At 34.1% G+C, this 57,671-nt stretch carries 38 protein-coding genes (1 of these 38 running past the window's edge); 19 read left to right on the top strand and 19 right to left on the bottom strand.

What is annotated here, in order from left to right; genetic code table 11:
• From BC781_RS20780 to BC781_RS20765, 4 genes are all read right to left on the bottom strand, one after another.
• Positions 1-82, bottom strand: partial view of an ABC transporter permease gene (locus tag BC781_RS20780; RefSeq protein WP_109621528.1) — the 5' end (the start) only. Its footprint begins 1,151 nt before the window's first position; the window shows 82 of its 1,233 coding nt (coding positions 1-82); it begins with the start codon at positions 80-82; its stop codon lies off the left edge, out of view.
• A gap of 5 nt (positions 83-87) precedes the next feature.
• A complete protein-coding gene (locus tag BC781_RS20775; protein ID WP_109621527.1) occupies positions 88-774 on the bottom strand; it encodes an ABC transporter ATP-binding protein in 687 nt (228 codons plus the stop codon).
• A gap of 83 nt (positions 775-857) precedes the next feature.
• Positions 858-2,300 carry a TolC family protein gene (locus BC781_RS20770; RefSeq protein WP_109621526.1) on the bottom strand — a complete coding sequence of 481 codons (1,443 nt, stop codon included), beginning with the start codon at positions 2,298-2,300 and terminating at the stop codon, positions 858-860.
• A 3-nt stretch (positions 2,301-2,303) separates the two neighbouring features.
• The gene (locus tag BC781_RS20765) at positions 2,304-3,560 is read right to left on the bottom strand and encodes an efflux RND transporter periplasmic adaptor subunit (protein WP_109621524.1); all 1,257 of its coding nucleotides are present in this window, start codon (positions 3,558-3,560) and stop codon (positions 2,304-2,306) included.
• Between the two features lie 234 nt (positions 3,561-3,794).
• Here BC781_RS20765 and BC781_RS20760 point away from each other — a divergent pair, with 234 nt between their 5' ends.
• On the top strand, positions 3,795-6,212 hold the full coding sequence (locus tag BC781_RS20760; protein ID WP_109621522.1) for a TonB-dependent receptor: 2,418 nt from the start codon (positions 3,795-3,797) through the stop codon (positions 6,210-6,212).
• Positions 6,213-6,225: 13 nt separating this feature from the next.
• Complete coding sequence (locus BC781_RS20755; protein ID WP_109621520.1) at positions 6,226-7,101, top strand: DUF4249 family protein; 876 nt, start codon at positions 6,226-6,228, stop codon at positions 7,099-7,101.
• A gap of 37 nt (positions 7,102-7,138) precedes the next feature.
• Here BC781_RS20755 and BC781_RS20750 read toward each other — a convergent pair whose 3' ends face one another.
• Both BC781_RS20750 and BC781_RS20745 read right to left on the bottom strand, forming a co-directional pair.
• The gene (locus BC781_RS20750) at positions 7,139-8,014 is read right to left on the bottom strand and encodes a hypothetical protein (RefSeq protein ID WP_109621518.1); all 876 of its coding nucleotides are present in this window, start codon (positions 8,012-8,014) and stop codon (positions 7,139-7,141) included.
• A 105-nt stretch (positions 8,015-8,119) separates the two neighbouring features.
• A complete protein-coding gene (locus BC781_RS20745) occupies positions 8,120-9,760 on the bottom strand; it encodes an acyl-CoA carboxylase subunit beta (protein ID WP_109621516.1) in 1,641 nt (546 codons plus the stop codon).
• A 319-nt stretch (positions 9,761-10,079) separates the two neighbouring features.
• On the opposite strand from BC781_RS20745, the gene acs reads away from it, so the two are divergent.
• Positions 10,080-12,005 (top strand): acetate--CoA ligase, encoded by a 1,926-nt coding sequence (gene acs / locus BC781_RS20740; RefSeq protein ID WP_109621514.1) that lies wholly within the window; start codon positions 10,080-10,082, stop codon positions 12,003-12,005.
• 66 nt (positions 12,006-12,071) lie between these two features.
• Here the strand turns inward: acs and ggt are convergent, their stop codons facing one another.
• Positions 12,072-13,769 (bottom strand): gamma-glutamyltransferase, encoded by a 1,698-nt coding sequence (ggt, locus tag BC781_RS20735; RefSeq protein ID WP_109621511.1) that lies wholly within the window; start codon positions 13,767-13,769, stop codon positions 12,072-12,074.
• Between the two features lie 330 nt (positions 13,770-14,099).
• Between ggt and BC781_RS20730 the strand changes: the two genes are divergently transcribed.
• Positions 14,100-16,754, top strand: coding sequence for a DUF5686 and carboxypeptidase regulatory-like domain-containing protein (locus BC781_RS20730; RefSeq protein ID WP_109621509.1), 2,655 nt, complete (start codon positions 14,100-14,102; stop codon positions 16,752-16,754).
• Between the two features lie 53 nt (positions 16,755-16,807).
• On the opposite strand, the gene BC781_RS20725 is transcribed toward BC781_RS20730, so the two are convergent.
• From BC781_RS20725 to BC781_RS20715, 3 genes are all read right to left on the bottom strand, one after another.
• Positions 16,808-17,593, bottom strand: coding sequence for a hypothetical protein (locus BC781_RS20725; RefSeq protein WP_109621507.1), 786 nt, complete (start codon positions 17,591-17,593; stop codon positions 16,808-16,810).
• Positions 17,594-17,824: 231 nt separating this feature from the next.
• A complete protein-coding gene (locus BC781_RS20720; RefSeq protein WP_109621504.1) occupies positions 17,825-18,013 on the bottom strand; it encodes a CPXCG motif-containing cysteine-rich protein in 189 nt (62 codons plus the stop codon).
• 45 nt (positions 18,014-18,058) lie between these two features.
• Positions 18,059-19,321: a hybrid sensor histidine kinase/response regulator gene (locus BC781_RS20715; RefSeq protein WP_109621502.1), complete on the bottom strand. Its 1,263-nt coding sequence runs from the start codon at positions 19,319-19,321 to the stop codon at positions 18,059-18,061.
• A gap of 310 nt (positions 19,322-19,631) precedes the next feature.
• Between BC781_RS20715 and lptB the strand changes: the two genes are divergently transcribed.
• A complete protein-coding gene (gene lptB / locus BC781_RS20710; RefSeq protein ID WP_109621500.1) occupies positions 19,632-20,375 on the top strand; it encodes an LPS export ABC transporter ATP-binding protein in 744 nt (247 codons plus the stop codon).
• 259 nt (positions 20,376-20,634) lie between these two features.
• Positions 20,635-22,143 (top strand): GH3 auxin-responsive promoter family protein, encoded by a 1,509-nt coding sequence (locus tag BC781_RS20705; RefSeq protein ID WP_109621498.1) that lies wholly within the window; start codon positions 20,635-20,637, stop codon positions 22,141-22,143.
• A gap of 75 nt (positions 22,144-22,218) precedes the next feature.
• Here BC781_RS20705 and rplT read toward each other — a convergent pair whose 3' ends face one another.
• The 3 genes from rplT to infC form a co-directional block, all read right to left on the bottom strand.
• Positions 22,219-22,563: a 50S ribosomal protein L20 gene (gene rplT, locus BC781_RS20700; protein WP_109621496.1), complete on the bottom strand. Its 345-nt coding sequence runs from the start codon at positions 22,561-22,563 to the stop codon at positions 22,219-22,221.
• 54 nt (positions 22,564-22,617) lie between these two features.
• Positions 22,618-22,812: a 50S ribosomal protein L35 gene (rpmI, locus tag BC781_RS20695; protein WP_109621494.1), complete on the bottom strand. Its 195-nt coding sequence runs from the start codon at positions 22,810-22,812 to the stop codon at positions 22,618-22,620.
• Between the two features lie 160 nt (positions 22,813-22,972).
• A complete protein-coding gene (infC, locus tag BC781_RS20690) occupies positions 22,973-23,506 on the bottom strand; it encodes a translation initiation factor IF-3 (protein WP_109621937.1) in 534 nt (177 codons plus the stop codon).
• 320 nt (positions 23,507-23,826) lie between these two features.
• Here infC and BC781_RS20685 point away from each other — a divergent pair, with 320 nt between their 5' ends.
• From BC781_RS20685 to BC781_RS20665, 5 genes are all read left to right on the top strand, one after another.
• A complete protein-coding gene (locus BC781_RS20685; protein WP_109621492.1) occupies positions 23,827-25,254 on the top strand; it encodes a TolC family protein in 1,428 nt (475 codons plus the stop codon).
• A gap of 94 nt (positions 25,255-25,348) precedes the next feature.
• Positions 25,349-25,792, top strand: coding sequence for a hypothetical protein (locus BC781_RS20680; protein WP_146201749.1), 444 nt, complete (start codon positions 25,349-25,351; stop codon positions 25,790-25,792).
• A gap of 405 nt (positions 25,793-26,197) precedes the next feature.
• A complete protein-coding gene (gene pta / locus BC781_RS20675; RefSeq protein ID WP_109621488.1) occupies positions 26,198-28,297 on the top strand; it encodes a phosphate acetyltransferase in 2,100 nt (699 codons plus the stop codon).
• 84 nt (positions 28,298-28,381) lie between these two features.
• On the top strand, positions 28,382-29,584 hold the full coding sequence (locus tag BC781_RS20670) for an acetate/propionate family kinase (protein ID WP_109621486.1): 1,203 nt from the start codon (positions 28,382-28,384) through the stop codon (positions 29,582-29,584).
• Positions 29,585-29,767: 183 nt separating this feature from the next.
• The gene (locus BC781_RS20665; RefSeq protein ID WP_109621484.1) at positions 29,768-31,051 is read left to right on the top strand and encodes a cryptochrome/photolyase family protein; all 1,284 of its coding nucleotides are present in this window, start codon (positions 29,768-29,770) and stop codon (positions 31,049-31,051) included.
• Positions 31,052-31,138: 87 nt separating this feature from the next.
• On the opposite strand, the gene BC781_RS20660 is transcribed toward BC781_RS20665, so the two are convergent.
• Complete coding sequence (locus tag BC781_RS20660) at positions 31,139-32,083, bottom strand: universal stress protein (RefSeq protein ID WP_109621483.1); 945 nt, start codon at positions 32,081-32,083, stop codon at positions 31,139-31,141.
• Positions 32,084-32,095: 12 nt separating this feature from the next.
• Positions 32,096-33,751 carry a BCCT family transporter gene (locus BC781_RS20655; RefSeq protein ID WP_109621481.1) on the bottom strand — a complete coding sequence of 552 codons (1,656 nt, stop codon included), beginning with the start codon at positions 33,749-33,751 and terminating at the stop codon, positions 32,096-32,098.
• Between the two features lie 595 nt (positions 33,752-34,346).
• Here BC781_RS20655 and BC781_RS20650 point away from each other — a divergent pair.
• Entirely contained in the window at positions 34,347-34,796 is a 450-nt protein-coding gene (locus BC781_RS20650) for a BLUF domain-containing protein (RefSeq protein ID WP_109621479.1), read from the top strand.
• 28 nt (positions 34,797-34,824) lie between these two features.
• On the opposite strand, the gene BC781_RS20645 is transcribed toward BC781_RS20650, so the two are convergent.
• On the bottom strand, positions 34,825-37,716 hold the full coding sequence (locus tag BC781_RS20645; RefSeq protein ID WP_109621477.1) for a chemotaxis protein CheB: 2,892 nt from the start codon (positions 37,714-37,716) through the stop codon (positions 34,825-34,827).
• Positions 37,717-37,918: 202 nt separating this feature from the next.
• Here BC781_RS20645 and BC781_RS20640 point away from each other — a divergent pair, with 202 nt between their 5' ends.
• The 4 genes from BC781_RS20640 (at position 37,919) to BC781_RS20625 (ending at position 45,962) form a co-directional block, all read left to right on the top strand.
• The gene (locus tag BC781_RS20640) at positions 37,919-41,518 is read left to right on the top strand and encodes a CheR family methyltransferase (RefSeq protein ID WP_109621475.1); all 3,600 of its coding nucleotides are present in this window, start codon (positions 37,919-37,921) and stop codon (positions 41,516-41,518) included.
• A gap of 160 nt (positions 41,519-41,678) precedes the next feature.
• Positions 41,679-42,908 carry a CheR family methyltransferase gene (locus BC781_RS20635; protein ID WP_109621473.1) on the top strand — a complete coding sequence of 410 codons (1,230 nt, stop codon included), beginning with the start codon at positions 41,679-41,681 and terminating at the stop codon, positions 42,906-42,908.
• A 140-nt stretch (positions 42,909-43,048) separates the two neighbouring features.
• On the top strand, positions 43,049-43,456 hold the full coding sequence (locus tag BC781_RS20630) for a response regulator (RefSeq protein ID WP_394342345.1): 408 nt from the start codon (positions 43,049-43,051) through the stop codon (positions 43,454-43,456).
• A gap of 238 nt (positions 43,457-43,694) precedes the next feature.
• On the top strand, positions 43,695-45,962 hold the full coding sequence (locus BC781_RS20625) for a heparinase II/III family protein (protein WP_109621469.1): 2,268 nt from the start codon (positions 43,695-43,697) through the stop codon (positions 45,960-45,962).
• A gap of 37 nt (positions 45,963-45,999) precedes the next feature.
• Here BC781_RS20625 and BC781_RS20620 read toward each other — a convergent pair whose 3' ends face one another.
• Positions 46,000-47,589: a glycerol-3-phosphate dehydrogenase/oxidase gene (locus BC781_RS20620; protein ID WP_109621467.1), complete on the bottom strand. Its 1,590-nt coding sequence runs from the start codon at positions 47,587-47,589 to the stop codon at positions 46,000-46,002.
• Between the two features lie 111 nt (positions 47,590-47,700).
• Here BC781_RS20620 and BC781_RS20615 point away from each other — a divergent pair, with 111 nt between their 5' ends.
• On the top strand, positions 47,701-48,534 hold the full coding sequence (locus tag BC781_RS20615) for a PDDEXK family nuclease (protein ID WP_109621465.1): 834 nt from the start codon (positions 47,701-47,703) through the stop codon (positions 48,532-48,534).
• Positions 48,535-48,570: 36 nt separating this feature from the next.
• On the opposite strand, the gene BC781_RS20610 is transcribed toward BC781_RS20615, so the two are convergent.
• Both BC781_RS20610 and BC781_RS20605 read right to left on the bottom strand, forming a co-directional pair.
• A complete protein-coding gene (locus tag BC781_RS20610; protein WP_109621463.1) occupies positions 48,571-49,344 on the bottom strand; it encodes a YdcF family protein in 774 nt (257 codons plus the stop codon).
• On the bottom strand, positions 49,345-49,839 hold the full coding sequence (locus tag BC781_RS20605; RefSeq protein WP_109621461.1) for a SixA phosphatase family protein: 495 nt from the start codon (positions 49,837-49,839) through the stop codon (positions 49,345-49,347). It lies immediately after the preceding gene.
• Positions 49,840-49,994: 155 nt separating this feature from the next.
• Between BC781_RS20605 and BC781_RS20600 the strand changes: the two genes are divergently transcribed.
• Positions 49,995-51,164, top strand: coding sequence for a putative type IX sorting system protein PorV2 (locus BC781_RS20600; protein ID WP_109621458.1), 1,170 nt, complete (start codon positions 49,995-49,997; stop codon positions 51,162-51,164).
• Positions 51,151-56,313 carry a putative type IX secretion system sortase PorU2 gene (gene porU2, locus BC781_RS20595; protein ID WP_109621456.1) on the top strand — a complete coding sequence of 1,721 codons (5,163 nt, stop codon included), beginning with the start codon at positions 51,151-51,153 and terminating at the stop codon, positions 56,311-56,313. Before BC781_RS20600 ends, porU2 begins: the two co-directional genes overlap by 14 nt.
• The last annotated feature ends 1,358 nt before the right edge of the window (positions 56,314-57,671 follow it).

The raw sequence follows: 57,671 nt of genomic DNA, 5'->3' as shown, positions 1-57,671 counted from the left end.
GGCTAATTCCAAAAAGGGTGATGAAGGTAAAAAAAGGTTTTGCCTTCATAGAAGTGAGTGCAAGTTTTATATATGTCTTCATGGTTTCTAGTAAGCTAGGTTTGAGGCTTGAACTGAGACTTGTTTTCCATCAAAAATTCGGATAATTCGATCTGTCATTTTAGCTTGTTGTTCATCGTGAGTAACCATCACAATGGTAGCCCCTTCTTTATTTAGTTCCATCAAAAGTTTCATCACTTCCTCTCCCATTACTGAGTCAAGATTACCTGTTGGCTCATCGGCAAAAATAATGGATGGTCTACCTACAATTGCTCTAGCAATAGCTACTCTTTGTCTTTGCCCTCCCGATAGTTGCGATGGTAAATGACTCATTCGGTGTGAAAGCCCAACTCTTTCTAAAGCCTCTTCTACTCGTTGTTTGGTTTCTTTACTTCCAACTTTACGATACATCAGTGGCATCGCAACATTCTCTTTTACATTCAGATCATTGATTAAGTGAAAACTCTGAAATACAAAACCTAAATGCTCGTTTCTAAAATGCGCTAGTTTCTTGTCAGAATAATTCGTTGGATCAATCCCTTCAATCTGAACTGAACCCGAAGTAGAGCGATCTAAAAGTCCCATAATACTGAGCAAGGTACTTTTCCCACAACCTGAAGGCCCCATTATGGAAATAAATTCTCCTTTATTGACTTCTAAAGAAATATCATCTAAGGCCCAAGTTTCGATGGTTTTAGTTTTAAAAACTTTACTAATGTTTTGAATCTGAATCATGGAAATAGTGTTTAAAATATAAAATTAAATAAGTTTTTTAGAATGAAAATATTTCATGAATGCAGTCTATATCATTCTAAATTTTAGTAGTGTATGTCTTGTTGAGTTTCAAAATCGAAGAGGGTAAGTGTTCTTAACTGATAAAAGCTTAACCAATAAGATTCTAAGGCAAGTATATATTCATTTTGAGCGGCATCTTTTTCTGAAGTATTCCAAACCAATTCTCGCATTGATAATTCTCCGAGACTGAATTTGCTCAAAGCGATTTCGTATTTTTCTGAAGCTATTTCTTGAGCCTCCATATTCCGATCTACCTGAATACTCGCATTGGAAAGCTGTTGTACCGTATTGATGACATCCCTTTCAAAAGTCATTTTATCTCGCTCTACATTTGCCTCTATTCTTTTTCGTTTGAGTTGAGCTGCTTTGATTACTCCTTTTCCTTTGCCCCAGTCTACAATCGGCATACTCAAACTGAGATTTACTTGTTGTGATTGAACTGTATTGGAATAGGTCTGATCTAAAGAATTAGCTTGATTGTTAAATCCGATAGCAACATTCAAATCTGCTTGAAAGCGATTATTGCGTTTTACTCTCGCTACTTCACTTTCTGCCTCTATCATTTTCTTGTGATAAGTCACAAAATCTTTTCGATTTGTTTGTGCTTTCTTCCAAGCTAAATCCGCACTTACTTCTTTCAAGTCCAATATTTGAGGCAATTGGAGACTTAAACTTCTATCTTCAGGGTCAAGGTTTAAAAAATCACACAAGGCTCTCAATGCCATCATATTATTTAGTTCTGCATCCGAAAATTGCTTCCCAGCATTCAGCACGTTGAGTTTGACTTGTAAAAGATCATTTTTGCTTGCTCTACCCAATGCCAACTTCTCTTCTGTTATTTTGAGAATTTTTTGGTTATCGGATAAATTATTCTGAGCAATTTTTGATTGAATTTGTGCTTTCAAAGCCACAAAAAATAAATTGGTTGTCTGTAAGCCCAACCACTCCATATCTTCTGAGTACCCCTTCTGAGCTTCTTCTAATTGTAAAGGTTGAAGTTTTCTCTGCCACTTCAATTCATTGTACTTAAGAATTGGTTGTGAATATCCAATGAAAAATGGCTGAGCATTATATTGATGCTGACTCTGTAAGAAATCGTCAAATCGCACGAGTTGACTCCCAACATAAAGTTGTCCACCTGTACTTACGATTTCTTGTGAAAGATTTAGTTGAATACTTCCGTTGTTTTGCTCGATGGATTGATATTCTACACCGCCATCGGGCTGAGTAATTGGATTAAAAGTATTTGAATAAGAAGCAGGGCTAGCCTCAAGGGAAAGCTGAGGTAAGAATGAAGCTCTAAAAGATTTAAACTCCCATTCAGCAGCTTCTTGCGTAGCCGTAAATTCTTTTCCTTGCAACGAATTAGATTGTGCAATTTCAATTGCTTCTTTTAAACTAAGTACGTTCTGACCAAAAACTGAAAAGCCAAGAAAGCAGAAATATATCGTATATAAATACCTCATAACTTATTCACTTTTAAGGTTGACTACAGGCGAGTTGATAAACTTAGCTGTATTCGAAATAATGATAGAATCTCCTTCATACAAACCCGATTGTATTTCTATCCAATCTGTATTTCTAAAGCCTGTTTTTACATCAATCTTTTCAGCACTTCCCCCTCGTATCACAAAAATCTCTTCCGTTGATTTCCCTAAGAAAGCACCTCTATTTCTCACTCTCAAAGTCCCTTTATTACTTTCGAGCTTTAAAGAAACATCCGCAATCATATCCGGTCTGAGCTTACTTAATGTTGTACTATCAGCATCAATAGAAAGGTAAAAAGTAACCATTCCTTTATCCGATGAAGGTGCCATACTTGTTACCTGACCTGTAAAAGCTTCACTACTTGTTTCTATCCGAGCTTCCATACCAACTGCTACCTGATGACTGTAACTTTCGGCTACCATTCCTTTGATTCTGAAAGCATCCAAATTTGCAACTCTTGCTAATACTTCTCCCGTTTGAACTGAAGAACCTACATTGTCATTCACAAAAGTAATTGCGCCATCTATCCCTGCTTTTACTTCCGCTTTCACTAACTTTCGTTTTTGTTCTTCTATATTTTCAAGCTCTATCTGAAGATTGATTTTAAGAAGTTTCAGCTCTTCTTGAATAGATAGCTTTTTATAGGCTAAATCATTCTGTAGTTTCTTATTATTCAATTCTGCGACCTGCAAAGCTGTTTCCGCTTTTTGGACAGATTCTTCTGTTGTTCCACCAACCTCCAATAACTTTTTCTCACTGCTCAAATTCGCTTTCAGATTATTGATTTCGAGTGCTGTAACTGATGCATCCGTTTCCAAATCAAATAATTCTTTATTCAGTCTGAGTTCTTCTTTTTTTAATTGACTCCTTTTTACTTCAGCCTCATCTTCCATCTGCTTGAGTTTACTCAACTCAGCCTCTCTATCCAGAATAAGTATTTGACTTTCCTTATCTACTTTATCTCCTATTGTTTTTACTACTGACTCTAAAACGGTTGAAAAAGGTGCTGTCAATGCTTTCTGATAAACAGGTTCAACTCTTCCTCGTGCAGATATTTCAAGTGACACTTCTCCTCGTTCAACTACCCCAATCAAAATATCTTTTCGAGACACAGACTTGGTTAAAAAATCAAGGGTTGTAATTCCTATTCCTATGATAGCCACTACACCAATCCCAAGTTTTATATATCTTTTTCTTTTTTCCTTATGCTGAATTTCCTGTGAAATAACTTTATCCATTGTTCCATTCTGTTCGGTTATGCCATTTATTATGAAAAGAATGAACCAAACAACACAGGGTGCTAATTATCAATAACTTGAATCAATAACCACAAAAATAAACAGCACTAAAAGTGCTTCAAAAAATAGCAGAGTGTTCCGTTGTGGAACAGAATTTTTAAAGAAAAAAATAAATTTGAATGTCAACTTTATAGAAATAAATGTCTTATTATTCGATTACATTAAAAATTCGATATGAAACAAAAGTTTTTTATTCTATTATCATTACTACTTTTTAAACTCACAACAAACTTTGCTCAAGGAGAAAAATTCACAATCAGTGGTTTTGTAAAAGAAAAAAGTAGTGGAGAAAGATTGCCTGGTGTGTCAATTTATTTATTGGGTACTTCTACAGGAGTAAGCACAAACGCTTATGGTTTTTATTCTATCACTCTCCCAAAAGGAGAATACGACATCACATATTCATTTGTAGGATATGGCAGCCAAACTATTAAGATAAATCTATCTGAGAATGTAGATAAAAATATGACTTTGGTTCCTTCTTACATTGAATTACAAGAGATTGAAGTTAATGCTCAAAAAATAAATAAGGTTAGTGATGAGGTTCAAATGAGTGTTATAAACATTCCGACAAGCCAAATACAAGAAATACCCGTTTTCCTTGGTGAAAAAGACATTATAAAAGTCATTCAACTCATGCCTGGCGTTCAGTCAGGAAGAGAAGGAAGTGCTGGATTATTTGTGAGAGGAGGAAGTGACGATCAGAATCTTTTAATTCTTGATGATGCCAATGTCTATAATGCGCAACACTTATTTGGTTTCTTTTCTGTTTTCAATGGCGATGCTATTAAAAGTGTTGACCTGTATAAAGGTGGTTTCCCTGCCCGTTTCGGAGGTAGATTATCTTCTGTTTTAGATATGCAAATGAAAGATGGACATCAAGAGGAATTTCATGGTAAAATAGGCTTAGGACTTATCTCCTCTAATCTGACCCTTGAAGGCCCTATACAAAAAGGGAAATCTTCATTTCTTCTTTCTGGACGGAGAACATATTTTGATGTGGTTTCTCGCCCTCTAATGACAGACGAATTCAATTCAGGATATTATTTCTATGACATAAATGCTAAAGTAAATTTTGAACTTGGCAAGAAAGACCGAATATTTTTAAGTGGATTTTCTGGAAGAGATAATTACTATTTGAATGAAACTGTAGATCAGAACCAGCACAATGAAAATTTGTATTGGGGAAACTTAACAGGTACATTGAGGTGGAATCACATTTTTAGTAACAAACTATTTTCAAACTTAGCGCTAATTACCAGCAATTATAATTTCAATGTAAACTCAAAAGATAAAAATGAGGATGACGAGGTTAAAACTTATAATCTCAATTACAAATCTCTAATAGATGACTACACCATAAAGTTTAACTTAGATTATTTACCAAATCCAAAACACGCTATAAAACTCGGTGTAACTTCTACTTTTTATAAATTTGCACCTGCGGCATTTGTCTATGCATCTTCTTTAGACGATAATATACCTGTAAATACGACTCAGAATACATATACTCAAGAAAGTGCCATATACATAGAAGATGACTTCAAATTGAGTAAAAAATTACATTTCAACTTAGGAATTAGGTATAGTTTATTCAGACATGATGATACCTATTACGATTATTTTGAACCGAGGCTTTCATCATCTTTAAAGCTAAATAAATCAACAGCCTTAAAAGCTTCATTTGCTACAATGAATCAGTATGTACATAAACTAAGTAATACGGGTGTTGGCCTCCCTACTGACCTTTGGGTGACTTCTACTAAAAATGTAATCCCACAAACCTCAAATCAAATAGCCTTAGGCTTTGCTAAAGATTTACCTAATGATATAAATTTCACTTTAGAAGGCTATTACAAATGGTCAGAAAATGTTATTCAGTATAAGGAAGGTGCTAACTTTTTGATGGTTGACTTTGAAGATGTAACTGATCTTAAAGTAATTGATTGGCAAAATAATATTACAAGAGGTGATGCAAAATCTTATGGATTTGAAGTCTTACTGCAAAAAAAATATGGGCGTTTCTCTGGCTGGGCAGCTTATACTTTAGCTTGGGCTAAACTTAAATTTGATGAACTAAATAATGGTAAAGAATTTTGGGCTAGTTGGGATAGAAGACATGATCTTTCACTTGTCGGAATTTATAAACTACGCCAAAATATTACACTATCGGGTGTTTGGGTATTTGGCTCAGGTACACCTTATACCATACCCACCGATGTTCATAGTTCATATCGCACTGATTTTATACCTAATAAAACGTCTATTGGAAAAGACTTCAATGTTGAGGAAGTTTTTATCTTTCCCGGTGGGGATAATTACTATTATGATGAAAGAAATAATTTCAGGTCATTAGCTTTTCATCGTTTGGACTTCTCAATTCAGTTTCATAAAGCTAAAAGAAGAAATAGGAAAAGAACTTGGGAAGTTTCTCTATTTAATGTCTATGGACGACAAAATCCGTTTTATTATAGACTTAATTCTGAGGTAATCTATAACCCTCAAAATCGTAGTCAATCAACTTCTAGAAATATCGTACAAGTCAGTCTATTTAGATGGATCCCCTCTTTCAGCTATAAACTTGAATTTTAACTAAGATTAATCTATGAAAACTATTCATATACTATTACTTTTCTCAATACTTATTATTTCTTGTGATGAACTGTATTTATATAAAGACGTTGAAGAAAAGCATCTCCCAGAATTTCAACAAGATATTGTAGTTTACGGATACCTAAAACCACAGACTGACATCTTAAGAGTTTATGTCGCCAAAACTGATAATCCTTACGAATTGAGTGATGAATCTAGTCGAACTATTGAAGATGCTGATGTTTTTATTTCAGATGAAAATGGACAAACGGTTCAACTCCTATTTAATGAGACTTATGCTCTTTATGAAGCTATTCCAAATCTATTTTCAATAGAAGAAGGCAAAACTTACTATTTGGATATCAATTATAAAAACAAAATAGTATCAGCTCAATGCACTGTCCCTTTCAGTAATACATCACTTATTATAGAGAAATTCAAAACAGATATAGAATCTGATCACATGTTCTATAAATACAATGGGGAATCAAACTATAAATTTACGCCATCTGACGGTCACTATTATTATTCATTTCAAATCACCTATCTACGGACTAAAGTAGATACAGTAACTTTTGAACACAGTCACTCTCCGGTGTACGGTTTGTTTGGAGAAGATATAAATACAAAAGATGAAGCTAATCCTTTCAAAACAAGAGTGGCATCATTTACAACAAATCTAAACCAACATCAAGACTCTTTACTAGAACAATATATTTGTACCTTATATACACTCGATGAATCATTTTACTTGAATCAAGAAGATCGAAGAAACTTGCTAGAGTTTGAGGATAACCCTTTCATTGAGCCTAAAAATTCACATTCAAATATTGATGGTGGAATAGGTATTTTTACTGCTTATAGTCAATACGATATCGTAATAGAATAAAAAACAAAGCCCAAGTCTAGGACTTGGGCTTTGTTTTTTAATTAACTTTTTCGGCTGAATAAAACTCTGGAAGATTTTCTTTATAAAAGAAGAAAAACCATATCACAGATATCATACAAACCCAAAGTGAAATTGCTCCTCCATTCAATAAAGAGCTTAAAGGCACATCTGGACTATTGTGGAATTTATCAAAAATAAATGCTAAACACATGCCTTCAAAAAAGGTAATTATAAGAGCCAAAATAAGAATTGTCCATTTTCCAATTCTTCCTCCTCCCCATTCATAGCCTTTATTCACAAAATAAGGGATGAGTAATGAAAAGCCAGGAAAGACTTTATTTGAATAGTAACTTGAAAGTATCCAAATAGCACTGATAAGAGTAGCGGCAAATCCTGCACTTAAAGAACCTTTTAAGTAATTTTTTTCCTCACTTTTCCATTCCAAAAGAGAAAGCTCAACCTTTTCTTCCATCTTAGACGAACAGCTATCACATAGCAACATTCCCATTTGCTGATAGTTGTAATAATCTAGATCCTCTTCAGCCCCGCACTCAAAACAGCTATCTTGTTTAGGTATATCTAGGTTTTCAAAGATTTCAACTAAAGAATCTAAAGCTCTTACAAATTTTGATCTTCTTATAGATGGAAAAATACCTTCTTCAAAACTGAGGTATAAAATCCGATCCTGTAATTTGATATTTACATTTTTAAATTCTGACTTACGAAGCTCTAGCGTGGCTTGAAGATTGGCAATTGTAATGTTGTCAATATTTTTCAGTATGCAAAAAATAAACTTCATACCGTTTCCATCTCCCATGTGAAAAACATATCCTTGATAAAGCCCAAAAGTTTTATCCTTTGTTCTATACCAGTTTAGACGTTGAGCGACAGATTTAATTCTTGTATGAATCATACGAGTTTGAAGTGTTTAGTCAAGTTTATTGTCTGAAATACAAAGATAAAGTGATTTAAAACAAAAATAAAACTCTGCTCGAAATGAGCAGAGTTTTTAACTTTATTAAGTTTGAATAACACCTACATTATAACGTTTATCAATAGGCGACTCATTTGCAGCTGCTATTCCAATAGAAATTACTTTCCGTGTACCTAAAGGTTGAATCACATCATCAACCCATAAACGAGCTGCAGCATAATACGGAGAAAGCTGTTCTTCGTATTTAGCTTTTATTTCTTCAAGCAATGCTTTCTTTTCCTCTTCTGTAATTTCTTTTCCTTGAGCTTTCAAAGAGGATACTTTTATCTGAAGTAAAGTCTGAGCAGCTGAATTACCACTCATCACAGCCATTTTTGCTGTAGGCCAAGCCATAATCAGTCTTGGGTCATAAGCTTTTCCACACATAGCATAATTCCCTGCCCCATATGAATTCCCTAATACGATTGTAAATTTAGGAACCACAGAATTAGCCATTGCACTTACCATTTTAGCACCATCTTTTATGATTCCTCCATGCTCAGAACGGCTTCCTACCATAAACCCAGAAACATCTTGTAGGAAAACTAATGGTATCTTCTTCTGATTACAATTCATGATAAAACGAGAAGCTTTATCCGCTGAATCAGAATAAATAACTCCGCCCATTTGCATCTCTCCTTTTTTAGATTTCTGAACTGTACGTTGGTTTGCTACAATCCCGACAGCCCAACCATCTATTCGAGCATAGCCACAAAGAATGCTTTGACCGTAGCCTTCTTTATATTGTTCAAACTCCGAATTGTCAACTAAACGCTCGATTACCTCTAGCATCTCATAAGGCTTCACCCTATCTTCAGGGAATAAACCAAGAAGCTCTTCGGGGTCTTTAGCTGGTGGAATTGGCGTTGTACGATCATAGCCTGCTTTCTGATTACTCCCCAACTTATCCATGATATTACGGATTCGATCAAGACAATCTTTATCATCTTTACATTTGTAATCCGTCACACCAGAAATTTCACAATGCGTTTCTGCTCCGCCTAAGGTTTCATTATCTACACTTTCTCCAATTGCTGAACGCACAAGGTAAGAGCCTGCTAGAAAAACAGAACCTGTACCTTCTACAATCATTGCCTCGTCAGACATTATAGGTAAATAAGCACCTCCAGCTACACAACTTCCCATAATTGCAGAGATTTGAACGATGCCTTCCGAAGACATTACTGCGTTATTTCTAAAGATTCGCCCAAAATGTTCTTTATCGGGGAAAATCTCATCTTGCATTGGTAGGTAAACACCCGCACTGTCTACCAGGTAAATGATTGGGAGTTTATTTTCGATCGAAATTTCTTGTGCTCTAAGGTTTTTCTTAGCTGTAATTGGAAACCATGCACCAGCTTTTACTGTCGCATCATTCGCTACAATGACACATAAACGGCCTTGTACACTTCCAACTCCAGTTACTACACCACCAGAAGGGCATCCTCCGTGCTCTTTATACATTTGATCACCTGCAAAAGTACCAAACTCTAGAAAGTCTGATCCATCATCAATGAGGTAATCAATTCTTTCTCTAGCGGTCATCTTTCCTTTTGCGTGATGCTTCTCTATTTTCTTCTTTCCTCCTCCTAGAAAAACTTCTTCTTTCTTTGCTTCTAGTTCCGAACAAAGCTGTTTGATTTTTTCTTGATTGAGGTGAAAAGCAGCTAGTTTTTGGTCGTTCATACGTGTTTTTGTGTGTTGTTTATACTAAAAATCACTGTGTTCATCTATTGGTCACTGAAAACCATTATTTCGTCGACAGTTCTTGGAAGAATATACTATTTAATTGGGTTTTTATAAAATTATCCGTAATGTTAATGAAATTAAACAATGAAAATCTTATAACTCAAAGGGCTTTCAGTCTTTAAAATTCTATTTCTTAAACTGAGAAACGAGTCACGACCTCTTGTCCCTCAATATATGTTCAAGATATAAAATTCGGTACTGAATCACCCTTTAGAATACCAATAACTTTAAACAACAACAATAGACTAGTATTACCATGCTTTCTAAAATTCATAACTTAGAAGACTATGCGGTAGCGTACCGTAAAAGTGTCAACGAACCTGAAAAATTCTGGGCAACTGTAGCCGATTCCTTTGTTTGGAGAAAAAAATGGGATCAAGTATTAGATCACGATTTTGAAGATTACAAAGTAGAATGGTTTAAAGGTGGAAAGCTAAATATTACTGAAAACTGCCTTGATAGACATTTACTTTCTAGAGCAGATAAAACAGCTATACATTGGGTTCCGAATAATCCAAAAGAGGCCGATCGTGTGCTTACCTATCGTCAACTTCATGAGGAAGTTTGTAAGACAGCCAATATGTTAAAAGCTCAAGGAGTTAAAAAAGGCGATAGAGTTTGTCTATATATGCCTATGGTTCCTGAGTTAGCAATCTCAGTTTTGGCTTGTGCTCGTATCGGTGCTATTCACTCTGTTATTTTTGCTGGTTTCTCAGCATCAGCTTTGGCTAGTAGAATTGAAGACGCAGAAGCTAAAGTTCTTTTAACAGCAAATGCAGCACCTAGAGGTGCTAAAATTGTTCCGTTAAAAGAAATTGTAAATGATGCCCTAAGCCAAGTTTCTTGTATAGAGAAATGTATCGTTCTCAAAAGGACTGATGATCCTGTAGAAATGAAAGCCAATAGAGATGTTTGGTGGCATGATGCAATGTTAACGGTAAGCAACGAATGTGAAGCTGAAACAATGGACTCTGAAGATCCATTATTTATTCTTTACACTTCTGGTTCTACAGGTAAACCAAAAGGGGTTGTCCATACTACAGGCGGCTATATGGTTTATACAGCATATACTTTCCAAAATGTATTCCAATACGAAGAAAACGATGTTTACTGGTGTACAGCCGATATCGGTTGGATTACAGGACACTCATATATAGTTTATGGACCTTTATTAGCAGGTGCTACTTCTGTAATGTTTGAAGGAGTTCCTACTTACCCTGATGCAGGTAGATTCTGGAGAATTGTAGATAGATTGAAAGTAAATATTTTCTACACTGCACCTACAGCTATTCGTGCACTTATGGCTCAAGGTCTGGAGTATGTAGAATTGTATAAACTAGATTCTCTAAAAGTGCTTGGTACTGTTGGGGAACCAATCAATAGAGAAGCTTGGGAATGGTATCATCAGCATATCGGAAAAGGACATTGTCCTATTGTAGATACATGGTGGCAAACAGAAACTGGAGGTATTATGATTTCTCCAATTGCTGGCGTTCTGCCAACTAAGCCAACTTATGCAACCCTTCCTCTTCCGGGTATTCAGCCTGTATTGCTAGATGCAGACGGAAATGAATTGGAAGGAAAAGGTGTAGAAGGAAATCTTTGCGTCAAATATCCTTGGCCTTCAATGCTCAGAACCACTTGGGGAGATCATGAAAGATGCAAATCTACTTATTTCTCGACTTACAAAGGTTATTACTTCACAGGTGATGGCTGTAGAAGAGATGAGGATGGTTATTACAGAATCTTAGGACGTGTGGATGATGTAATGAACGTTTCAGGACACCGATTGGGTACTGCAGAAATCGAAAATGCAATCAATATGCATGATGCGGTTGTGGAATCTGCTGTTGTAGGTTACCCTCACCCAATCAAAGGACAAGGGATTTACTCTTATGTGATTTGTGATCCTGAAAAACTTGAGGTGACAACGATGGAAGAAATCAAACAAGAGATTTCTGAAATGGTGATTGATAAGATTGGAAAGATTGCAAAACCTGAGTGGATACAAATTGTAAGAGGTTTACCTAAAACACGTTCGGGTAAAATCATGAGAAGAATTCTCCGTAAAATAGCAGCGGGTGAATTTGACAACTTTGGAGATACCTCTACTCTCCTTGATCCAAGTATCGTGGAAAGTATCAAAGAAGGCGCAAGACGTGAAAAAGATGTAGAAGCTTAATTTCTTTCTCTCGCTTATATGTTAGCCCTTTCAAGAACTCTTGAAAGGGCTTCTTTATTCCAAAGATTAATACCCTAATGCGACACCATCTGATCGCGTTCTATCTGAGGCGCCTTCTAGACTTCCATCCTCTAATCTGAGAATACAGTCCATTCGACCTATTTGAGTTGTAGAATCGAGCACATGACCCATTGCTTTTAATTCATCTAAAACTACTCTTTTCATTTTTCCTTTCTCATAAACAATCTTATCTGGTAACCACTGAGAATGTAATTTAGGAGCATTTACAGCCTCTTGCATTGTCATACCAAAATCGGTTACATTCAAGATAGTTTGGAAAACAGAAGTTATGATTGTTGAACCTCCTGGAGTTCCTACAACCATAAAAAGATCATCACCTTTTTCTACAATCGTAGGAGTCATGCTACTTAACATTCTTTTCTCTGGTGAGATAGCATTTGCTTTTCCTCCAACTAATCCAAACTGATTTGGGACTCCTGGTTTAATACTAAAGTCATCCATTTCATTGTTTAAGAAGAACCCACCTTCTTTTACAAAAACTTTAGACCCAAAATTACCATTCAAGGTAGTTGTGATACTCAACGCATTTCCTTCTTTGTCTACTATAGAAAAGTGAGTGGTTTCATAACTTTCGATTCTTTCTACCTCTCCAGCTTTAATGATTTGAGAATCTGTTGCTTTTTCATTAGAAATAGAGGCAAATCGGTTTTCGAGGTATGATGAATCTAAAAGATGAGTGATAGGAATATCTACAAAATCCGCATCTCCCATAAAAGTTGCTCTATCCGCATAAACTCTCCTTTCTAATTCTGTCATAAGGTGGATGGATTCTGTTGAATTATGTTTCCATTTCGGATTACTTAATTGCTCCCATCCTTCAAGTAATTGCAAAAGAGCTACTCCCCCACTTGAAGGAGGCCCCATTGAAATTATATTATATACTCTAAAAGAACTTTTTAAAGGTTTCCTCCAAACGGCTTCATACTTCTCTAGATCTTCTAAGGTAATAATACCACCACCTTGTTTCATTTCACCAACAATCCCTTCTGCTGTTTTGCCCTTATAGAATCCATCTCGTCCATTCTCTTGAATAAGCTTCAGAGTTTTAGCCAATGCAGGATAAGTTACATGGTCTCCTTGCTCCCACACATCTTTTGTAGTAAACACAAAACCTTGAGGATTAACCTCTCTAAAAAGATCATGATATCTATTGATCGTTTTGGCTTCAGCATCAGTAAGTACGACCCCATTTTCGGCGAGTTCAATAGCAGGCTTTAGCAGTACTTTAAATGGGAGTCTACCATATTTTTCATGTAGAGTAACCATTCCCGCTACAGAACCAGGTACACCAACTGCCAAATGCCCTTTTACTGATAAGTTCTTTATCGGTTGGTCTTTTTCATCCAAATACATTTTCTCATGTGCTGCTAGAGGAGCTTTTTCTCTAAAGTCTAAAGTATTTACTTCTCCTTCAGATGTTCGAATAACAGCGAATCCTCCACCACCAATATTACCTGCTCTAGGGTAAGCCACAGCCAAAGCAAACTGAACCGCTACCCCTGCATCATAGGCATTTCCACCTTTCCTTAAAATATCAACTCCTATTTGTGAAGCTAGCGGATGAGCACTAGAAACTGCTCCATTCATCGCAATTGTCCCCCTTTCTACATCTTTTGTAACTTCTTGCTTACAAGCCACCAAAAAGATTAAAAGGCTAAAAAGAATATTTGTAATAACTCTCATTCGAATCAAAAAATTAGTCTGTCTGTGATTTTATTTTGAATGCAAATTGTAAAATGACAATTCACTGTAACTTTTCCAAATAAGACGTGAAAAGAAGAAAATGACACATTTAGGCCTAAAGTTTTATACTAAATAAGCATCTATTTTGAAGAAAGTACATCTTTAAATTTTAGGGCATTTTAATAAACTGTTAGATATCTTTCTTAACAGCCCTTAGCTTTTGTTAAGTATTATGAAAGCTTTCTATAAATTAGAATGAGATTGTTACATTTCTGAAGAATACTTTTTCTATATCCCTAAGATTCAGTAATTAATTACACTTAGATTTTTATGAAACTAAAACTTTACTTCTACTTTACTATTCTACTACTCTCATCTACTTATTCCTTCTCACAAGAAATTAAGGGGAAAATCACCGATGAAAATGGAGAAGCTTTACCTTTTGTTAGTATTTACTCTAAAGCAAACTTAAAGAGTACAATAAGTAACCCTGAAGGGAATTACACAATCCGTCTTTCTAAAGGAAAACACACGCTTGTATTCAAATATATGGGCATGGAAACTCTAGAAAAAGAGGTTAATCTCGGCAGTAATGAACTAGAACTGAATATCCAACTAAAGCAAAGTGCAATTATACTCGGCGAAGTTGAGGTTAATGGAAAAAAAGAAGACCCTGCTTATCCCATTATGCGTAAAGCAATAGGTTTAAGAACTTATTATCAGAAGCAGATATTAGCTTATGAAGCTGAAGGTTATTCAAAAATGAACTTTGAAGTACACAAGTTTCCTAAACTAATGGCATCTTTGATTGCAGGAGAAATTGGAGACAAGTTCAAAGACTCTTTAGATATCTTTCTAAATAAGAAAATGGTTATGGAGAGTTTTATGGAACTCAATTATAACCAGCAAGATGGCTTTACCTATCACATTCTTTCCAATCGGACCAATATCCCATTTGCAGATAGTTTGGAATCAGGAATTCCTATATATATGGTCAACCTCTATGATCAAAAGTCTATGGAAGTGCTAAGTCCACTAGCCCCAAACGCTTTTTCATATTACAAATTTGAATACCTCGGGATGTTTCAAGACCAAGGTGCGATGGTAAATAAAATTAGGGTAACTCCTAGAAAAGGGGGAATTCAACTCTTTACAGGTATAATTTATATCAATGAAGATATATGGAATATTCATAGTGCAGAACTCTCTTTTAAATATCCGATGGGTAACATCAAACTCATTCAAACTTATGCACCTGTTGAAGAAAAAATATGGATGCCAGTAACTTTTGACCAAAGCGGAGATGCAAAACTCATGGGGGCTGAAATGAGCTTTAGATACGTAACTTCTGTTCAAGATTATAAACTAGAACTCAATGATAAACTTAGAAAACCTAAACTTTCTAATTCTAGTGAAAAAACCGAGTTCGATAGTTTAATAGAGCAACGTACAATCACAAAGAGACAACAGAAGTTGATTGAACTTGAGCAAAAAGATAATCTGAATAACCGGGAAATGCGCAAGCTTTACAGACTTACGCAAAAAGAAGTCAAAGAGAATAGCCCAAAGGAAGATCTTCAAGTAAAATTTATGGAAGACCTCATGACTTATGACTCTATGGCAAATAAACGAGATAGTAGCTATTGGGATCAGAATCGACTTGTACCACTTACAAACTCCGAATTAGAAAGCGACTTATTCTTCGATTCGATAGCAATTGTAATAGAAGATGAACAACAAAAAAAGGAGATTGAGGACAGTATAAAAAATGCAACACCAAAAAGCGCATTTCAAAAAAGTTGGGATAAAACATCTGAAGTATTGGGAAAAGTACTTCTATCTGGAGGTAAACTATATCATGATGAATCTAAAAATAGAAAATTAATGATTGATGGGCTTCTTTTTGGCTCTTCAATTAATAATGTTGACGGCTATAATATTGGTACTCGTTTAAACTATACTTTTTTAAGTAAGAAAAACTCCTCTAGACAAAATTTATATGGTAAACTAAGTTATGCAGAAAGACGTGAGCGATTCATGTTCAACTTAGGATTTAAGAGTAACTACTCTCCTCTTAAACGTGGTCAATTAAAACTTGAAATAGGAAGTACATCTCAAGACTATAATAATTACAGAGGTTTTAGTCCACTACTAAATACATCTTTAGGATTATTTGGTGCTTCAACACCTTTAAGGTTATACCAAGAAGAATATCTATCTGGTGTAAATAGAATTGATTTGATCCATGGGTTAGTTTTCACTACTAAAATCAAATATGCAAACCGGACTCAGATACCTTCTTTTTCTGAACGCTACAGTAATGAAATCGATAATATTGAATTAACTGAGCCTAACTTTGAGGAACATAGAGCTCTAACTTCTGACCTTAAACTTGAATACACTCCTAGGCAATTCTATCATATCACCAAGAAAGGACATAAACGAAATCTTTATTCTAAGTACCCTACTTTTTTCATTGGCCATCGTAAAGGATGGAGCCAACTCTCTGATATTGACTATGATTTAGTTTACGCAGGTTTAAATGGAACAAGTCCTCTTAATTTTAGAAATGATATAACGTATTATACCAAAGCAGGGAAATTCTTTAATAATGCCAAAATGACTTTTATAGATTTCCAGCACTTCAATAATAATCCTATTTCGATTTCAACAGGATATAATGCGAGCCAATTCTTTTTCACAGATTTATACGAACAGAGTACAAGTGATCAATTTCTAGAAGCAGGATTGGGCATACGTTCAAGTCGATTGCTGTTAAAACGTCTTCCTATTTTAAAGGAAAGAGTGATGTTAAAAGAAAGAGTATTTACACACTACTTATACACTCCGACTCTGGGTAACTATATTGAATTTGGATACGGACTGAGTGGGATTTTTGGAATATTAGACATAGATGTTGTTTCTCAGTTTAGAGATAAAAAAGTAGAAGGAACTAAAGTGATTTTTGGCTTAAATATTTTCTAAAAAAAATAGCCGAGACTTAGGTCTCGGCTATTGTACTCTTGGAGTATTATATATTAGTTCTTATACTCTCCAGAGATTGTAATTACAGTTCCTACATTACTATCTGAAGCATCTACATCTGCAGAAGTGATGTGAATCAAGTAATACATATCGTCTTTCTTAGTACCCAATACTACATCATAGTCATCTTTAGAAGCAGTTACCGAAATTCCTTCGAAAGAAGAAATATCTGAAGCAACATCAATAGCTTCCATCAATGCTTCTTGTGAAGCCAAGTCAGCCCAAGCAGCACTTGGTAACTCTACAAACTTATCAGCAGCTTTATTAATAATAGCACTAGTAGAAGTGTTACTTGTCCAAGTAAGACCAAACATTTCTAAACCAGTAGCATCATTTCCACCTGTTCTCACCCACTCTAAAGCTTGCGCTTCTGAAAGAGGAGTTTCATCAGCTTCAACAGTAATTGTAATTTCTTCTTTTGTAGAAAGTCCATCTTTATCAGTTGCAATAAATGCAAAAGTGAATACACCTTCTTCGCTCATTGTAATCCCAAACTCATCTTGATACTCATTCTTATCAATATCATCTGGAGCAAAAATATCATCGTTATCCAAACGAATTACGAAACTTGCAATTTTTGAAGTTTTTGCAACAACTTCCCAGCTAAAGTTAATTGAATCTCCTTCAGTGATGGTAGCATCTGAAGTGATATAACCAGATTTAGCTTTAAATGTGATTTCTGGAGCAATTGGATTTCCTTCCTCATCTAAAAGAGTATCACATGAGAAAAATGCTACAGAAAGTAGCAGACTTGTTAACAGGGATAAAGCTTTGTTCATGTTTTTATAGATATTTGTAAAATTTAATAATTCAAATCTACCAAGTCTGAACTAAACTTCAACCTCCTTAACACAATTTTTTTACCTTCAAATGAACTTTTTTTGAAGAAATAAAAACGTCTTAAAGACACTTGAAACCACCTAATTGATAATAAAATAAATATGACTAACAGGTATTACAGAAGTGTAAAAATCAAACTAAAACGGAAAAGATAAGTTTACTCAAAAAAATCATTGCCCTATTTCCTGAGCATCAAAAGCTACAACTTCACCATCTAAACAACTGTAAGTTACCTCAATAGGATTACAACACACCTCACAATCTTCTATGTATGTTTGTGACGATACTGTCAAATCAAGTATAAAAGAAATGTTTTCCCAACAATAAGGGCAAGTGAAGAAATACTCTGTTTCAAACATTGAATTGAAATAAAAAAGCCTTAGTACTTATACCAAGGCTTAATATTATACTTTAGGAAATTCTACTATAAAATTTGCTCCCTCTCCTTCTTTACTCTCACAATAAACTTTCCCATCCATATCTTCCACTAAACGTTTTACGATGGACAAACCTAAACCCGTAGAATGTTCTCCATCTGTAGGTCTAGCAGATAACTTTTGAAAACGCCCAAAGAGTTTTGCTTTATCTTCTTCACTTAAACCTGGCCCTTCATCTTTTACCTCTGTCTTAAGTACACCATCTACATTATTCAAACGGATAAATAGCTTTTTGTTTTTAGGGGAAAACTTAATAGCGTTAGATATTAGGTTTTGATAGATTTGGTGAGTATAATTTTCATCTAGCATAGCCTCCATTTTCTCATCAGGAATATCTGTTTCAATCACAATATTCTTCTTTTGAGCTGTCAGGAAATATCTTTCTGCTGTTTCTCTGAGTAGTAATGCTAGATCGAGTTTTTGGGTGTTTTTATTAGACGAGTTAGATTCAATAGCTTTCAAATCCAATATTTGGGTAATCATATCAGACTGTCGGTCTATTGACTGCGAAATCATTTTGATATACTCTTGTTGTTCATCTGTCAGATTTTCATCTGAAAGTGAAATTAACTCTAAAAATCCAGAAATTTGATTCAAAGGACTTTTAAGATCATGAGCTACCACACCGATCAAATAATTTTTCTCACCATCTAAGGCGTTTAATTCCTCGTTCTGCTTTGGTAGAATAATTCTCTTACGTTCAACTTCCTCTTTCTGCTCCTCTAATTCTTTTGTACGCTCTTTTACTTTCTGATCCAAAAGTTTAGCCTCTTCCTCTAGTTGACCATATGCTTTCTTCAAGTCTGCAAATAGGCGTTTATTTTCTACCTTCAAATTAAAGGCTTCAATTGCATTATCTAAAGTTACTTGAAGCTCGTCTCTATTCCATGGTTTTGTAATATATCTATATACCTCACCTCTACTAATGGAGTTAATAATATCTTGAACATCACTATAGCCTGTCAGTACAATCCTCATGATATCAGGATACAATTCTCTCGCTTTTTCGAGAAGTTCTACCCCAGTCATTTTAGGCATAAGCTGGTCACTGACAATTACACTTATTTCCTGGTGTTTTTCTTCCAAGATTTCAAGTGCTTCTGGCCCACTTTGTGCCGTAAGTACATGATAAATCTTTCTAAAACTAGCTCTGAAAGAAACCAGGTTTTGAGGTTCGTCATCTACGTAAAGTACAGTTGATTTTTCGTTGTTCGTAGTGTTGATTTCCATAATATGGTAAAACGCTATTCTTGCAGATCAGGTCATGAAACAATAGAATATGAAAATTCTTTGTCTAATAATATTCTTAGTAGTACAAAGTTATAATACCCCAACTGAATACTAAATTTTTTATGAAAATTGTCTTATTTTTCACTAAAAATAACCTTAATAAACGGACTTCGAGACAACTAAAATCAATACAATAAAATCTTCCCCTGTTAAAATGTGTTAGTTTTCAAAATAACTTCTTATGAATAGATTTTTATATTATTTTTGAGAGGTGTTTTTTTGAATAAAGAGTCATTAAATATAGAATCTTATGATACTGAAGGCCGATAATCTTGTTAAGAAATATGGTTCCCGTACAGTAGTGAACGACATGTCTGTAGAGGTGAAACAAGGTGAAATTGTGGGACTTCTTGGACCAAACGGTGCAGGTAAAACAACATGTTTTTACATGATCGTAGGACTTGTAAAGCCTAATCAAGGTAAGATATTTCTTGATGAAGAGCCTCTAACAAAACTTCCTATGTTTAGAAGAGCCAAAAAAGGCATCGGTTATTTGGCACAAGAACCTTCAGTTTTTAGACAACTAACCGTTGAGGAAAATATTTTGGCTCCACTTGAAATGATGGGACTTTCAAAAGCTGAACAAAAGCAGAAAATGGAAGAACTTATTGAAGAGTTTAGCCTTTCTCATGTTCGTAAGAGCTTAGGAGTTCAATTATCTGGAGGTGAGCGTCGTCGTACTGAAATTGCTCGTACATTAGCTACAGACCCTAAATTTGTTCTATTGGATGAGCCTTTTGCTGGTGTAGACCCTATTGCTGTAGAAGAGATACAACGTATTGTATATAAACTTAAGCAAAGAAATATTGGCGTTTTGATCACAGATCACAATGTTACGGAAACACTTTCGATTACAGATAGAGTTTACATTCTTCAGAGTGGAAAACTGTTTAGAGAAGGTACTCCAGAACAAATGATCGATGATCCGGAAGTAAGAAAAGCATATTTTGGAGAGTATGCAGAGCTTAAAAAGAAAGATTTTTCTGCTGATTAATTTTACTTACTTAAACCGAAAGGTCACCTTTTATAGACGAAGGTGACCTTTTTTTATAAAACAGGTTTTCTATTAATGTACTATCTTTTAAAAAAGGTCTGTAAGAAACTTTGATAAAAGATACATTTTGTGTTTTTTCAAGTCTAACTATACGAGATTAAATGTTAGTATCATTAATTTTAGAATATTTCATTTAAGGATAGCTGAGTTTATCATCTGTCCTTCAGTCTAATAACTCGGGAGTTTTAAGTAATTATTCATGAAGGTATTGAATCGAATTTTTGGTTGGGCTACTTCTTCCCGAATGAAACGCCTAGAATACATGATGTCATCTCCTGCTGACATTCAACAGGAGGTATTCACTTATTTAATTGAGAAGGCTGTTTATACGGAATGGGGTAAGAAATATGGATATTCTTCTATCACATCTCCAGAAATATTCCGCGAGCGCGTCCCAGTATCAACCTATGAAGATCTATTCCCATTTATAGATCGAATTATGAAAGGAGAACAAAACATTCTCTGGCCAGAACCTATCAACTTTTTTTCTAAATCATCAGGAACCACAAACGCAAAAAGTAAATTTATCCCCGTATCAGAAGAGTCATTATTTGATTGCCATTATCAGGCTGGAAAAGATATGCTTTCTCTCTATTCTGCTCTTTACCCCGAAACAAATTTATTTAAAGGTAAATGTTTGGCTATAGGAGGCTCATATCAGAAAAATTTCATGAACCAAGATTTGGTTTGTGGAGATGTTTCAGCCATTCTCATGAAAAACCTTCCTTTTTGGGCGCAATATATGCGAACTCCTTCCATAGAAGTAGCGCTTATGGAAGAATGGGAAGCTAAAATTGAGAAAATGGCACATTCAGTTATTGACGAATATGTCGTAAGTATGGCAGGGGTTCCCACTTGGACACTCGTATTACTTGAAAGAATACTAGAGATTACAGGAAAATCAAGCATTGCTGAAGTATGGCCAGACTTGGAATTATTTGCGCATGGAGCTGTAGCTTTCGGCCCATATCGAGATACATTCAAAAAACTGATTAATAACCCTCGCATGAATTATTTAGAGGTTTATAATGCCTCTGAAGGATATTTCGGTTTACAAGATCGTAATGTAGAAGATGAAATGCTCCTTCTGCTTGATCATGGGATTTATTATGAATTCATCCCAAGCAGCGAATGGGGAAAAGATCATCCTAAAGCAGTGGGGGTTGGTGAGGTTGAATTGGGTAAAAACTACGCAATGCTAATTACGACCAATGCAGGACTTTGGAGATATCAGATTGGAGATACAGTAAGGTTTACCTCATTGGCTCCTCACAGGATTAAAATTTCAGGTAGAACAAAGCAATTCATCAATGCATTTGGAGAAGAACTGATTGTTGAAAATGCCGAAGATGCAATCACAAAGGCTTGTAAAGCTACCGAAGCTCAGATCACGAATTTTACTGCTGGACCAATTTATTTGGAACAAGGTAAAAAAGGTGGACACGAATGGATTATTGAGTTTGAGAAGCTTCCAAATGACTTCGATAAATTCAGCAAAATCTTAGACCAAAGACTTCAAGAAATTAATTCTGATTATGAAGCCAAACGTTATAAAGATATTGCGCTAATTAGACCTAAAATCCATTGTGCTGAACAAGGACTCTTTTACAAATGGATGGCAGGAAGAGGCAAACTTGGAGGGCAACACAAAGTACCAAGGCTTGCAAACAGTAGAGAATACCTCGATAGTATTCTTGAGATGATATAAACTAAACAAAGAGATAATAAAAAAGGCTGTTTTCATTAAGAAAACAGCCTTTTATTTTGTTAGAGAAAGAGTAAATTATTTTACTTTTTCAACAACAGCTTTGAATGCTTCAGGGTGGTTCATCGCCAAGTCAGCAAGAACTTTTCTGTTCAATTCAATTTCAGACTTGTTCAATTTACCCATCAATTGAGAGTAAGACATTCCGTGCAAACGAGCAGCAGCATTGATTCTTACAATCCAAAGAGATCTGAATTCTCTTTTCTTTTGCTTTCTGTCTCTGTAAGCATAAACAAGACCTTTTTCAACAGCATTTTTAGATACTGTCCAAACGTTCTTTCTTCTACCCCAATAACCCTTCGCAAGTTTTAGGATCTTTTTTCTTCTAGCTCTTGAAGCTACGTGATTGACCGATCTAGGCATTTTATATAAATGTTTTTAAAATCAAATAATTAGAAATACTGTAAAATATCTGGATTAGATATTCAACATTGCTTTTACGTTTTTCACGTCAGACTTATCTACCAAGCCAGTTTTAGTAAGATTTCTCTTCTGCTTAGTTTCTTTTTTAGTCAAGATGTGGCTTTTGAAAGCGTGCTTTCTTTTGATTTTACCTGTACCTGTCAACTTAAAGCGCTTTTTAGCGCCTGATTTAGTTTTTACTTTTGGCATTTTTGTAAAATTTAATCGGAAAACCGATAATTAAACATAGTTGAAAAACCAGCCAGCCTACGGCAGCCAAAAGGGCCTCGGCAAAACCTTTTTCAACAAACAACACCCATTTTCTCAAATGGGCGTGCAAATATAAATAATAATTTTTCGAATATCAAATTTATTTTTTCGCTCCTGGTGCTTTATTTGGAGCAATAAACAAGATCATTCGGCGACCTTCCTGACGGATAGATTGTTCAACTTTTCCGTATTCTTCCAAGTTTTGAGCAAAACGCTCTAACAACTCACGTCCTCTATCTTTATAGATAATTGAACGTCCGTAGAATTGTACGTATGCCTTTACTTTAAAACCTTCTTTTAAGAACTTGATCGCATGGTTTTGCTTAAAGTTCAAATCGTGGTCATCGGTGTTAGGTCCGAAACGAATCTCTTTAACTACAGTTTTAGCAGCTTTAGCTTTTAATTCTTTTTGGCGCTTCTTAAGGTCGTACTTAAATTTAGTGTAATCAGTAACCTTACAAACTGGTGGTTTAGCATTTGGAGAAATCTCAACTAGGTCTAATCCTTCCTCGTTGGCAAGACGAAGAGCCTCATCTCTAGAATAGACACCATTTTCTATATTATCATTTTCTCCTACAACCCTCACCTCTCTAGCGCGGATTTGTTCGTTTACCCTATAACGGATTTCTGCCATTAATTCTTTTTTTGAAATGTATGAAGACGTATTTTTGAAATTTGGGAACAAATATACGGATAAAAAACAATTTTTTACGGCTTAATGAAGTTAATCTTCTTAGAAAAAGGACATCTCCACTTTTTATTGTTCTTAAGTAGATGTTGAACTTTTAATGATTTTCAAATATTTGGTAAAAAATTTAAAGATTATAGTCAAATACTAAAGAAATACTGATATTATGAAACAGTATTTTTAAATTTGTATTCTTACTTGAATTTTTATTGAATATTCAAGACACTTTTAAAGCAAACGATTGGTAAAAGAGTTTTTGTGGGAAGATGAAAAAGTGCCTAGTAACCTTAGTAATCATTTTAATATGTCAAGTCTCTTTTGCGCAAGAATTTAACTTCCATTTATCCGAAGTTATCTTACTTGCGAAAGATAACTCATTGGCTGCCCAACAAGCTCGTTCTCGTAAGAAAAATAAATACTGGGATTACAGAACCTTCACTCCTAGATTTAAACCAAAAATCTCTTTAACAACTACTTTACCTGAGTATTCAAGGACAAAAGCTTATGATATTCAAAATGATACGCTTTCGTCTACAGTTACTCAAAATATAAATACATTTTCTAAACTCAATATTTATCAGGAAATCCCACAAACGGGAGGTTCTATTTATATGAGTACCTCTTTAAATAGGTATCAGTTAATAGAAAGTGCACCTTCTTTTGCTGGTGACGTATTTGAATTTGGTTTTAATCAACGTCTTTTTGGTTTTAACGCAATGAAATGGGATCAGAAAATTATCCCAATGAAGTACCAAGAAGCATTAAAAAAATATGCAGAAGAATTAGAATATGTGTCTTATTCAAGCACTCAACTATTCTTCAACTTGTTGATTTCGCAAATTAATCTAGACATTGCAGGAAAGAACTACCGTTCCAACCAATTAATCTATGCTCAGAAAAAAGATGAACTGAACGAGGATGAATTGCTGCAAATGGAAATCAACGTAATGACCGCTCAAAGAGATTATGCAACGGCAAAATTAGAGTCGGAAAAAGCCATGATCACTTTGAATAACTATTTAGGATTGCCAAAGAATGATCAGATAACACTCTATGTCCCTGATGAAATACCAAACTTCTCAGTTCCCCCTGAAGAAGCTATCACTCAAGCAAAAAGGAATCGAGAAAAATATTTAGCCTTTACTAGAAGACGCTTGGAGGCCGAAAGAAATGTAAAACAGGCAAGAGCAGATGTGAGACCAAATATAAATCTTGGCGCTAGTGTAAGATTCTACAACAATGCAGAACATGTTGATGATATGTACTATGCTCCAGATGCTTTTCAAAAAGTAAACTTGAGCCTTACAATACCAATTGTAGATTGGGGAGAAAGAAAGGCGAAATTGCAAAGAGCGATTTCAAGTCAAGAACTGACTGAGAGTTCTATTAAACAAGAAGAACTAGATTTCACGCAACAAGTATATATTCTAGCCAAACAAATTCCGATTTTAAGAACCAAGGTCAGAATCTCTAAAAAAACAGAAGAAAGAGCTGAAAGACGTTTTCAAGTAGCAAAAGAGCAATATTTAAATAGTGAAATTTCAGTTACAGACTGGAACTTTGCCCAAAACTCAAAAGACGTTGCGAAAAGGAACTATTTATATGCTTTGAAAGAATTCTGGGTAGCTTACTACCAACTAAGAATGCTTACACTTTATGATTTTGAACGCAATGAAAAAATAGCTGCCAGTTAATAAATTTACTTGTATCGAAAAAAAAAAAAATAGCGGATGTTCTCGGGAGAAAACATCCGCTTTTCTGTTATATAGATGTTAAGTAAATTGAAGAATGATGACTATTTTCCCAGAAACAAGCCAAACAATCATTCTCCCATATGAAAGGGAAGAGCTACTATATAAAATAGAACAATTGACAGATTCTGAAGATTTCTATTTTCAAGGAGTGATAGATGCGGATGGTTTTTCCTTACAGGAATTAGCCAATAAACAAGCTAACTACGCTCCTATTATAAAAGGTAAAATAGAAGATACAAGAAGAGGTTGCTTGCTTTTTCTTGACTATAAATTATTACAAAGCAGTAGAATCATGATCGGTTCTTGGCTATTTGGATTATCCTTTATCTTCTTTTTACTTTTTACTGCTCATCAATATTCCTTATATACAGTCATTATTTTACTACTTCTCCCCTTGCACTCTCTTGTTGCACATATCCTTTTTAGAAAAGAGGTTAAAAGAATAAAGAGGCTTTTCAACAAAAAACTCTTCGAGTAGTCCTGCTTTTTCACCATTGAAGATTCTGTGTAATCACAGCACATAAACAGTACTTAAAACACTTAATATTTTGAATGGATGAATTTCCATTCACTTTTGTAAACAGTTGAAATTTAACATTAACAATTATTATCATTAACATCTAAGAGACTCATTTACTACCACATACGAACAAACTAATTAAAAATTACATTGATATTTAAAAGGATAAACAAACAACAACATTTCAAAACTTGTTGATGCGACTTATTTAAGGTTATTTTTATCTCGAAAACGAAAATTGATAATTTATATAGAGGAAAAGTGTGCGCATAATTAATGTCAGAATGACATTTAAATTATGTACTCTTCATTCTGTATAAACGATTCTGATAATAGCACTGTTAAATAGAATAAAATAAGAGAATGGCTAAATCCATCTTCATTAGTACAGCAGAGACTAAAAGTGGTAAATCACTTTTGGCACTTGGTATTATTGACCATGTACTTCGCAAAACTTCAAAAGTAGGTTTCTTCCGTCCATTGATTTCTGAGCCTGCTGCAGGCAAGAAGGACGTAGACATTGACCTAATCATTTCACACTTCAACTTAAACCAGACTTACGAAGAATCATACGCTTTCACTAAAACTGAAGCGCACGCTATGATTGCTAAAGGGCAATACAATGAAATGCTCAGCAAAATCATAGAGAAATATAAAGCGCTAGAAAGTAAGTGTGATTTTATCTTATTGACAAGCTCTGATTTTAGTGGTGAAGGTTCTGCTTTTGAGTTCAATCACAACGCAGATATCGCTAAAAACTTAGGTATTCCAGTACTTGTTTTGGGTAACGCACACCAAAAGAATGTACAAGATGCCCTTACTCCTACAAGGTTAACAGTAGACTCTTACTTAGAAAGAGAGTGTCAGGTTGCTGGCGTGGTAATTAACAGAGCTTCAAATGAAATTCGTGAAGAGCTAATTACAGAATTGAATAAACTCTATGACAATAGAGATTATACTTTATCGGTTATTCCATGTATCCCAAGACTAAATAGCCCTTCTCTACGCGATGTAGCAGAAGAATTGAACGCAAAAGTACTTTGGGGTGAAGAAAGACTGGATACTTTAGTTCATGATTACTCTGTAGCTGCCATGGAAATGCAAAACTTCCTTGGCCGACTTCGTGAAGATTGTCTTGTAATCACTCCTGGAGATAGAGGTGATATCATTACTGGTTGTCTTCAAGCTAGCTTATCAAAGAATTATCCTAATATTTCAGGTATTCTACTTTCAACTGGTTTAGAGCCTCAAAGCTCAATTTATAAACTACTGGAAGGTCTTCCTGATCCACTTCCAATTCTTTCTGTAGAGACAAATACGTATGAGACTTCTGCTTTGGTAAAAGATATTGAAGCTAGTCTTAAAGCTAGAGATAAAGAAAAAATTGCGATTTGCTTAAAAGCTTTTGAAGAGCATGTTGACATTGAAAAAATGGACAACAGGTTTACTTCAATTACATCAAATGGTATTACGCCTAAGATGTTTACGTACAACCTTGTACAAAAAGCAAAAGCAAACAAACAACATATCGTACTTCCAGAAGGTAAAGATCCTCGTATCTTGATGGCTACAGCTGACCTTCTTGAAAGAGAAATTGTAAACCTTACTCTACTAGGAAATAAAGAAGAACTACAAGAGGTTATCACTAAAAACGGTATCCTTTTAGACCTAGATAAAGTAAACGTAGTAAATCCTACAGAGTCTCCTAAATTTGAGTCTTATGCCGAACAAATCTTCGAGATGAGAAAGCATAAAGGAGTAACTATGGATGTTGCTAGAGATTTGGCAGCAGATGAGTCATACTACGGTACAATGATGGTAATGACAGGAGATGCTGATGGTATGGTATCTGGTGCTATCAATACAACTTCTGCAACTATCCGTCCTGCACTTCAGTTGATCAAAACTAAACCTGGGTGTTCAGTAGTATCTTCAGTATTCTTTATGGCATTGGAAGACAGAGTTTTGGTTTATGGTGACTGTGCTGTTAACCCTAACCCGAACTCAGAGCAATTGGCTGAAATTGCATTGACTTCTGCAGAAACTGCTGCGGCATTTAATGTTGAGCCGAAAGTAGCTCTTCTTTCATACTCTTCTGGAGCTTCAGGTAAAGGTGAAGATGTAGAAAAAGTAAGAAACGCTACAAAGATTGCCAAAGAACGTAATCCTGAAGTGAAATTGGATGGTCCTATCCAATATGACGCTGCTGTAGATGCAAAAGTAGGTGCTCAAAAGATGCCAGGTTCACCAGTAGCTGGTCAAGCTTCAGTATTGATTTTCCCTGATTTGAACACAGGTAACAACACTTATAAGGCCGTTCAAAGAGAAACAGGTGCTATTGCAATTGGTCCTGTTCTTCAAGGTTTGAACAAACCAGTAAACGACCTTAGCCGTGGATGTCTAGTTGATGACATCATCAATACAGTAGTGATTACTGCTATTCAAGCACAAAATGCTGAATAAGGGAGTAAAACATATATCACGGACAGTTCTTAAAGAACTGTCCTTTTTTTAATTAGCCGAGTATTTTAAAATTATAAATCATATATGAAAATTCTTGTTATCAACTCAGGTAGTTCATCTATCAAATACCAAATGTTTGATATGAATGGTGAGCTTGTACTTACTAGTGGTATTGTGGAAAGAATCGGTTTGGAAGTAGGGAATATTTCTCACAAAACTTTCATTAACGGTGAGGAGAAGAAAGTGGTAAAAGAGTTTCCAATCCCGAACCATAAAGTAGGACTTTCTGAAGTGGTAAACTTATTGACTGATGCTGAAATTGGAGTTATCCAAAACCCAGATGAGGTTAGTGCTGTAGGTCATAGAGTTGTTCATGGAGGCGAATACTTCAATGAAACTACTTTGATTACTCCAGAAGTTGAGGCGAAAATTGAAGAAGTTATTCCTTTAGCACCTTTGCATAACCCTGCCAACTTAGAGGGTATCAAAGTTTGTACAGAAATCTTTAGCTCTGCAAAGCAAGTGGCTGTTTTCGATACGGCATTCCACCAAACTATGCCTGCTCACGCTTACCGTTACGCTATTCCTGAGGAATTGTACAAAGAGCATCATGTACGTTCTTACGGTATGCACGGTACTTCTCATAAATATGTAAGTGCAAAAACACTTGAATATTTAAATCTGCCAAAAGAAGGTAGTAAAATCATCACAGTACACTTGGGTAACGGATGTTCGATGTCTGCAGTAAAAGATGGTAAGTGTATCGATACTTCAATGGGATTCTCTCCATTAGCTGGTCTTATGATGGGTACTCGTTCTGGAGATATTGACCCTGCAGTTATTTTCTTCTTGGAGGAAAAACTAAATATGAAGACTGACGAAATCTACAACCTATTGAACAAGAAGTCAGGTATGCTTGGACTTACAGGCTTCAGCGATATGCGTGATGTAGAAGACAAAATCAATGCGGGTGATGCTCAGACTCGTATGGCTAGAGATCTTTATACTTACAGAATCAAGAAATATATCGGTTCATACATTGCAGCACTTAACGGTGTAGATGCAATTGTTTTTACTGCTGGTGTAGGTGAAAATGATACTGCTGTACGTGAAGAAGTTATTGAAGGACTTGATTTCTGTGGCATCAAATTGAATAAAGAAGAAAACAGCTTACGTAAACCTGGAATCAGAGAAATCCAAGCTGAAGATTCAAATGTAAAAGTATTGATCGTTCCTACAAATGAGGAACTAGAAATTGCTAGACAAGCACAAGATCTTATTAAATAAGGTTCTTTATTCGATATAAATTAATAATTAGGTCTTTGTTCTACTATGGAACAAAGACCTTTTTTATTTGAAAATTTAATTTCTATATATCATTTTATTGCGGATAAATACCGAAGATTTTAAATACTAAAACAAACTATCTATTATCACAAAAGTTAATATCATGAACAACTTGAAATAACTATGAAAATTAATATTGTTTGGCTTAGAAGAGATTTAAGGTTAGAAGACAATACAGCAATTTACAATGCAATTAACCCTGACTTCCCCACGCTGCTATTATTTATTTTTGACTCCCAAATCATTGATGATCTGGAACGTGATGACCCTAGAGTCAACTTTATCTACGATGAATTAGAGAAAATAAATACCGAGATAAAAAAGGCAGATAGTGGTGTTCTTCTTCAAAAAGGGAAACCAAATGAAATCTTTGAAAAGCTGAATGCTGATTATGATATCAATAAAGTATTCTGGAATCACGATTATGAACCCTACGCTATAAATCGAGATCAAGAAATTACTACTTTTTTAGAAAAACATGGTATTGCGTCAGAAAGCTTTAAAGATCAAGTGATTTTCGAAGGAAATGATGTCTTAAAAGATGATGGAAAACCATATACGGTCTTTTCTCCATTTAAGAGAAAGTGGCTTAAAAAATTCACCAGACAGCATAGTCAAGAACTTACATATAGCTTAGAAGAACTCAATTTATTGAAAACAGATTTTGAATTTTCATTAAAAGACGACATTGGAATTCAGCCTTCAGAAATAAAAGTCCTGCCCTATCACCTTGATATTGTAGAAGATTACGAAAATATTAGAGACAAACCTTCCATCAATGGAACATCCTTACTCAGTCCTCACTTAAGATTTGGGACAGTTAGTGTGCGTAAAATAGTTAATTATGCACTAGATCGCTCAGAGACTTTCTTAAGTGAATTGATTTGGAGAGAGTTTTTTATGCAAATATTGTATCATTTCCCGAATACTGTATCTAGTAATTTCAAGCCAAAATATGATACTGTGAAATGGCGAAATAATGAAGCTGAGTTTGAAAAATGGTGTAAAGGTGAAACTGGCTATCCAATTGTAGATGCAGGAATGAAAGAATTAAACACGACTGGGTATATGCACAATCGAGTTAGAATGATTGTTGCTAGTTTCCTTTGTAAACATCTTCTGATTGATTGGCGATGGGGTGAAGCTTATTTTGCCAAAAAACTCTTAGATTTTGAGTTATCTTCTAATGTTGGAAATTGGCAATGGGCTGCATCAACAGGTTGTGACGCTGTTCCTTACTTTAGAATTTTCAACCCTACTAGTCAAGTCAAAAAGTTTGATCCAAAAATGGATTATATCCGAAAGTGGTGTCCAGAATTTCAAAGCTTGACTTACCCTCAACCTATAGTAGAACATTCATATGCCCGAGAAAGAGCTTTAGATACTTATAAAACTGCTTTATCTTAAGCTGATTTTCATTCTATCAAAGAAAACCTCAGTTAGTACTTTTAGAGTACTTCAACTGAGGATTTTATTTTTAATAGAGATTCTTTTTTAAAAAATAGAGTTGATTTTCTTCAAGTTACGCTCTTTATCTTTCACGATATAAATTGGAATTGTCATATCATATCCTGCAAGTTTTTCAGAAACGCTATCCAAGAAAAGATTAGAATAACTACTTCTAATTCCCGCTCCTAGAAGAATCAAATCTGCCTTCTGCTTTACTGCATATCTATAGATTGTGTAAGAAGGATCTCCATCTGTGTTCACACTAAACTTGATTGCAGGTAACTCATCTTCTGTTTTTTCTACTTTCTTCAAGAAAGACTTAAACTTCTCTTTTGCTTTCTTTACAACTTCTTCTTTAAACTTTGATTTATCGTAGTTAAAGTTGTTGAAGAATTGATTTTGTAATAAGCCATTAAAAGAAACTTCTGTATTGACATATTGCATAAAGTACTTTGCGCCAAAATACTTAGAAAGCATGTTAGCTCTTTCAAATGCCAATCTAGCATGTTTTGAGAAATTCATTGGCAAAAGAATATTATCAATGCTATGAGGAGCAAGCTCAGAAGCCAACATCACAGAACAAGGCGAAAGAGAAATGATTTGTTTTAAAGTAGCTCCAGCACCTCTAAGGCCGGATTTCTTACCTAAAAGAATCAAATCCGCATCAGATTTAACAGAGAAACGGATAAACTGCTCACTTGTCTCGCCTTCCAATACAACTATATTCTTTTCAATATCACCTTGTACATGAGGAGTAAACTCTGCATCAATTATTTCTTCCATTTCATTCTGAATAAGAACATCCAAAGGTTCATATTCATCATCGTCTATCTCTTGAAGTTCTTCCAATAAAGTGAAAGAAGGTGTCACATGAATAAAACTGATTTTTTCAGGTCCTAATCTTCTGAAAATAAAAGCAGCATAATTCAAAAGATATTTGTCCATGGTAGACAAATCCAATCCGACAACAATATGCTTAATAATCTTCATGAGCTATAAATATTAGATTTTAACTTCGTTTTCTAGCGCAGAACCATCTTCTTTCGTCTTCTTTTTCTGCTTTCGCTGTCGAGCCATCTCAATAATTCTTCTTTCATAATCAGAAATATCACTCTTGGCTTCAGCTTCATCTTTCAAAGACTTTCTCAAACTAAAAGCCATAAAGATTAAGACAATTGTAAACGGCAATCCTGTGGTAATTACGGCAGCTTGTATCGCTTGTAATCCTCCTCCGTATAAAAGCATAGCTGCAACCAAACCTTCTGTCAGCGCCCAAAAAATACGTTGACCGACTGGTGCATCTAACTTACCTCCTGAGGTGATAGAATCTACCACTAAAGAACCCGAATCGGATGATGTTACAAAGAAGCTGATCACAAGAATTATAGATATTACTGAAGATATTTCTGAAAGTGGAAGTTGCTCCATTAAGAAATACAATGAGGTTGAAACATCTTCCATAATTGTATTTGAAATATCTACACCTGTCAACTCATAGAAAATTGCTGTACCACCAAATGCTGAAATCCAGAAGAAAGTCACAAGGGAAGGAACAAATAATACCCCGAGTACAAACTCACGGATGGTTCTTCCTTTGGAAATCCTAGCAATGAAAATACCTACGAATGGAGACCAAGCAATCCACCAAGCATCATACATCAATGTCCATCCGTTTTGCCAATCTACATGTGACTCACTGAATTTACCATTCACATAAGATTCCGTCCAAAAACTCAATTCGATAAAGTTTCCTACATAATTTCCTAGGTTTTCAATAAAACCATCGAAAATGAACATTGTAGGCCCTACTACCAAAACAAAAAGTAAGAATAAACCTGCTAAATAAAGGTTTAACTCACTCAGCATTTTCACACCTTTATCCAATCCTGTTACCACAGAAACCGTTGCTGCCAAGGTCACTGCTCCAATGACAAGCATCTGAACCTCAGTTGTATTTTTTATTCCAAAAAGGTATTCGAAACCAGCTCCGATTTGTTGTACACCTAAACCTAAAGAGGAAGCCAAACCAAATAAGGTTGCTAAAACAGCTAGAATATCAATTAAATCACCGATACGTCCGTGGATTCTTTCCCCAAGAATTGGATAGAATACAGAACGAACAGCCAGAGGTAGACGTCTATTGAAAGTGAAATATGCCAATGCCATACCTACCAAAGCATAAACAGCCCAAGGGTGAAATCCCCAGTGAAGAAATACGTACTTCATCCCTTCTGCATAAGCTTCAATAGTCTCAGGAGTAACGACACCTGGTTTGGCTGGAGTAACGTAGTTAAACATAGGTTCTGCTACACTCCAGAACATCAAACCGATACCCATTCCTGCTCCAAAAAGCATCGCGAACCAAGCCGAAGTACTAAACTCAGGTTTTGCATTTTTACCTCCTAGCCTCACATGACCAAATCTTCCGAAGGCCATATAGAGACAGAAAATCAAGAAAAAGTTGATTGAAAGAATCATAAAACCACCGAAGTACTCAGAAATGGCATTTTGTACATCTGCAAAAAATTCTTTCATAGGGGCTCCAACCACTAGCGTGACTGAAATGAAAAGAGTTAATAAGATCACAGCAGGCCAAAAGACAGGCGCGTGAACATCGAATAGTTTCCTTTTCGAATTAGCTTTATTAAGCTTAGACATATACAAGTTTGTTGATGAAAGTTTGATTAGCGTAGAGTAGATAAATCCCTTCAAATACTCCTCTGTATGCTAACTTTTCTTTACGTATGCAAAGCTTAAAATCCTAGTTTTCAAAAGGTATAAGTAGGTCTATTATACCTGTAATCTTCAATAATATTTCGATACCCACCGAAATGAATTGGAATTCTCATTTAAGCAATCCACACTAGATTTTTACTACAGAAATAAAAACCCAAATACAAATTTGCAGTAAATAAACACAGCTTGTATTTACTATTAATAATTGTTTTCTGAATATTTAATAAACAACATTGAATGTATTAAAAACAATTAAAGACACGTCATAACTCACTGTTTTACTTACACATAACAATCTAAATTTATTTTTAAATCAAACTACAATTCTCATAAGAACACCAATACAACAAAAAGGACTTGTTGCATTTTCTAAATATGGAGTATAGTAAACAATAGAAATTCAGGTAATTATATTTAATTAAAAACAGATTAGGTCTAGACTCAAAAGAGAAAAATTCATATTTTACAGATACTTATTTTCTACTCGAATAATAATTAAACAATAAGCAGCTAAAATATGAAAGGTCTTGTTTATGTGAGTGAGGCTACAATGAAATTCGACCAAACCAAACTTGCAAATCTTACACTCAAAGCGTCTAATAAAAATAAGCTCCTCAAGATTACAGGATATCTGTATTATGAAAAGAATCGATTTATTCAGTACATCGAAGGAGATGATTTAAGTATTGATGCCCTTTTTGAAAATATAAAGAAGGATCAAAGACACAATGTTATCAATGTTATAAGCCAAGAAATTAATAAAAGACGTTTTCCTGCTTGGCAAATGAATCAGCTTAAAAAAGAAGATTTTGTCAGAACCAAAATGGAACATCTCATTACAGATTTGTTACTGTTGAAACGTAATAAAACGGTAGATAAAGAAAATGAATGGGATCGGATGGCTTGGGAAATGATTGACCGAATGGCAAAGTTGAGAACAATGGTATATAAATACCCTTTTGCATAACAAAAGGGTATTTATTTTTATAGTTTTTTTAAACTAATGAGCTTAAATCAAAATGGAAACCTACAAGTCTAGTAGGTTTTCCTTCACTATCTCTTTCAGCTATGGCAGCCTTTCTATACATCGGAATTTTTTGCCCGTCTTTAGTCTTTAGAAGTATTTTTGCTCCAAATGTTTCTTGATTGTTTTCTGCAATAAACTGATCCAAAGCTTTTTTATACTCACCTTGACTATCTGAATCTATAATTGTGTTTAAGGCATCCAAGCTTCCAATTACTTCAGTCACCTCATAACCCAAAATTTTCTTGAGTGAAGGACTAAAATACTCAATACCTTCATTTATATTCCAGTCCCAATATCCTGCATTTACGCTTTCTAAGACATTTTCAAAAGACTTTTGATTTGAATTTAATAAGTCTTTAGAAGTCTTCTGTTCATTGATATCGACAAAGGAAATAACTACACCGTCAATTTTACCTTCAGCATCCAAATAAGGCATAATCCTTTTCAAATACCAATGCATATTTTTGGTATGAATCTCTCTTTCAGCAGGTATACCTGTGTGAAGCACATTAAGAGACTGATCCATAATTACTTGATTATCTTCCTCACCAAAGTTAGAAGTAAAATGGGTAATTGGTCTCCCGATATCATTTTCCCTCAAGTTGAATTGTTCCTTGATCGCTGGAGTAATCTTACGAATATTCATATGTCTATCTAAGAATATCGTACCAATACGAGTACTCTTAAACAGATTGTCCATTTCAATATTTACTCTAGAAAGTTCTTCCACCTTCAACTGATACTCAGCGTTCACAGTATGCAGCTCTTCATTCACACTCTGAAGTTCTTCATTTGTACTTTGAAGTTCTTCATTAGCGGCCAATAGTTCTTCATTTGTAGCCTGCAATTCTTCATTACTCGTTTCTACTTCCTCTAAGGTAGCTTGAAGATTTTCACGCGTATTTTTAAGTTCTTGTTCTAATTCTGCATAACGAGAGTCAAACGGATACTCAGGCGAAGGAATACTACTTACCTGTTTATCAGTAAGCTTTCTTTTCGTATCGGGTAAAAACAGGACTAAGAAACAAGGTCTTAAAGTACCAGATCTCACCTCTACTTGCTTTACAAGAAGGTTTAGCGAAAGATGCTTGGTATTTTTCTCAAATGTAAGTCCTGTAAAACTAACTTTCTCTTTTGTCTTTAAGACTTTTCTTACTGATGAATTGATAGCTACAGAAATGTTATTAGGCATCATCTGCAGCAAATTGATACTAAATCCTCGATCTGGGAGAACTACAAATTGTTTAAATTCACCAATCGCATGTAGAATATCAAAGTTTTCATCTATATAAACTCCAGCCACATCAAGTTCTGATGTCATCTCATCCATCATCACCTGAATCATTCGATGTTCCATGTTCTGATTTTTACTTCCTCCACCAACTCTATGCGAGCCTACATGGCTTTGCTGAAAAAGAGTATTAACTTCTAAATATTTAGCTTGATCTTTATTCTGATAAATCTTAGCCTTTCGATCAATTTCTTTAAATACCTTTTTGTAATCACCTACAGTTTCACTACTTCCCAATAAAAGATAGCCTCCCAATTTAAGAGCATAATGAATCATGCTTAGTGCCTTAAACTGTGCTTCTCGTTGGAAATAGATGAGCATATTTCTACAGGTAACAATATCCATTTTATTAAATGGAGGGTCTTCCAGTACATTATGCTCAGAGAAGATTACCATCTTACGGACTCTATCAATCACTTGATAGTTACCCCCTTCCTTGATAAAGTATTTTTTCAGAAATTGATCCGGAACCTGCTCTTCAATCCCATTAGAATAGATTGCTTTTCTGGCTTCGTCAAGGTGATTATTAGACAAGTCAGTAGCAAAGATTTTTATAGTGAACTTCACTCCTATTTTCTCCATTTCTTCCAAAAGAAGAATGGCTGTGGTATACACCTCTTCACCTGTACTACAACCAATAGACCATATTTTAATGATATCATGACTGTTTCTATTCTTATCTACTAACTCACGAATTACTTTTCCTGCAAATGCTTCCCACACACTTGGGTCTCTAAAAAATCGAGTAACTCCAATTAAGAATTCATTGGCAAGTTCTTCAACCTCATTCGTATTTTCCTTTAAGTGCTTCAAATAATCTGAGACACTTAAAAACTTACCAATCCCCATTCTTCGGGTAATACGTCGGATTTGGGTTGGTCTTTTATATTGTTTAAAATCTAGTTCTACAACCTTATTGATTTGGTTTAAAATTTCAAGAACTAAACTTTCATTATTTTCTAACTCTCTTGCTGGAGCATCTATCTCTCCAGGGTTCAATAGATAATTATTAAGCTCTACTGGAAGCTCTTCAACTGGCAAAATATAATCTACTAAGCCGGTATTTATTGCCGACTGAGGCATACCATCAAACTTTGCCTGTAGAGGGTCTTGACACATGACCATTCCACCATGCTCCTTCAATGATTTTATACCCTTAGTTCCATCACTTCCTGTTCCACTAAGAATAATACCTACGGCAGATTCTTTTTTGTATTCAGCAAGTGAATGGAAGAAAATATCAATTGGTAAATGGTTTAGATCATTTAGAATTGGCTTTTGTGTGAGGTTCAGCTCTCCAGAAGTAATTGTCATATTTTTACCTGGAGGAATAAGATAAATATTCCCTGCCTCTACCTTCATTTGGTCACTCACTACATGGATTGGCAACTCAGTGCTTTTTGCAAGCAATTCAGCCATCAAACTTTTATAGTCAGGTGAAAGGTGTTGAATAACTACAAAAGCGATATCAGAATCTAATGGAACATTCTCAAAAAATTCTTTTAAAGCCTCTAACCCACCTGCACTAGTTCCTATTCCTACAATGCTGAAATTTTGTTGAACTTCCATTTTTATGCTTGAAAAATTAAAAATGATATTTTTTTAAAAATAGTATAATATTTAAACTTTCTGAAATCTTCATCGGAAAAAGGCTTCACTGAAAAAAGTTATATTTCTTTACTTATGCTTTCTATTTTTCACGAATAGGAATTATTTTAGGAGATTGTATATACACCCAAAGACCATATTTTTTCGACATAAATAAATTATAATGAATAACGATGCTAAAAAGTTTGATTCTAGAAAAGAGATTTTAGAAGCAAGCCATGACTTTAACCTTGTAACAATCGGGACAAGTGCTGGAGGAATAGAAGCATTACAACAGTTTTTTAACTATATACCGAAAGACAAAGCACTACCCTGCGCTTTTGTACTAATCCATCATCTCTCTCCATTCAGTAAAAGTAATATGCTGAATATCATCAAGAAGGAAACCAACCTTCCTGTTGAAATGATTGAGAATAATTCAGCGATTCTTCCGCATAAAATATACCTTATCCCTAAAGGAAACCTAGTTCAAGTAAAAGATGGAAAATTCATTCTTGAAGAACGAATAGAAGCAGAAACACCTCATCACCCTATCGATATTTTTTTAATCTCAGCAGCTCAATACTTCAAAAAAAATAACATTTCCATCATCATGAGTGGTTCGGGTACCGATGGAAGTATGGGTGTCATTGAAACAAAAAACCATGGGGGAAAAGTGATGATACAACTCATTGAGCAAGCGCTGTTCGATGGTATGCCTAAAGCTGCTCTAAATACAAAAACAGCCGACCATATTTTACCTGTTGAATTATTGGCTATTGAGCTTCAAAATATCCTCAAAAACGGACGATATAATACCGTAAAAGAAGAACAGAAAACAGTAACGAAAGTTGAAGATACTTTTAATCGGATTTTACAACTAATTCACAACCACACAGGAAACAACTTCAATTACTATTTACAAGGAAATCTTTACAGAAGGCTTAAAGAAATACTCAAAAAGAAAAAAATCCCTACACCAGAGTATTATTACGAATACCTAAAAAGTGAACCCAATGAAGTTCTCTCTCTTGAACGATTTTTCTTAATTGGAGTCACTGAATTTTTTAGAGATTTAGAAGTTTGGAATTATCTATCTGAATATATAATTCCCAAAATAGTTGACGATTATAAAAACTCTGACAGTGAGCAAATCAAAGTATGGTGTGCAGGTGTAAGTACAGGCGAAGAAGCTTACACCATAGCAATGCTTATTAATGAGGAGCTTGAAAGAAGAAATCTATTCATCAAAATAAAAATCTTTGCCACAGATTTAAACAAAGAAAGTTTACTGATTGCAAGAGAAGGCATTTACTCTTCAGAATCTGTTGATAAAGTACCATTAGATTTAAAGAGAAAATATTTCCGTCACAATACACATGGATTTTATGAAGTAAGTGAAGAACTTCGCTCTCAGATTATATTTTCTGAGCATAATATCATTTCTCAGCCTCCGTTCAACAAAATGGATTTGGTATTTTGCCGAAACCTCATCATTTATTTGAATGCTTCTGCACAACAAACCGCATTAGAGCGACTGCATTATGCATTGAAAATAAATGGTTATTTGGTTTTAGGAAAAAGTGAAACAGTAGATCACTTAAAGGGAGATATCCAAGAAGAAGGAACAGGTTTAAATATCTTTAAAAGTATAAATAAATCCCCTGTTCTTGGGCACAAACAACTTTCACCATCCCGAAAATTTGACCTACGTCCTGTTACTGCTCCAAATAAGACAAGACATGAGCTGGAAATGCACGAGAACATCAGCTCTGACCTTATTCAGATGGTAAATGGTGCGGTTATTAAGATAGACTTCAACGGAAATATATTACACACCATTGGAGATTTAACTCAATTCATTTCTTTAAAGGAGAAAGGATTTAGTATCAATCTATTCGAGCTACTTCCAGAAGAACTTAATCTTCAGATTCAATCTCTATTCTTTGAAATGAATAAGCTGACTGCAAAAGCAGAAGTAGAAACTTTTTTCACAATTTCAGATGAAGAACAAATCAGCTTAAAAATACTTTTAAAAGAAATTAAATCAGGACCAAGGCAAAGCAATCAATATCTTATTTATTTAATCCCTAAAGAGAAAAAACTGTCTTCAAAAAATAGCTTCGATGAAGAAAATATTCATCATAATGCACAAGAGAAAATAAACTCCCTCACCAAAGAACTTTCATTGCTCAGAAAAAGGATGAATGATGTAATTGCGAAAGAATTACTCAATCATGAAAAGCTACAGATTACAAATGAAGAACTTGAAAGCTCTAATGAGGAATTACAAAGTTTGAATGAAGAACTTTATACTGTAAATGCGGAACATCAGTATAAAGTAAATCAGCTTAGTGAGCTTAATGCTGAAGTAAGTAACCTTTTAAAGAGTACCCAAATTGGTACCATCTTTATAGATCGTGAAATGTGTATTTTGAAGTTCACCCCTGCCATTCAAGATCAGTTCCACATCACTGAAAATGATATTGGCAGACCAATTTCACACTTCACTTCTAGTTTTAAAAGTAAATACAACCGCGTCTTTTTAGAAAATATCTCAAAGGTTATTGCTGAAGGGAAGCCTCAACAGCATGAACTCCAGACATTATCAGATAAATGGTATCTCAACAGGAGTATGCCATTTATAGATGAAGATGGCAAGAAAGAAGGAGTGGTAATTTCATTTATTGAAATCACTTCGCAAAAACTTGTAGAGCAAAAGTACCATCAACAGAATATTGTTTTTGAGCAAATCTTGGAGGAAACAATGGCTGGGTATTGGGAAGTTAATCTTGAACAAAAGACACTTACGAGTAGTCATACTTTCAAGAAAATGCTTGGTAGAGATGAGAATAAAGAATTTGAAAGTTTTGATGTTTGGGCATCTTATGTTCATGATGAAGACATTTTCAAACTCCATCAACTGCTCAAATGGGAAAGTGAAGAAGAAAGTAAAAGTATTGAGCTAAGATTCTATGATTCGGATGGTGAAATCATTTACACCTACTGCAAATGTAAAGTGATTGAAAGAAATATTGAAGGTAAAGCTACACGAATTATAGGCAGCATTGTTGATATCACTTGGTTGGATGAAAAACATAAACTTGAGAAGAAGAATGCAGAACTTAAACAATTTGCATACGTCGCTTCTCATGATCTTCAAGAACCACTCCGTACAATTTCGACTATTGCAAAACGTATGAAAACAGAATATGAAGACCAACTTGATCAGAAAGCCGACATATATCTTGGCTTTTTAGTACAAGCAGTAAATCGTATGAGTACACTGATCAAAGACTTGCTTTCATATTCGAGACTAGGAAAAAACAATAAACTATCTGTCGTTTCTCCTAGAAAAGTTATTCAAGATGTTGTACACGACTTAGAACAATTAATAAATGACTTGAATGCAGATATAGTTATTCGTGGAATTCCTCTACAAGTAAATGCTTACGAAACAGAGTTTAGACAGCTGATTCAAAATCTTCTTTCAAATGCTTTAAAGTTTCACAAGGAAGGAGTTCAACCGAAGGTAATTATCACTGGAGAAGAGACTAAACGTTTCTACAACTTTAGTATTGAAGATAACGGAATCGGAATTTCTGAAAAATATCAAGAAAAAATATTCTTAGTATTCCAACGCCTTCATACACAAGATGAATATGAGGGTTCTGGAATCGGGCTTTCAAGTTGTCAGAAAATAGTAGAATTCCACGGTGGAAGTATCAATGTAAAATCTAAAGTTGGAGAAGGTTCTACATTTACTTTTAGTATCAAAAAGTAAAGATTTTCATCATTAATACCTATACAGTAATTCAATATAAAACTAGTAAGCAACAATTGTAATATTTAAATACATTTAGATTTATCTATAGAAACATTACAGATGTAAGATATTCTAATTGTAAATTCTTTATTAACATAGAATTTATGATTGCTTTATTATGCTTGCGAAGTCTTACAATTCTTATTCAACACCATCAACTAAGAATACCTCTTTAGAAGAGAATCATCACCAAAAGGAAATCATCAAACTATTTCAAAATCTATCTAACTTCTGTTGGTCATATAAGTATTTTGAAAAGTGGTTTCCTGAATTTTTAGCCAAATCAACATTTGAGAGTATTGCTGAAATCAATACATTTTATGAAAACTATCCAGAAGAGCTTTATAACATCATAAATAACCTTGAAAATGCTTCAACAGAATTCTTTTCACCAAACATAGATTGGCAATTACTCCAAAAGAAAATAGTAGAATTAGATAATCTGAAGAGTTCAGCCCCTATCCGGATTTGGGTATTAGGTGCAAATCAAGGAGAAAGTGTCTATTCGCTATCTATTCTATTAGAAAAACTCAAGCTTAAAAAGGAATATCAACTTTTTGGTACGGATCAATTACTAGGCAATATCAAAATAGCTAGAAGTGCCACATATTCTTCTGAACAAATTAAGAATGTAGAGAAAAAGGATATCGACCGTTTCTTTGAATCTAAAAATGGCATGTATTCAATAGCGAATAAGGTGAAATCTAAGATATTTTTTAGTAATCACTGTCCAATCAAAAATCCACCTTACAACAATATGGACTTAGTGATTTGTCAAGGGATTCATCATCAAATTGATTTGAAACACCATGGACTCATGAATCGCTCCATTCATTTCTCACTCAGAAAAGAAGGGCTTCTTTTTTTAAGTAAGGATGGATATCATAGAAGTTTAAAGAATTGCGGTTTAAAAGCAGATGATATCACACCGAATCACATTTTCATCAATCACAAAAAAATAAGTGTGATTAGTTATAAAATCAGTGATTACAGATTTTATATGAATCACTCTGCTACTACAGCTATAAACTTCAAAGATTTAGATGAAACGAAAGGTTCAAATTTATATGAAGTAACCCTAGATATACCTTCAAAATCTGTGAGAGAGAATGTGAGCAATCAGGCTAAACTAAAGGATATAAACTACCAAGTATTTTCAAAATTGTTAAACGAATACAATGAGCTTATTTATACGTCTTTCGTGAGTTTATCTAAGATTGGGTCAAACGAAATTCTCATCAGAAACATTAAATTAAACAACTTATTTTTTCCTATAAGTTTTAAGGTTCAGAACAAAAGAAATAGCACAAACCAAAACTCATTTTATCTTAAAATTATGATAAATTAACCCTTTTGCACTTTACCGACATTAAGTTGGCTCCGTCAAGGTTTTAGTTCTCTTTTTCTCTACTAATGACCTATTATTTACTTAAATCAATTTTATTAAACTTATTGTTCCAATTAAATTTTTAGGTATTATTTATGGTTTTGAAGCGTATTTTACTTGTAGATGATAGAGAAGTGGATAATTACATTAATACTCTCATCTGTCAAGATACTGGACTTGTAGAAATTATTGATTCTTGCAAAAATGGTAAAGATGCAATTGATTACCTTTCTACAAAAGGTGACGATGATAATTACCCAAAGCCAGACATAATTTTTTTAGATATTAATATGCCCATCATGAATGGTTGGGAATTCCTTGAGGCTTACGATCAGTTGGATAAGGATAAGCAAGGAGGAAAAGTAATCATCATGCTAACCACATCCCTTAACCCAGATGATATTGCTAGAGCAAAACAATATACTAGCTTAGATGAATTTAGGTCAAAACCAATGACAAAAGAGATGTTCATTGACATCATTGAAAAATATGAATCTTCACTAGTTTAGAGCTATCAAAGTTCTTTGAAAATCCTTCTTATGCATTTAAAATGTACAAGAAGGTTTTTTTATTTGTACTTGAATCAGATATAGTAAAATCTAGTACACAACCTACTTCCACTAACAATCCTATTCCTTTACATATAAAAAACAGACTAAGGTTAAGGTTATAATCTCATGTGTTTTAGTAGCTTTTTATATTACCCAAAGACATAAAAAGTAGACTATTAAACTCACAGACATTAACATGAAATTGGTCAAAGTATTTTTAGGAATCCTCACTCTCTTCTTTTTCAATGAGGCTGTATCTGCTAATGATAAAATCCCATCAAGGAAAGTTATTTCTAATGAAAATCTTTATGCTTACTTAAAAACAGATGTAAGAAAGAATCTAAATGCTGAAGATGGAATTAGCGAAGAGGCTTTAGCAAAGTATTTTAGAGAAGTCTTTGCTGAAAAATTCTTTTATGATTGGAAAAATGTTGACGCACGTTTTAAGCAATATGAAAACTTATACCAAGTTCAGTCAAAACACACAAATCGGGCTAAGGATCATCTTAAGAAATTTAATGCTGACACACATTGGAAGCTTCCTTTTAAGTATCAAAATGGTAAAGAAGTAAATGCTTATGCACTGCGTCATTTAGCAAGGCAGCATAAAATGTTAGATATAGCTTTCTTATACTTTTATGATGATAAAAACCCTAAATACGTAGACTACTTCACCAAACAACTTCAATCCTTGAATTCATCACTGGATAAAGATCAATACGAGAAAATAGAAGATGGAAATGGTGTCTACGAAGCATTTCGCTCAGGTTACAGAGTTTTAAATTGGCTTAGTATTCATAATCTATTCTTAGGTGAATCTGAGTACTCTGATGAAGATCAACTCAGAACTGTAGCGACTTTTATTCAACACGCTCAACATCTCTATGAGACTAATGCAAAATTCAAATCTGGAAATCATCAAACAAGAGGCATGTCTGCTCTAGCCATGCTATCAATCATATTCAGCGATTTCAAAGGTTCAGAAGCTTGGTTTGATAGAGCAATGACAAGACTAAACGAACACCTGTCTAATGAAATTAATGAAGATGGGTTCCAGTTTGAAAGAAGTGTTCACTACCACATGAGTGATATCTCAAATTATTTCTATGTATACCAGTTGGCTCGAATAAATGAAATAGAATTAAGTCAAGAATGGTTGGTAAAGCTTAAATCTTTATTTACGACACTAGTTAAAATAGCATACCCAGATAAAACAGCACCTGTCTTACAAGATGATACGGATAAACCTTGGGCTGAAAAAAATGACATTTCAGGAACAATGACTCTAGGCTATCTTCTTTTTGAAGAACCACAATTTGGATATTTTGCAAATAATAAAGTAGATGACAAACTCTATTGGTTCTTAAAAGAAAGTCAATTAGAAGATCTCAAAAATATCAGAAAAGATAGTCCCTCCTTTGGCGCAGTGAATTTCGATAAAACTCATTACTACATCATGCGTGAGGGATGGGAAAAGGATGATAAGATGATGATCATCAGTGCTGGAGTTGATTCCAAAAAACCGGACCATCAGCATGGTGATATTCTTGGAATACAGGCTATGGCAAATGGAAATGTTATTTTACCAAACTACCAAGTTCGATATTCTTTAGATGACTATGAACTATTTAAAAATTCGAAAGTAAAAAATGTTGCTCTAGTCGATGATATTCTTCAAGGTCAACAATGGACTTCAAATAAAGGAGGAAGTGGTTTTGGTAAATTTAAAAAACTACCTAAACCAAGTGTTTTAAAATGGGACAGCAACAAATACTTTGATTTATTTGTAGGAAAACATGATGGATTTGAAGAAAATGGGGTCCATTACAGTAGACAAGTCATATATATCAAAGACAAATTTTGGATTGTAAAGGATAATTTCAAATCAGACACTGAACATACTTACAAACAGGTTTGGCAGGGGCATTATACTAAAGAATCAAAAGAAGGTTTGATTCGATCTAGTTTTAGTAATGGAGCTGGATGTGATATTCTACAATTAAATGTGATAGATAGCATATCAAAAGATGGTAGTAGAGGAAAGGAATGGTCAATAATCTCAAAAAATGGGATTGAAGAAAACTTTATCAGTATTATTTATCCATACAATAGTTATTCAAAACGATTAGATGAAACTTCAGAACACTTAAAAATAGACGATTGGAAACTCAATGAGCTTAACTATGAAGCTAAAGGCAATAATTTAGTAAGCCTAGTAGATGATGAGAAGTCAATCTTATTTGGGGTGAAATACTTTAGTTTAAATGGAATAAAAGTGGAATTCTCCAACGAAGTAGATGTTTTCGTTAGAAATAAAAAAGACTATATAACCCTTAAAATTATAGGTGATCAAGGGGCGAACTTAAACATCTCGGGAGTCTCAAAAATTACAAAAGTTAAAAAAGAAGTTAATGAGAATAATTTCAGATTAGAAATAGATGAAGAACTGAAATGTACTAAATGATAATTGCAGTATTTGAATAAAAACAAAAGAGGTTAGTTTACACACTGACCTCTTTTTCACTCAAATCTACACTTGGTAAATACCTTAAAGCAAGTGTTCTAAACTCTTTTATTTGACTCTCTATCCAAGGCTGGCCCTCCTTCAATTCTTTAGCCATTACATCTGCTACTTTTGGCGCAATATCTATCGCTGTTTGTGCATCTAAGAAAAGAACTCTCGTTCTTCTAGCTAAAACATCTTCCAGCTTCCGAGCCATTTCAAATCTGGTAGCCCACACAATTTCAGCTTTGCTAATCTTGACCTCTGTTCCTAACTCATCAGAAAGCGTCTCATCATCTTCTATAAGAGCTCTTATTTTCTGCAAATCTTTACCGTATGGTGATAAATCTCCTTCATCCTCCCCTTGTTTTAAGAAACCATGAAGCAATAAGTTTTTGGTCATACATTTCAACTTAGGAAAGTTTCCAACCTCTAAAACTTTATCGATTGTTTCTTCCCCCATACTTCTATAAGTTGTCCATTTCCCTCCTGTTACTGTTACTAGATTAGAATCGGAAACTAAAATTGTATGAGATCTTGATATTTCTTTAGTATTTACATCTTTGTTTGGCTGTACAAGTGGTCGAATACCAGCAAAATAACTCTTTATATCTGATCTTTTAGGCGATTTTGTCAAGTACTTACCTGCTGTTGAAAGAATAAAATCAACTTCTTCTTCCTTTGGCCTTGGCTCTAACTGCGATTCTTTTAATGGAATATCTGTAGTCCCAACCACTACCCTATTATACCAAGGCACTGCAAATAACACTCTTCCATCGTCAGTCTTAGGAACCATAATCGCATCATTACTTGGTAAAAAGCTCTTGTCTAAAACAATATGTGTTCCTTGACTTGGTTTTATAATATCATGAGAGTCTGGCAAATCCATTTTATTAATCTGATCCACAAAAATACCTGTCGCATTGACTACCATTTTTGAATTCAGATGATATTCTTCTCCCTTTTCAAGATCTTCTACTTTCACTCCATTCACATAGCCTTTAAGATCTTTTGAAAGTCCTGTCACTTTCATATAATTAATGACATTACCACCAAAGTCGGTAATAGAATGCGCAAGCGTAATCGCCAGTCTGGCATCATCAAATTGTCCATCATAATAAACAACACCTCCACTTAAACCTTCTTGCTGAATATTAGGGATAGCGTTTATTGTTTCTTCCTTAGAAATGCTTTCAGATGGCCCTAAACCTAATTTGCCTGACATCAGATCATAAACTTTAAGACCTATCGTATAATATGGCTGATACCACCAATCGTAAACAGGAATTACGAAACGTTGATTTCGTACTAAATGTGGGGCATTTTCTTTCAATAATCCTCTTTCATACAAAGCTTCTTGAACTAAACCAACATCCCCTTGCTCTAAATAGCGAACTCCTCCATGAATCAATTTTGTACTTCTACTCGATGTCCCTTTAGCAAAGTCGGCTTGTTCAACGACCAAGGTTTTCAAACCTCTCATGGTCGCATCTAAGGCACAACCTAGTCCTGTCGCTCCTCCACCAATCACTATTAAATCCCATTCTTTCAAAGACGCTATTTCTTGTAATTGTTCTTCTCGATTCATGAAAAAATAATAAAGGGTTCTATGAATGTATTAACTTGCAGAAAGTTGATATGTATAATTTGGAGTTTTTTTACGGGAATTACTAAAACCTAGTCCATTATTAAATTTGTTATGAACCACTATCCTCAAATATTCTTTCCAACAAACTTAAATCGCGATACCGATACTCAAAAAGTTATAAAGAAGCCCAAACAAAAACTGACTTATTTTTTAATAGGAATTAATTCATTAGCATTCTGCTATTCAATTTCACAAAACAGATTTGAAGGATTATTTATTACTATCATTTTCTCTCTCATATTATTAATTCTTGCATCTCTGAAGAATAAAAAAAGAGTAGTAAAAACACCAACTAAGAAAAAATATAGGCTTAAAAGTACTCCTGCAGAAATTTATTACCCGAATCAAAGGCGAGGGATTTCTGAAGATATTCTTCTAAAACACTTAGCCTTAGAATTTGAAGATTTAATTGTCTTTGACCGCATAATCGAAAAATTCAGAAATGCGAAGCCTTATCAACCTGATTTAATACTTCATGACCCAAAATCTGGAATTTGGTTTGATATAGAAATAGATGAACCCTATGAAATCTATAGTCGCAAACCAATCCATTTTATAAATCAAAATGGTATTAGCATTGATGAAAAAAGGAACAAATATTTTTTATCAAAAAACTGGGTAGTTATCAGGTTCACAGAAGCGCAGGTTTTAAATAACCCGGAAGGTTGCAAAGCGATAGTTGGTCATATATTATTTGAAGTTTTAGGCTATCAAGGATTCAAAAAGTATGCTAGTCAGGTATGGCATCTTGTTCCAGAAAGTGCTCCTTGGTCAAAAGCTCAATCTGAGATTTTAGCCAAAAATAACTTTAGGGAAAAAATGCTGAGAAAGTATAACCAAAAGCTAAAACTAGATCGTCAGTTATCAAAAAAGGCTTCCTACTAACAGAAAGCCTTTTTTGAAATATTTTAAGGAATCAAACTAGCACCTACCTAGTGCTTTATAGACGTAGAAACCGAAAACCTCATGAACTAGCTTACTAAAAACAAAGAAACTATGTTCTGAGGGTAACATTCCTCCTATCCAATCTGACCAATCAGATTCTGCATCTGAAGTGTAAAAATCAGTACTAAAACCATCAACCTTAATCCCTTGTTTTTCATAACAGGCAAGAGATCTTCTCATGTGAAAAGCAGAAGTAATTAATAGATATTGCTTTTCAGGAAATTGGCCCTTTAATAATTCCTTAGTCTGAATTGCACTTTCGTAAGTATTTCTTGAAGATTGCTCAATAATTATATCTTTCTCTTTTACTCCAGATAAAAGCATCAGATTCTTCATTGCTTCAGATTCTCCCAACTTTTCTCCTGATACTTTTGTATAAGAACCTGTAATGATAATATTCTTGATTTTCTTCATCTTATAAAGCATGACCGCATGCATGACTCGATCACCACCATGCCTTAAATAAGTTCTATCTCTAGGTAATTTTGTATTATTTGTAACACCACTTAATACTATTCCTACATCATATTTTTTATCTTCTAACTCAGTTAAAGGAGTTGGAGGAACCTCCCATTTCAACATAAAATGGTTTACAAAAACAGGGTTAGAGAAAAGCAATAAAAGTGCAATTCCTAAGAATAAGAATAATGCTCGATATTTTTTTTTGAATAGAGCTAACGCTAATAAAAATAACACCCAAAATATAGGCATTACGACAATGTAAGCGACCTTGGAGGCAAAGTATAACATTTAAAAATTTTTGGGGAATTGATAAAAAAGTAAATCTGCTTGAGTTTTAGAAATGTCTGACCAGGAATCCATAGAAAACTTTAATCCAACAATACCAGACGTCACGATATTATCAAAGTAAAAATCTTGAATAAAGTCATTTGCTAATTTTGTGATTGAAGGATTATGAAAAACTAAATAAACAGAATCATATCGATCATCTAACTTTTGAAGATATTTCATGATATGGTCTTGGGGACAATCATACAATGAATGGTCTTCTATAATATTCAAAAAATCCAACTTTAATTCATCGGCAATCAATCTAGCGGTTCTTTTTGCTCTAATCGCTTTTGATGTAAGAATTAGGTCTGGAAAATATTGATTTTGATTCATCCAACTTCCCATTTTAGAGGCTGCAAGTTTCCCTCTTTTATTGAGTGGGCGATCGTAATCATCTAACGATGGATCTTTCCAAGATGATTTTGCATGACGAATTAAATATAGGTTTTTCATGAAATTTCTCTTTAGGATCAATTGAAAAATGAAATTAAATAAAAAGAACTGTTTATATTCACGTTTAATTGCATTTATTTTATGCGAATTTTACAAATATGAACGTTTTCATCATAACAAATTTGCACAGATCAACTAGCGAAACCTAAAACCTGATGATCATAAAGAAATTAATCTCACTTTTATTTATTCTAATTTTAGTCCATTCTTCTGCTCTTGGGCAAGTAACTGCCCCCAAATATGTAAATGAATTCTTAAATATAGGAGTTGGAGCTAGAGGATTAGCCATGTCAGGCTCGATGGTCGAAAATGTTAATGACGAAACATCAAGTTACTGGAATCCTGCAGGACTTTTAGGTGTACAAAGCAAGTATGAAATAGCTGGTATGTATGCCTCTTACTTTGCTGGAACTTCCAACTATAACTATGTTGGATTTGCAAGCAAAATAGATGCAGTAAGTGCGATAGGCTTCACTGCTATCCGATTTGGAGTAGATGGAATTCCAGATACTAGATACTTGTTTGATGCTGATGGGCAATTGAACTATGACAATGTTGAGTCTTTTTCATCTGCAGATTATGCCTTCTTATTTTCTTATGCCAGAAGATTACCTTTACTAGATGACTTCAGACTTGGAGGAAACCTAAAAGTCATACACCGAACAGCAGGTTATTTTGCTTCTTCTTGGGGTTTTGGATTAGACTTTGGTGTTCAAACCAAATGGAATGATTGGCTATTTGGGGCGACTTTAAAAGATGCCGTTGGAACCTTCAATGCTTGGAGTATAAACCAAGATGCATTGGAAGAAACAGCCATTGAAACTGGTAGTGAATTGGCTAGTAACTCTATAGAAGTCGCTGTTCCTCAGTTACAAATTGGTATTGGTCGTTATCTCTCTATTTACAAACAACGTAATAAAGTTAAGCATTTAGATGCCGAGTCTTCTCAAAAAGACATTTTAGGCGTTTTAATGTCATTGGGATTAGACGGTACTTTTGATGGGCAGAGAAATACACCAATTAGTACTGAGTTAGTCAGTGTGGCTCCACACTTCGGTATGGAATTACATTATTTAAATACAATATTCTTAAGAGGAGGAATCGGAAACTTCCAACAAGTTAAAGATTTTGATGGTTCTTTATCATGGGAAATGCAACCTAATTTTGGCATTGGTTTCTCATTTGACCGATGGAATATAGATTATGCTTTCACTAACATTGGTGAAGTATCATCTGTTGGCTATTCACATATTTTTTCTTTAAAAGTAAACCTTGAGAGATCTAAATCTTATCAACCTAGATACAAATCCCATGAAATATATTAAGGCATTTATTTTTCTAATAATATCTTTACTTTCAACCCCAGTAGTTGCTCAAAATAATTTTGACTGGATTGGAAGTAGTTTTTATTATAAAATGGAAGTTAGAGAAACAGGACGCTATCGAGTGTCATATGATGATGTTTCCAACTTAGTACTAGGACTTTCAAGCTTAAAACTTTCAGAATTACAGGTATATCACAGAGGTCAAGAATTAGCGATTTTTGTGTACGACCAAAATGGGAATGACAGGTTTGAATCTGAAGATTACTTTGAGTTTTACGGGGTAAAAAATGATGGAGCTCTAGATGATGAATTATACCAAGGTAAGGATAATCGAATGAACCCTTACGAAAGTTTATATTCACATTCATCATTTTACTTTTTCACATTCAATAATGCTGGTATTTTAGGTAAAAGAATAGAAGATGCTCCTAAGGCAACCGCCGGTACTCCTGTTCAGAATACAGTTAAGAGAGCTGAAAATATCAGTTATAGAAATGTCTATTTCAAAGGTGAGCGTATTATTGCAAATAGTAATGTATACGCTAGTTCATTTAAAAGAGGTGCAGGTTTCGTAAATAATGGAATTAGAGAAACTCATCGTGATTATACAATTCAACTCGAAAACTACATCCCTAATTCTGAGGTAAAACTAGAAACTAACATTGTTACAGTAGATACTGATGCATCAGGTGAGTATAATATTTACGTAGGTAAGGATGCTAGTTCACTCACTCTTCTCGATAGTAAAAGAGAATATGATGTCACTCTCACTCAGCATGAATATGAACTGAACAGCGACCTCATAAATACGGATGGATCTTTTATTTTTAGACTTGAAGCAACTCTAAATGCTGTTGCACTTTCTTATTTCCAAATTGAGTATAACAGTGCAAATAGCATTAGTGGTAACAATTCACTTCATTTTTCTACTCAATCAGATGACCAAAATAATATCGTAGAAATCAGTGATCTGAATTCAGATTTCACAGCATGGGATATCAGTGATATCTATAATATAAAATCTATACAACAAGAAAATGCAAACCTATTAACTTGGCAATCAAGCACTACAAATCCTAAGGTTTACCTTAGTTCAGAGTATAAAAACCTGTTTTCCATTAAAGCTACAAATTGGAATATCAATACAGATCCTACAAGGTTTGATTACTTGATGATTTACCATGAAAGCTTAAAAGGCAGTGCTGCAGGTTACTCAGATGTGATTGATGCTTACAAGAGTTATAGAGAAAGCGCTCAAGGTGGTGGATATAATGTTGAATCTAAAAGTATTGAAGAAATATATGACCTTTTTTCTTATGGTGAAATCACTCCTTTAGCGATAAGAAACTATGTCAACTTTATGTATGAAGAAGATCATGATAAGTATTTGTTTCTAATTGGACAGGGACTTGAGGTTGCATCTGACTACTACAATAAACAATACAGCTTAAAAAATACAAAGTACCAATCATTAGTTCCTACATATGGAACAAACTCTTCAGACAACCTTTTGGGCTCAAAAACCAATGAAGATGGCACTCCTCTTATAGGGGTAGGACGAATATCTTGTTGGACAGCTCAGCAACTAGCTGATTACTTCAATAAGGTGAAAGAGCATGAGTTCCTCGCAATGTCACAGATTTGGAAGAAAAATGTTCTTCATGTAAGAGGTGGTTCTTCTACTCAAGATGCATTTTTAATGGATAGAATAATGAATCAATTAAAAACTAAGGCAACTTCAGCATATTTGGGAGGAAATGTAGATGACAAAACCAGAGAGACTTTTGAGGATTTCATTTCATATGTCAATATCTCTGAACAAGTTAATGAAGGACGATCAATGATTTCTTATCTAGGACATTCCAGTGCTAGTTTTCTTGATATGGATATTGGATATGTATCTCAAGACAAATATGGATTCAATAACAGATCGAAATACCCATTGGTTTTTGTTAACGGATGTAATGCAGGAAACGTTTTCACTAAAGACCGTTTAAATTCTACAGCATACCATAGTTGGGCTGAAGATTGGACCTTTACTCCTCAAAAAGGATCTATCATATTTCTAGGAATGGCTTCAACAGGTACTTTGAATAATCTTGAAGATTATATGAATCTTCTTTATGATTATCAGTTTAATAACAAAGGTTTCATAAATAAACCAATAGGGAAAATATTGGTTGAAATGACCAAACAGAAATATAGTTCTTCAACTCTTGCATTTAAAGCTCACCTACAACAATATATTTTAAACGGGGATCCAGCTGTTAAACTTTTTAACACAAATGAAGTACTAGCTGATTTTGCTGTTACTGATCAATTAGAGATTGAATCTTTATCATCTGTTAGTGAAGTTAGTGCTTCAGATGATGCCTTTATATTAAAAGTACCTATACAAAATTTAGGTTTCACTTATGACAATCAAGAACTCGATATACAATTAGTACGTAAATTTCCAGACAATAGTATCACTGAATATTTTGGTGAGCTAGGAAGCAATAACTTTTACCTAGATACAAATACAGATTCATTAAATCATAGTAGTACTCTGAATATTTATGTATCAAATACCAATGAGGATAAGACCAAAGGAAGTGGAGTTAATAATTTTACTTTAAATCTGAATTACTTAGGAAATATAGACGAACAATCAGTTTTAAATAATACTATTAGTTCTAACATATTTATTCCTGATGGTCAACCTATTTTTATCTCACCATTCAACCATCAAGTAACCGATCAAGACAATCTCAATATTTTAATCCAAAATGTAGGTTATCTTGGGGCTTCAAATGTTGAGTACACATTTACTTTAGATGATTCATACAACTTTGATACTCCACTTTTAACTGAACAAATAACAGGAGGAACGTATGCAAGTTTATCTATATCTAGAGATGATTTTAATTTTCAAGAACAAGTCTATTATCTAAAAGTTGAATATAAAGATGGAGATAATATTTTAGAAAACACAATAAATTTTCAATGGGTAAATAACTCAACTAATGGATGGGGACAATTTTCTCAATACCAGTTTAAAAATACTGCAACCTCAGCTCTTAGAATGAGAAGTAATATTAATATCTCTCCTCAGCTGTCACCAGAATGGTACTTTCCTAACGAAAAAGAAATTTACGTAAAATCATCTGGAGTAAATTCTTCTTCACCTTCATATGAGCTTAGTATTGACGGCCTAACTTACCTTGAAAATGGTGGCCCAGATCGTGCTTGTAGAGATCATCGATTCTTAACTATTTTCATAGATAAAGATAATGGTGAATTGTATCAAACCAATACACACTGGTCTGTTCGAGGAGTTTTCTGTGGCTTAAAAGCTAATAGATCAGACTTTGGTGCAAATATATATGCATCAGTACCGTTTGCTCCCACTGAATTCAATAAAATATTTGACGGGCCAAAGTCTGGTTTTCCAGCATACTCAAAACAATTAGGCGATCATATTATATTTTTGGCCCAAGGTAACATAAACTTTTCTAGTCTTGGACAAGATGATATAAATACACTTGACCAGATAGGAATTGATTCAGATAGCTTTTCTCAATTACAAAAAGGAGAACCTTATATCGCTTTTGCCAAAAATAATAAAGAGTTTGAGTTTAACTCTACTTTTCAAGCTCTCGAAATCAAGGCTGACACGAACTCAAATATTTCACCATTAGAACAAACTATAGAACACACATATACGATTAACTTAAACATTGATAAAGGTGAACTAGAATCTGAAATAATTGGACCAGCTATAAATACAAATGGTTGGAAACAAGCTATCGTAAATATTGATGCAGAAAATAGTGATTCTAATGAACTCTATATCTTTGGTTTTAAAAATGACGGATCATCAGAACTGATTCAACAAACTATTTTAAATAACAATATTAATAATTTAGATTTAAGTTACATACCCTCTGATACATATCCTTATTTACAACTCAAATGGGTTTCAACAGATAGTATTAATCGTACCCCATCAGATTTACGTTCATGGCATGTAGAATTTGATGAAGCTGCAGATGGATCTTTAAATTATGTATCAAAATCTGAAGAAAGCTATAAAGAAGGACAAATAGCTTCAAACGAATTCAGTTTTTATAATACAGGAAATGTAAGCTTTTCTTCTGATTCTCTCCTAGTTCAATTTAGTATTGACAACCAATTGGATAGTGAAATAAAGATTGCAGCACCTGCTGTAGGAGATTCTACGACTTTTGCTTGGGAAAGATCTACTGAAGGACTTAAAGAATTGAATGAATTGACTGTAACAGTGAATCCAGACAATAATGAGTCTACTGTTTTAGAAAAAACGTATATCAACAATAGCTTACCTTATTTCTTTGAAGTAGAACTAGATACATACAGTCCTTATACAGATGTATTTTTTGATGGAAAAAGAATTATGAATGGTGAAGTTGTGTCTCCAAATGCCATTGTAAATGTTCTAATCAAAGATGATAACGAGCACCTGCCTATGACAGAAGTTCCAGAAAATATGAAGGTATTCTTAGGCAGAGCTAATACTGGAGAATTAGGAAATATCACAAGTGGATTTTTAAAAGAAGACTTTACTTTTGATGATAATTCTATTGGCTACTCAGACTATAATAGCAATGAAAAAGATGAGCTATCTGTTTTATATGATCTAACAGATCAAAACTTAGAAACTGGTATTTATGCTCTTATGATCCAAAACATTGAAGATAGAGCTGGAAATGGCATTACAAATCCAGACAATACACTTAGACCAGAAGAAAAAGAACATATTGTTATTTTTGAAGTAAATACTGAAAAAACGGTTACACAAGTTTATCCTTATCCTAATCCATTTTCTGATAAAGTCAGATTTGTTTTTACAATAACAGGTTCTGAAGCTCCTACTCAAATGAAAATACAGATTATGACAGTGACTGGGAAAATTGTCAGAGAAATCACTCAAGATGAGTTAGGGCCAATTCGTATTGGAGATAATATCAGTGATTATGCTTGGGATGGGAAAGACGAATTTGGAGATCAACTTGCAAATGGAGTATACCTTTACAGAGTCATTTGGGGTGATGGTTTTAGTGGATTTAAAACTAAATCAGATGACAAACTATTCAAAAATAATATTGGTAAAATGTATTTACTTCGATAGAAGATATTCCTAACCTAAAACTGCTAAAAGTAACCTTCATAATTATTGAGGGTTACTTTTTTATTTTAAACTGTATCTTGTCCTAAAATAGCGTTACCCAATAAGTACCATTATAAAAGGAAAGATCAAGAAAATAAGTACGTTACACGACACGAACTCAAAGAAAATACAGAGACCCTTATAAACTACAAGTGGTACAAGAAATTGAATCTGACCTAATAGGGGTTAACACAACCAAACGGAAATATAACATTCAAGGAAGTGTGCTGTTTTTACTTGGTTACGATAATATGGTAACTTGAATTCGATAAATGAAGCTCATATGAAATTGGAGAAGTCACTTGAGCAAGAAGTTCTAAAGCTAGAAAAACAGAAAGCACCCTAAGAGACGCAATAAGATGACACGGATAAAAAAGTGATCTTCTTCGATATGATGATTGATATTCATCAAGATAAATTTAACATACTTATTAGAAAAAAGTCCTTAGCCTAACAATCGAATAATTTAAAGAGGCAAAGTAAATAAATGAGCTTAACCAAGACTTGTAAATTAATCAGGATAATTAGACAAGTCTAGTTTTTTGATAAAAAACGACTCAATCAGAGAAAAAAACATCTCAAGTAGTAGAGTTAGTACAAAGGAATAAATTGCATTTACCAATAAAACATCTAATAGCTAAATAATTACATTTGAGTTTCTTAGAAAAAGTTCAGCTCATTTAAACTAATCTACTTACCCTTTACCTCAAGTACCAATTCAATCGTTCCACATGATTTTTTTTCTTTTGGGATCACATGTTTCATGAATCTCTTTGGGTTATATCTTTTGATAAGCTGAATAATGATCTGAGTAAACCTTTATTTTACTTCTAAATTCTTCGGTATAGACGTCCATAGTTTTTTGACCATTTTAGCTTTTCGAGTTCCAAGTTTGAGATTCACAACTTGTCTTAATAATCCAGAAGTTAATACTAGTGAACAAATATAGAATCGTCTTAAGAATGTAGAACTGAAAAATCAACTCTACAAATCCAAAGAAGCCTTAAAAACCATAGTAGTTGAAGCCATGGATAGAAGCTCGACCATGAAAGATTTAATCATCAACTTCTTAAAACATATGTATGTAATCTTCTTTAATAATTATTTGAATTATTTATAATTATAGAGAAAATAGCATAATTAAAGAGGATTAAATCAAGGTAAATAACCTAATTCAACCCTCTTTTTCTATTCCATTAAAATTCGAATCAATACTTTTATATATATAGGTATCTCAACTTAAGTCGCCCAATGTAGTAGACCGTAATTCATTTACGTAGTCAGCCTTTACTTTAGTAGTCAAACAAGAAGGAGGTTTA

The sequence above is a fragment of the Sediminitomix flava genome (assembly GCF_003149185.1).
Lineage (GTDB): Bacteria > Bacteroidota > Bacteroidia > Cytophagales > Flammeovirgaceae > Sediminitomix > Sediminitomix flava.
This window is presented reverse-complemented; position numbering and strand designations above follow the sequence as displayed.

Coding starts and splice junctions, on each gene's coding strand:
- BC781_RS20775 (WP_109621527.1), bottom strand. CDS start 774: ATGATTCAGATTCAAAACATTAGTAAAGTTTTTAAAACTAAAACCATC.
- BC781_RS20770 (WP_109621526.1), bottom strand. CDS start 2,300: ATGAGGTATTTATATACGATATATTTCTGCTTTCTTGGCTTTTCAGTT.
- BC781_RS20765 (WP_109621524.1), bottom strand. CDS start 3,560: ATGGATAAAGTTATTTCACAGGAAATTCAGCATAAGGAAAAAAGAAAA.
- BC781_RS20760 (WP_109621522.1), top strand. CDS start 3,795: ATGAAACAAAAGTTTTTTATTCTATTATCATTACTACTTTTTAAACTC.
- BC781_RS20755 (WP_109621520.1), top strand. CDS start 6,226: ATGAAAACTATTCATATACTATTACTTTTCTCAATACTTATTATTTCT.
- BC781_RS20750 (WP_109621518.1), bottom strand. CDS start 8,014: ATGATTCATACAAGAATTAAATCTGTCGCTCAACGTCTAAACTGGTAT.
- BC781_RS20745 (WP_109621516.1), bottom strand. CDS start 9,760: ATGAACGACCAAAAACTAGCTGCTTTTCACCTCAATCAAGAAAAAATC.
- acs (WP_109621514.1), top strand. CDS start 10,080: ATGCTTTCTAAAATTCATAACTTAGAAGACTATGCGGTAGCGTACCGT.
- ggt (WP_109621511.1), bottom strand. CDS start 13,769: ATGAGAGTTATTACAAATATTCTTTTTAGCCTTTTAATCTTTTTGGTG.
- BC781_RS20730 (WP_109621509.1), top strand. CDS start 14,100: ATGAAACTAAAACTTTACTTCTACTTTACTATTCTACTACTCTCATCT.
- BC781_RS20725 (WP_109621507.1), bottom strand. CDS start 17,593: ATGAACAAAGCTTTATCCCTGTTAACAAGTCTGCTACTTTCTGTAGCA.
- BC781_RS20720 (WP_109621504.1), bottom strand. CDS start 18,013: ATGTTTGAAACAGAGTATTTCTTCACTTGCCCTTATTGTTGGGAAAAC.
- BC781_RS20715 (WP_109621502.1), bottom strand. CDS start 19,321: ATGGAAATCAACACTACGAACAACGAAAAATCAACTGTACTTTACGTA.
- lptB (WP_109621500.1), top strand. CDS start 19,632: ATGATACTGAAGGCCGATAATCTTGTTAAGAAATATGGTTCCCGTACA.
- BC781_RS20705 (WP_109621498.1), top strand. CDS start 20,635: ATGAAGGTATTGAATCGAATTTTTGGTTGGGCTACTTCTTCCCGAATG.
- rplT (WP_109621496.1), bottom strand. CDS start 22,563: ATGCCTAGATCGGTCAATCACGTAGCTTCAAGAGCTAGAAGAAAAAAG.
- rpmI (WP_109621494.1), bottom strand. CDS start 22,812: ATGCCAAAAGTAAAAACTAAATCAGGCGCTAAAAAGCGCTTTAAGTTG.
- infC (WP_109621937.1), bottom strand. CDS start 23,506: ATGGCAGAAATCCGTTATAGGGTAAACGAACAAATCCGCGCTAGAGAG.
- BC781_RS20685 (WP_109621492.1), top strand. CDS start 23,827: ATGAAAAAGTGCCTAGTAACCTTAGTAATCATTTTAATATGTCAAGTC.
- BC781_RS20680 (WP_146201749.1), top strand. CDS start 25,349: ATGATGACTATTTTCCCAGAAACAAGCCAAACAATCATTCTCCCATAT.
- pta (WP_109621488.1), top strand. CDS start 26,198: ATGGCTAAATCCATCTTCATTAGTACAGCAGAGACTAAAAGTGGTAAA.
- BC781_RS20670 (WP_109621486.1), top strand. CDS start 28,382: ATGAAAATTCTTGTTATCAACTCAGGTAGTTCATCTATCAAATACCAA.
- BC781_RS20665 (WP_109621484.1), top strand. CDS start 29,768: ATGAAAATTAATATTGTTTGGCTTAGAAGAGATTTAAGGTTAGAAGAC.
- BC781_RS20660 (WP_109621483.1), bottom strand. CDS start 32,083: ATGAAGATTATTAAGCATATTGTTGTCGGATTGGATTTGTCTACCATG.
- BC781_RS20655 (WP_109621481.1), bottom strand. CDS start 33,751: ATGTCTAAGCTTAATAAAGCTAATTCGAAAAGGAAACTATTCGATGTT.
- BC781_RS20650 (WP_109621479.1), top strand. CDS start 34,347: ATGAAAGGTCTTGTTTATGTGAGTGAGGCTACAATGAAATTCGACCAA.
- BC781_RS20645 (WP_109621477.1), bottom strand. CDS start 37,716: ATGGAAGTTCAACAAAATTTCAGCATTGTAGGAATAGGAACTAGTGCA.
- BC781_RS20640 (WP_109621475.1), top strand. CDS start 37,919: ATGAATAACGATGCTAAAAAGTTTGATTCTAGAAAAGAGATTTTAGAA.
- BC781_RS20635 (WP_109621473.1), top strand. CDS start 41,679: ATGCTTGCGAAGTCTTACAATTCTTATTCAACACCATCAACTAAGAAT.
- BC781_RS20625 (WP_109621469.1), top strand. CDS start 43,695: ATGAAATTGGTCAAAGTATTTTTAGGAATCCTCACTCTCTTCTTTTTC.
- BC781_RS20620 (WP_109621467.1), bottom strand. CDS start 47,589: ATGAATCGAGAAGAACAATTACAAGAAATAGCGTCTTTGAAAGAATGG.
- BC781_RS20615 (WP_109621465.1), top strand. CDS start 47,701: ATGAACCACTATCCTCAAATATTCTTTCCAACAAACTTAAATCGCGAT.
- BC781_RS20610 (WP_109621463.1), bottom strand. CDS start 49,344: ATGTTATACTTTGCCTCCAAGGTCGCTTACATTGTCGTAATGCCTATA.
- BC781_RS20605 (WP_109621461.1), bottom strand. CDS start 49,839: ATGAAAAACCTATATTTAATTCGTCATGCAAAATCATCTTGGAAAGAT.
- BC781_RS20600 (WP_109621458.1), top strand. CDS start 49,995: ATGATCATAAAGAAATTAATCTCACTTTTATTTATTCTAATTTTAGTC.
- porU2 (WP_109621456.1), top strand. CDS start 51,151: ATGAAATATATTAAGGCATTTATTTTTCTAATAATATCTTTACTTTCA.